This window comes from Nocardia jiangxiensis NBRC 101359 (assembly GCF_000308615.1).
Lineage (GTDB): Bacteria > Actinomycetota > Actinomycetes > Mycobacteriales > Mycobacteriaceae > Nocardia > Nocardia jiangxiensis.
Window position 1 is genome coordinate 114,177 of the sequence record NZ_BAGB01000169.1, and the last position, 43,521, is coordinate 157,697.

38 protein-coding genes (1 of these 38 cut by a window edge) are annotated in these 43,521 nt (G+C 67.8%); 12 read left to right on the top strand and 26 right to left on the bottom strand.

The features are described 5' to 3' along the window. The 3 genes in view from ON40_RS42770 to ON40_RS42780 are tightly spaced (at most 40 nt apart) and all read right to left on the bottom strand, a layout consistent with a single transcriptional unit that may run on beyond the window. On the bottom strand, nt 1-243 hold the beginning of the coding sequence (locus ON40_RS42770) for a flavin reductase family protein (protein WP_040831464.1). It extends 258 nt beyond the left edge of the window; the window shows 243 of its 501 coding nt (coding positions 1-243); its start codon is at nt 241-243; its stop codon lies beyond the left edge, outside the window. Between the two features lie 40 nt (nt 244-283). Then, nucleotides 284-895: a 3,4-dihydroxy-2-butanone-4-phosphate synthase gene (locus ON40_RS48975; RefSeq protein WP_051194462.1), complete on the bottom strand. Its 612-nt coding sequence runs from the start codon at nt 893-895 to the stop codon at nt 284-286. A gap of 13 nt (nt 896-908) precedes the next feature. Then, nucleotides 909-1,304 (bottom strand): hypothetical protein, encoded by a 396-nt coding sequence (locus ON40_RS42780; RefSeq protein WP_040831465.1) that lies wholly within the window; start codon nt 1,302-1,304, stop codon nt 909-911. Between the two features lie 267 nt (nt 1,305-1,571). On the opposite strand from ON40_RS42780, the gene ON40_RS42785 reads away from it, so the two are divergent. Then, entirely contained in the window at nt 1,572-4,211 is a 2,640-nt protein-coding gene (locus ON40_RS42785; protein WP_040831466.1) for an ATP-binding protein, read from the top strand. 60 nt (nt 4,212-4,271) lie between these two features. Here the strand turns inward: ON40_RS42785 and ON40_RS42790 are convergent, their stop codons facing one another. Both ON40_RS42790 and ON40_RS42795 read right to left on the bottom strand, forming a co-directional pair. After that, entirely contained in the window at nt 4,272-5,108 is an 837-nt protein-coding gene (locus tag ON40_RS42790) for a mycofactocin-coupled SDR family oxidoreductase (RefSeq protein ID WP_040831512.1), read from the bottom strand. Nucleotides 5,109-5,160: 52 nt separating this feature from the next. Continuing rightward, complete coding sequence (locus ON40_RS42795) at nt 5,161-6,354, bottom strand: acyl-CoA dehydrogenase family protein (RefSeq protein ID WP_040831467.1); 1,194 nt, start codon at nt 6,352-6,354, stop codon at nt 5,161-5,163. A gap of 573 nt (nt 6,355-6,927) precedes the next feature. Between ON40_RS42795 and ON40_RS54145 the strand changes: the two genes are divergently transcribed. The 3 genes from ON40_RS54145 (at nt 6,928) to ON40_RS42810 (ending at nt 9,270) form a co-directional block, all read left to right on the top strand. Next, nucleotides 6,928-7,227: a UbiD family decarboxylase domain-containing protein gene (locus ON40_RS54145; protein ID WP_051194463.1), complete on the top strand. Its 300-nt coding sequence runs from the start codon at nt 6,928-6,930 to the stop codon at nt 7,225-7,227. A 126-nt stretch (nt 7,228-7,353) separates the two neighbouring features. Continuing rightward, the gene (locus tag ON40_RS54150) at nt 7,354-7,602 is read left to right on the top strand and encodes a hypothetical protein (RefSeq protein ID WP_157186793.1); all 249 of its coding nucleotides are present in this window, start codon (nt 7,354-7,356) and stop codon (nt 7,600-7,602) included. Nucleotides 7,603-7,743: 141 nt separating this feature from the next. After that, the gene (locus ON40_RS42810) at nt 7,744-9,270 is read left to right on the top strand and encodes an acyl-CoA synthetase (protein WP_040831469.1); all 1,527 of its coding nucleotides are present in this window, start codon (nt 7,744-7,746) and stop codon (nt 9,268-9,270) included. A 38-nt stretch (nt 9,271-9,308) separates the two neighbouring features. Here the strand turns inward: ON40_RS42810 and ON40_RS42815 are convergent, their stop codons facing one another. The 5 genes from ON40_RS42815 to ON40_RS42835 all read right to left on the bottom strand — a co-directional run bounded on the left by ON40_RS42815 (nt 9,309) and on the right by ON40_RS42835 (nt 15,627). Beyond that, nucleotides 9,309-10,529 (bottom strand): cytochrome P450, encoded by a 1,221-nt coding sequence (locus tag ON40_RS42815; RefSeq protein WP_040831470.1) that lies wholly within the window; start codon nt 10,527-10,529, stop codon nt 9,309-9,311. Nucleotides 10,530-10,625: 96 nt separating this feature from the next. Continuing rightward, complete coding sequence (locus tag ON40_RS42820) at nt 10,626-11,249, bottom strand: TetR/AcrR family transcriptional regulator (protein ID WP_040831471.1); 624 nt, start codon at nt 11,247-11,249, stop codon at nt 10,626-10,628. Nucleotides 11,250-11,322: 73 nt separating this feature from the next. After that, entirely contained in the window at nt 11,323-13,476 is a 2,154-nt protein-coding gene (locus ON40_RS42825) for an acyl-CoA dehydrogenase family protein (protein WP_040831472.1), read from the bottom strand. Between the two features lie 177 nt (nt 13,477-13,653). Beyond that, nucleotides 13,654-14,571: a universal stress protein gene (locus tag ON40_RS42830; RefSeq protein ID WP_040831473.1), complete on the bottom strand. Its 918-nt coding sequence runs from the start codon at nt 14,569-14,571 to the stop codon at nt 13,654-13,656. Between the two features lie 111 nt (nt 14,572-14,682). Continuing rightward, on the bottom strand, nt 14,683-15,627 hold the full coding sequence (locus tag ON40_RS42835; protein ID WP_157186794.1) for an endonuclease/exonuclease/phosphatase family protein: 945 nt from the start codon (nt 15,625-15,627) through the stop codon (nt 14,683-14,685). Between the two features lie 184 nt (nt 15,628-15,811). Here ON40_RS42835 and ON40_RS42840 point away from each other — a divergent pair, with 184 nt between their 5' ends. From ON40_RS42840 to ON40_RS50905, 4 genes are all read left to right on the top strand, one after another. After that, entirely contained in the window at nt 15,812-16,723 is a 912-nt protein-coding gene (locus ON40_RS42840) for a cutinase family protein (protein WP_040831474.1), read from the top strand. Between the two features lie 146 nt (nt 16,724-16,869). Further along, nucleotides 16,870-17,991: an acyltransferase family protein gene (locus tag ON40_RS55280; protein WP_051194466.1), complete on the top strand. Its 1,122-nt coding sequence runs from the start codon at nt 16,870-16,872 to the stop codon at nt 17,989-17,991. 125 nt (nt 17,992-18,116) lie between these two features. After that, nucleotides 18,117-18,638, top strand: a complete 522-nt coding sequence (locus tag ON40_RS42850; protein WP_051194467.1) for a nucleoside deaminase — start codon at nt 18,117-18,119, stop codon at nt 18,636-18,638. 3 nt (nt 18,639-18,641) lie between these two features. Next, nucleotides 18,642-18,830 (top strand): helix-turn-helix domain-containing protein, encoded by a 189-nt coding sequence (locus ON40_RS50905; RefSeq protein WP_083896369.1) that lies wholly within the window; start codon nt 18,642-18,644, stop codon nt 18,828-18,830. A 23-nt stretch (nt 18,831-18,853) separates the two neighbouring features. Here ON40_RS50905 and ON40_RS42860 read toward each other — a convergent pair whose 3' ends face one another. The 15 genes from ON40_RS42860 to ON40_RS42930 form a co-directional block, all read right to left on the bottom strand. After that, the gene (locus ON40_RS42860) at nt 18,854-20,197 is read right to left on the bottom strand and encodes an LLM class flavin-dependent oxidoreductase (protein ID WP_051194468.1); all 1,344 of its coding nucleotides are present in this window, start codon (nt 20,195-20,197) and stop codon (nt 18,854-18,856) included. Continuing rightward, nucleotides 20,194-21,237 carry a type 2 periplasmic-binding domain-containing protein gene (locus tag ON40_RS42865; protein WP_040831475.1) on the bottom strand — a complete coding sequence of 348 codons (1,044 nt, stop codon included), beginning with the start codon at nt 21,235-21,237 and terminating at the stop codon, nt 20,194-20,196. The genes ON40_RS42860 and ON40_RS42865 overlap by 4 nt, the downstream gene beginning before the upstream one ends. A gap of 34 nt (nt 21,238-21,271) precedes the next feature. Beyond that, on the bottom strand, nt 21,272-22,030 hold the full coding sequence (locus tag ON40_RS42870; protein WP_040831476.1) for an ABC transporter ATP-binding protein: 759 nt from the start codon (nt 22,028-22,030) through the stop codon (nt 21,272-21,274). Further along, nucleotides 22,017-22,799 carry an ABC transporter permease gene (locus ON40_RS42875; protein WP_245568244.1) on the bottom strand — a complete coding sequence of 261 codons (783 nt, stop codon included), beginning with the start codon at nt 22,797-22,799 and terminating at the stop codon, nt 22,017-22,019. The genes ON40_RS42870 and ON40_RS42875 overlap by 14 nt, the downstream gene beginning before the upstream one ends. A 74-nt stretch (nt 22,800-22,873) precedes the next feature. Then, nucleotides 22,874-24,475: a rhodanese-like domain-containing protein gene (locus tag ON40_RS42880; protein WP_040831478.1), complete on the bottom strand. Its 1,602-nt coding sequence runs from the start codon at nt 24,473-24,475 to the stop codon at nt 22,874-22,876. A 269-nt stretch (nt 24,476-24,744) separates the two neighbouring features. Continuing rightward, entirely contained in the window at nt 24,745-26,352 is a 1,608-nt protein-coding gene (gene fadD5, locus ON40_RS42885; RefSeq protein ID WP_040831479.1) for a fatty-acid--CoA ligase FadD5, read from the bottom strand. Nucleotides 26,353-26,518: 166 nt separating this feature from the next. Next, nucleotides 26,519-27,661, bottom strand: a complete 1,143-nt coding sequence (locus ON40_RS42890; RefSeq protein ID WP_245568245.1) for an aminotransferase class I/II-fold pyridoxal phosphate-dependent enzyme — start codon at nt 27,659-27,661, stop codon at nt 26,519-26,521. Further along, nucleotides 27,658-29,229 carry a histidine ammonia-lyase gene (hutH, locus tag ON40_RS42895; RefSeq protein WP_040831480.1) on the bottom strand — a complete coding sequence of 524 codons (1,572 nt, stop codon included), beginning with the start codon at nt 29,227-29,229 and terminating at the stop codon, nt 27,658-27,660. Before hutH ends, ON40_RS42890 begins: the two co-directional genes overlap by 4 nt. An 87-nt stretch (nt 29,230-29,316) precedes the next feature. Beyond that, nucleotides 29,317-30,534 carry an alpha-hydroxy acid oxidase gene (locus ON40_RS42900; RefSeq protein WP_040831481.1) on the bottom strand — a complete coding sequence of 406 codons (1,218 nt, stop codon included), beginning with the start codon at nt 30,532-30,534 and terminating at the stop codon, nt 29,317-29,319. Beyond that, the gene (locus ON40_RS42905) at nt 30,531-31,964 is read right to left on the bottom strand and encodes a purine-cytosine permease family protein (protein ID WP_051194469.1); all 1,434 of its coding nucleotides are present in this window, start codon (nt 31,962-31,964) and stop codon (nt 30,531-30,533) included. The genes ON40_RS42900 and ON40_RS42905 overlap by 4 nt, the downstream gene beginning before the upstream one ends. Nucleotides 31,965-32,069: 105 nt before the next feature. After that, nucleotides 32,070-33,404, bottom strand: coding sequence for a histidinol dehydrogenase (gene hisD / locus ON40_RS42910; RefSeq protein WP_063713218.1), 1,335 nt, complete (start codon nt 33,402-33,404; stop codon nt 32,070-32,072). A 185-nt stretch (nt 33,405-33,589) separates the two neighbouring features. Further along, entirely contained in the window at nt 33,590-34,318 is a 729-nt protein-coding gene (locus tag ON40_RS42915) for an SDR family NAD(P)-dependent oxidoreductase (protein WP_040831482.1), read from the bottom strand. Further along, on the bottom strand, nt 34,315-35,295 hold the full coding sequence (locus tag ON40_RS42920) for a zinc-dependent alcohol dehydrogenase (protein ID WP_169542011.1): 981 nt from the start codon (nt 35,293-35,295) through the stop codon (nt 34,315-34,317). The genes ON40_RS42915 and ON40_RS42920 overlap by 4 nt, the downstream gene beginning before the upstream one ends. A gap of 109 nt (nt 35,296-35,404) precedes the next feature. Next, on the bottom strand, nt 35,405-36,205 hold the full coding sequence (locus ON40_RS42925) for an IclR family transcriptional regulator (protein ID WP_040831522.1): 801 nt from the start codon (nt 36,203-36,205) through the stop codon (nt 35,405-35,407). A 107-nt stretch (nt 36,206-36,312) separates the two neighbouring features. Continuing rightward, nucleotides 36,313-37,110 carry an IclR family transcriptional regulator gene (locus ON40_RS42930; RefSeq protein WP_040831484.1) on the bottom strand — a complete coding sequence of 266 codons (798 nt, stop codon included), beginning with the start codon at nt 37,108-37,110 and terminating at the stop codon, nt 36,313-36,315. Between the two features lie 138 nt (nt 37,111-37,248). Between ON40_RS42930 and hutU the strand changes: the two genes are divergently transcribed. From hutU to ON40_RS42950, 4 genes are all read left to right on the top strand, one after another. Then, nucleotides 37,249-38,910: a urocanate hydratase gene (gene hutU, locus ON40_RS42935; RefSeq protein WP_040831485.1), complete on the top strand. Its 1,662-nt coding sequence runs from the start codon at nt 37,249-37,251 to the stop codon at nt 38,908-38,910. A 4-nt stretch (nt 38,911-38,914) separates the two neighbouring features. Next, entirely contained in the window at nt 38,915-40,111 is a 1,197-nt protein-coding gene (hutI, locus tag ON40_RS42940; protein ID WP_040831486.1) for an imidazolonepropionase, read from the top strand. Further along, entirely contained in the window at nt 40,108-41,103 is a 996-nt protein-coding gene (hutG, locus tag ON40_RS42945) for a formimidoylglutamase (RefSeq protein WP_051194471.1), read from the top strand. Before hutI ends, hutG begins: the two co-directional genes overlap by 4 nt. Before the next feature lie 118 nt (nt 41,104-41,221). Then, nucleotides 41,222-42,457, top strand: coding sequence for an acyl-CoA dehydrogenase family protein (locus ON40_RS42950; RefSeq protein ID WP_040831487.1), 1,236 nt, complete (start codon nt 41,222-41,224; stop codon nt 42,455-42,457). 38 nt (nt 42,458-42,495) lie between these two features. On the opposite strand, the gene ON40_RS42955 is transcribed toward ON40_RS42950, so the two are convergent. Beyond that, nucleotides 42,496-43,455, bottom strand: coding sequence for a zinc-binding dehydrogenase (locus tag ON40_RS42955; RefSeq protein WP_040831488.1), 960 nt, complete (start codon nt 43,453-43,455; stop codon nt 42,496-42,498). Between the last annotated feature and the right edge of the window lie 66 nt (nt 43,456-43,521).

The window sequence follows — 43,521 nt, forward strand, 5'->3', positions numbered from 1 at the left end:
GTGAGAGGACAGAACATTGACCCCGAAGCTGTTCGACTCCGCGATGTATCCGAGGCAGTCCGAACTCTTGGCCAAGGCTACGGAAATCAGACAGGGCTGCATGGACAGTGACACGACAGCGCTCACGGTGGTGCCGTGCGGCCGCTCACCGGCCATGACGGTCACCACGGTCACCGGCGCAGCCAAATGCGCCATCGCGTCACGGAATCCGGACTCCAGCGAGACCTGAGTCAGATTGGTCATTCGTAGCTCTTTCGTACAGATAGTCGGACCGGGGAGCGCACTACCGGACTCGGCCGTCGACCGCCGACTCGGCAGCCCGCACCACGTCGGAATAATTGAAGGAGGGAATACCCGACAACGCGGGGTCCTCGACCACCGCGCAGAACGCCATCGATGTGCCTGCGCGCCCGCACAATTCGGCGGTCGCCGCGAGTATCGAGGGACGGTTCGACGGGCGGTGCTCGGCCAGCACCGGAATCACGTGACCCGGCCGCCGCAACGCGCCCGGCGTCGCGAACGGATCGGCCAGCACGCGCAGTGTCGTGGCCCGGTCGCGAGCCGAGATCCCGGTGGTGATGCCGACGGTCGAATCGACCGAGACCCGCATCGAACCCACATACCAGCGGTCGGAATCGTCGCGCCAACAGGCGGGCGGTAATTCGAGACGGCGGCACGCCTGCTCGTCGACCGTGGCACAGATGAATCCTGATCCGTACCGCACCAACGAGACAGCGGCCGACACCGTGACCGAATCCGCCAGCGCGACCATGTCGCATCCGGCGCCCATGATGTCATCGACGGCGAGGGCCACATGCCCGGTGCGCAAGGCGGCGACGGCCTGATCGAGGCGGCCCGCGGCGCGCCTGCTCGCCGGTGCGGTCGGAACAGTCATCGTCGCGACCTCGTCAGACCGTGAGTCCGGTTGCGGCCCAGAACCGTTCGAACGAGGACGGCACGATATCCGCGCCGTGGGTGACCTTCCCGTCGACGAACCGATGGGTCATCACCATCGTGATGTCGAGTTCGTGCTCACCCAGACGCCGATACGCGCGCACATCGGCCACGACGATCTCATCGCCGATCACCGACACGTCGGTCACCTCGTTGCGGGACTCGTCGAGCTTGGCCAGGATTCCGAAGGCTTCGAGGAACTCGGCCTTGGTGTAGAGCCGCTGGGTGCCGTCCAGCGTGAAGCCGGCCCAGATCATCGCATCGTCGTACAGGTTGACCAGTGGCACCGGATCGCCCTTGTCCGCAGCGGCGAAAGCGGCCTTCAGCGCCTCGGCATTCTGGATCGTCATATGTTCTCCTCGGGGTGACGTCTGTGGTCGTCATCACTGTCGCCGACGGCCGACCTCCGTCGTAACCGTCCAACTACGTGATCCGGCGCATCCAGCCCACCTCCCTCGGCGTCGACACATCCACCCAGTTCAGGGCGATCTTTCGGCTCGAATACGGATGTGTTGCCGGTCCCCTGGTTCGCTCGGTGACACAACCTGACCCCATCGCTTGCGAACCGACGCCATACATTGGACAGTGATCCACGTCTCAGTAGTTGGTGGAGGATTATGAACGTCGACGAGTGGTCCGAGATCCGCCGGTGTCATGGCGATGGCGAATCGATCAAAGGGATCGCGCTGCGGCTCGGGATGTCGCGCAATACGGTGCGGCGGGCTCTGTCCCTGGACAGCCCGCCCGAGGATCACCGCCGCCGGAGCGGCAGCGTCACCGACGACGTCGAGGCGCAACTGCGCGAGCTGATCGTCGCGGACCCGGAGATCTCGATCGCGGACCTGTCCCGCCGCGTGCACTGGCAGCGATCGCGAACCCTGCTCGCCCGCAAGGTGAAACAGATCCGCGCCGAACTCGAAGCCGCGCGACAATCCTCGCATCGGGTGGCCGCGGGCGTCCCCGCCCCGGCCACCACGTTCGTGGGCCGACGGGTCGAGTTGCGCGAATTGCGCCGGCTGCTCGGCGAACACCGGCTCGTCAGCGTCGTCGGACCCGGCGGCATCGGAAAGACCCGCCTCGCGATCCAGGCCGCATACGAATTCCGGCGCGCCTTCCCGGACGGCGTGCGGTTCGTCGATTTCACCGCCGTGCGGACTCCGGGCATGCTCGCTCAGGTCGTCTGCGACGGATTGGCCCTGGAGAATCGCGACGCACACGACCGGCTTCCCGAGGAGACTCTGGTCGAATACCTGCGCAATCGCCGGATGCTCCTGGTGCTCGACAACTGCGAACACGTCATCGACGCGGCCGCACGATTGGTCACCCGGCTGCTCGAGTCGACATCCGTGCTGCGCGTCGTCACCACTACCCGGGAGTATCTGTCGATACCCGGCGAATACGTCTTCAACCTCTCGCCACTGCCCACCCGCGGCCAAACCGGCGGCGCGGTAGAGCTTTTCACCGCACGCGCCGCCGCGGTCCTGTCCGGCTTCGAAGTGCGCGGCGACGATATCGCCACGATCGAACGCATCTGTGACCGCCTCGACGGCCTGCCGCTGGCGATCGAACTCGCCTGCGCGCGCCTGACGGTCTTCTCGATCGACGACCTGTCCGAACTGCTGGACCACCGGGTATCGGTGCTGGCCGTCGGCTCCCGGACGCGATGTCCGCGCCACCGGAGCCTGCACGCCACCATGGACTGGAGCTACGAATTGTGCACACCGCAGGAGCGGCGGCTGTGGGCACGGCTGTCGGTGTTCACCGACGGTTTCGATCTGTCGATGGCCGTGCAGGTGTGCACGGACGAGGAGCTACCGACCGAGGTGATCATCGACTCGATCGCGGCGCTGGTGGCCAAATCGGTTGTGCGCCGGGAGGAATGCGATCGGCACGTCCGTTTCCAGATGCTCGAATCGGTGCGCGAGTACGGGCAGGACCGACTGGCACTGCAGGAACGCAACGAGCTGAACGCGAGACTGCTGCGATGGTGCGTGAGCGCTGTTCGCGCGACGACGTCGGGATGGCACAGCGCGGATCAGGTACGTCACGTGATGGCGATCGACCGCAACCGCGGCAATATTCGCGCCGCCCTCGAGGCGGTCATCTCCGACCCCCACGACCACTCGGCGGTGCAGGATGTGGCCGAAGCGCTGGGTTCGGCGATGTTCCTGTGGGCGTGCGGCATCTCGGTGCGAGAGCACCGGATGTGGCTCACCCGAATCATCGATCTACCCGCCGTGCGCGCCGCGACGAAAGGTCACCTGCTCGCCGTTCTCGCCTTGGTACAGGTCCTACAGGGCGACCGGGAATCGGCGAGGTACTCGCTGCACCGGGCGCGCAGCATCGCCACCGCCGAGAGCGATGACGCACTGACCACGGTGCTCACCCATCTCGACGGCCTGCGCGCGCTGTTCGCCGGTGACTTCGACACCGCGCGGGCGAGTATGGCCCAGGCGGCATCGGGATACACCAGGCACGGCTCGCCGGCCGACCGGATCGCCATGCTCCGGATCCACCAGGGAATGCTGTTCAGCGCCACCGCCGAAATCGACGAGGCGCGAACGTTGTTCCGGACGGTGCACGAAGATACCGCGGCCGTGGGCGAGCAGTGGTTCCACTCCTATGCCACCTACGGCCTGGGTCTGGTGGCACTGCGCGAAGGAGACTTCGCGCAGGCGCGAGCGTTCGCGCTGTCCGGCATCCGGATCCAGCAGCAGTTCGGCGACGCCGTCGGCACGACGCTGCTCACCGAACTCCTCGGCTGGTCCCTGGCCGAACTCGGCTCCGCGGCCCATGCCGCGGTACTCCTCGGTGCGGCCTCGTCGATGTGGGGCGCGATCGGTCAGCAGCTCTACGGTTCGGAAGGGTGGATCGCGTTGCGCGAGAGGGCGATCCACACCGCGCGGACACACTGTGAGCGCCGGACCTTCGATCGGAACTGGGAGAAGGGTCAGTCGATGTCGATGTCGGATCTGCTCGACTTCGTCTCGGCGGAATCCTCGTCGGAGAGTTCTGCTCGCCCAGATCAGCCCCGCTCCGAGCACCGCCTCCGAACCGTGCACGCCCAGGACGAACTGCTGAGTCCGAGGGAGCGCGAGGTTGCCGAATGGCTGGCCCAGGGCATGACGAACAAGCAGATCGCCGAAAAACTCGTGCTGTCCACCCGAACGGTCGAGGGCCACGTCGAACACGTGCTGCGCAAACTCGGCCTGGAACGTCGAGGCGAACTCACCGCACACGGCATCGAACGGCTGTAGTTGTTTCCGGGCCTCGTCCAACCGAAGGCCCGGAACAACCGGCGTCACATCGGGTGTCGGCTAGACCTTGGACATCGCTCCGGCATCCACCGGCAACGCGACGCCCGTGACGTAACGCGACGCATCCGATGCCAGCCAGACGACCGCGTTGGAGATGTCGACCGGCTCCAGCCACGGGATCGGCAGCAGGTTCATCCCCGCCTGGCAGGCGTCCCGGAAGTCCTCATGCGTCGGCTTGTCCAGATCCGGCCGGAACAGTCGATACATCGCCTCGTGGTCGATCATGTCCGTGAGCACCGACGAGGGGTGCACCGAGTTACACCGAATCTTGTGCGGCGCAAGCTCGTTCGCGGCGGTGCGGGCCAGGCCCGTCACCCCGTGCTTGGCCGCGACATAGTGCGCGAAATTCGGGAAACCCTGTAGCCCACCGGTGGAGCTGATCAGGACGATCGACCCGCCCTGCCCCTGCTCGATCAGACGCGGCACGGTGACGCGCATGGTCTTCCACACACCGGTCAGGTTGATGTCGACCATCTCCTGCCATTGGTCTTCGGTCAACTCGTGCAACGGCGCAGAGGAGAAGATCCCGGCGTTGGCCACGACGGTGTCCAGGCGACCGAATTCGTCGATGCCCGCGGCGACCGCACGCTCCAGCGCCGAAAGATCGCGCACATCGGCGACTTCGGTGCGCACCCGGCGTCCGGTCTTCTCCACCGCACGCGCCGTCTCGTCCAGGTCCTCGACCGTGGACCCGTGATACGCGGTGCTGGCGATCTCGCCGCAGATGTCGAGCGCGATGATGTCCGCACCCTCCTGCGCGAGCCGGATCGCGTGCGAACGTCCCTGGCCGCGTGCGGCTCCGGTCACCAGGGCGACTTTGCCCTCCAACTGACCCATGATGGATTCCTTTCTGCCCGCCGTCAAAGACGGCGGGTGCGGTTCGAAAATGTCAGCGCTGGTAGGCCGGGACGATGGCGCGAGCGGCCTCGACCAGCGTCATCCGGTCGACCAGCGCGTGCTGGGTGGCAACCGCCGCGTCCCGGACGCACCGGCCCAGGGCGCTGGGGTTGCGCACGGTGGCGCTACCTGCCCAGCGATGCGCGAAGGTCACCACCTCACCGGCGACCTCCTGTGCCCAGGTGGCCGTCTGCCGCATGCGCGCACGCTGCTCGTCGGAGATCGTCCCGCCCGCCGCGGCGGTCGCCTCCGCATCGCCGTATGCCTCGTAGACATAGGCCCGCGCGGCGCGATACAGCGCCTCGTGCCGGGCGAAATCCAGCTGGAACAGCTCGGAATCGCCGACCACCGTGGCATATCCGGGCCGCTGCTTGGCCGCGACGATTCCGGCGATCTCCTGCAACGCGCGTTCCGCGAGACCCAGCGCGACCGGTGCGTGACCGCCGACGCCGATGCCCAGCAACCCGAGTTCGTAGACCGACTCGGGACGGGTCGGGACGGTCGAGAAGGTCTCCATGGTGAATTTGTCCGGGATGAAACGGTCCTCGACCTTGTAGTCGTAGGAACCGGTGCCCACCATGCCCATCACATTCCAGTTGCCGAGGAATTCGACTTCCGCGCGCGGGAGGAAGCCGATCCGGCAGTCGGGTGTGCCGGTGGCGTCGACGATCGGGTTCCCGTCGGCGTCGTGCACGACGAATCCCGCGCCGATCCAGGACGCGTGCGCCGATCCACTGGCGAACTGGTACTTACCGGTGACGCGGTAGCCGCCGTCGACGCGGACCGCGGAGCCCGTCGGCAGGATCATGCCCGCGGTGATGCCCCGGTCCGGACCGTCGAACATTTCCCGCGCACCGACCTGGTTCATGAATCCCACGGCCACGCCGGTGCTGCACGCGTTGGCCATGAACGCCCAGCCGGTGGAGCCGTCGGCGCGCGAGATCTCCTGGACCACCTTGAATGCGCTCACGATGTCGAGTCCGGCGCCGCCGTACTCCTCCGGAACCAGAATCCAGAACAGGCCCGCCTCGGCGAGTGCACGGAAGACGGCATCGGTGATCGTCGCCTGTTCTTCGATCGCGTCGGCCTCGGCTTCGACCAGCTCCGCGACCTTGCGGGCACGTTCGAGATAGACGGCGCCACGATCGGTGGCGGGGGCGTCCGGCTCTGCTGTCGCAATTGTCATGGATATCCTTTCGATCGCCCCGCTGTGTGCAGGATCACGTCTCCAGGACAGATTGCCGGGCAACGGTTTCCGGCGACACCGTGACTACTACGTGGTCCACTACGTGGTTCGGCCGTGTCACGGGAGCAGAGGAATCCTTGCCGAGAGATTGCTGAATCTATGCCTCTCTAGTGCCCGCGCCGCAGTACTTGCCAGCCCCATGGCGATAGCCAAGAGGTTGCCATTTCGGGGGCGCTACGGGATTGCGTGTGGTATCCATGACACGATCACGCCAGTACACGCACGCAGATGCCCCGCTCGCTCCAGCGTCACCTCCACCTCGAACACAGACTTCAGTGAATAGTTAGCAACTAGAACGTCGTCGTCCAGCAGTCGATCGGTCCAGGGAGCTTGCATCGACCACCACGAGTCCCGAACGAATCATCGTCGGCGTGACGGGAGCGACGGACGTCGTCTACGCCGTGCGCGCTCTGGATGTCTTGCGCGAGTTGGGTTTCGAGACGCATCTGATCGTGTCCAAGGCCGCCGAGCCGACCCGCGCGTACGAGACCGACCTGAGTCGCCTTCCCGGAGATGAAACACATCATCCTGGTCGACGACGACGTGGACATCTTCGACACCGACGATGTCATGTGGGCCATGACGACCCGATTCCAGGCCGAACGCTCGATCGTGCCCATCCCCGGCGTCCGCTGCCACCCCCTGGACCCCTCCGCCGCCCCGGACTTCCTGTGGACCAACGTCGATCACGGCATCTCCACCAAGACGATCTTCGACTGCACGGTCCCCTGGGATCTACGCGATCGCTTCATCCGCGCGCCTTTCCAGGACGTCGACGTGAAGAAATTCCTGCCCGACTGGACCGGCGACTAGCACGATCCCGCCGACGCCATCGACTTCGAACCGATCAGACGGTATCGCTGCAGGTCCGGTGCACACCGGTCCGCGAATATTTCGATCATGGTCATGGTGCGGGCGTTCGCGCCCTAGCATGTGAGCGTGAACACACTCATCCCGATCAGCAGGCGCAAGCGGGCACGAGGCATTCGCGGGCGAGGCGACCGGGAGCCCGAGACATGGCAGCGCCGCCAGGACGGCGCACTCCTGGAAGCGTTGCACGACAGGCGGATTCGACGGCTGGCCCGAAACCTCGACGGCCTGTCCGAATCGTCGCTGACGATACTGATCGACTTCACCGACGTGCTGCGCGCGGTCGAGGGCCTGCACACCGAGACCGCCGAGGTGTAGCCGATCCCACGCCACCTCGCCGCCAGTCACGCGAGCTGGGTACAGCACGCAGAGCGGGCCCGGGTGGCGTTGCGAACAGGTAACCTCGCGATCGGCGCGACCCGATCGATCGGTCGCTGTCCAGTGAGTTCAGGAGGTCGCATGTACCCGGGTGCCCATGCCGCACATTTTCCGGAGAAGCCCGCCGTCATCGTCGCGGGCACTACGGAGGTGGTGACCTACCGCGAACTGGAGGAGCAATCCGCGCGCCTGGCGCGCTACCTGGACGCCGCCGGTCTGCGGCGCGGCGACCATATCGCCCTGCTGACCGACAACGACCCCAGGACGTTCGAAGTCTATTGGGCGGCAATGCGAACCGGTCTCTACTTCACTGCCGTCAACAGTCATCTGTCCGCGGCCGAGATCGCATACATCGTGAACGACTGCGGCGCGAAAGCCCTGGTCGTCTCGGCGCATCTGGCGGATGCGGCAGCGAAGATCGTGCCCGACACCCCGGCGGTGACCATCCGCCTGTCCTACCGGGGCCCGGTCGAGGGCTACGACTCGTACGAGGACGCACTCGCGGGCAGCTCTCCCGAACCGCTGGCCTCGCAGCCCGCGGGCATGGACATGCTGTATTCCTCGGGGACGACGGGCCGCCCCAAGGGCATCAAACCGCCGCTTCGCGATCACCAGGTCGATCAGCCGACCGATGTCACGCAGGTCTTCGGGCCGATGTACGGCTTCGACACCGAGACCGTCTACCTGTCCCCCGCACCCCTGTATCACGCTGCGCCGCTGCGGTTCTGCGCCACGGTCCAGGCACTCGGCGGCACCGTGGTGATGATGAAGAAGTTCGACGCCCGCGAGGCGCTGGCCACGATCGAACGCCACCGCGTGACGCACAGCCAGTGGGTGCCGACCATGTTCGTGCGGATGCTCAAACTCGACGACGCCGTGCGCTCGAAGTACGACGTGTCCAGCCTGCGAGTGGCCATACACGCCGCCGCGCCCTGCCCGGTCGAGGTGAAACAGGCCATGATCGAGTGGTGGGGCCCGGTCCTGTACGAGTACTACGCGGCGACCGAAAGTATCGGCGTCACCATGATCGACAGCGAACAGTGGCTGCGCAGACCGGGTTCGGTCGGGAAGGCCGCGCTGGGCGTCATCCACATCTGCGGGGAGGACGGCCGCGATCTCGCCGTCGGTGAGGTCGGCACCATCTACTTCGAACGCGACGAGATGCCCTTCGCCTATCACAACGATCCGGGCAAGACCGCGGAGGCGACCCACCCGCAGCACCCGGCCTGGTCGACCACCGGCGACGTCGGTTACATCGACGACGAGGGATTCCTGTTCCTCACCGACCGCAAGGCGTTCATGATCATCTCCGGCGGGGTGAACATCTACCCGCAGGAGATCGAGGACGCACTTGCGTTGCACCCCAAGGTATTCGACTCCGCGGTGATCGGGATCCCGGATGCCGAGATGGGCGAATCGGTGCAGGCGGTGGTCCAACCGGCGCCCGGCATCACCGCCTCCCCCGAACTCGCCGAGGAATTGCGTACCTTCCTGCGGGACCGGATCGCGCACTACAAAGTCCCCCGCGGTGTCGACTTCGTCGACGAGCTTCCCCGCACCCCCACGGGGAAACTCGTCAAGCGAAAGCTGCAGGACCGCTATCGGTGATCAGGCGACGGCGCTGGTGAGGGCGAGGAACGCCACACTCACCACAGCACGGGAACCCGGTCCACACCACCGGTGACGCGCTGTGACTGGAGTTCGAGCTCGTCCAGACCGACGGCCAGGCGCAGCCCGGGGAACCGGTGGAACAGCGCGGGGAAGACGATCCGCAGCTCGGTCCGCGCCAGGTTGGCGCCGATGCACACGTGCATGCCGTGCCCGAAGGTCAAGTGGGCGTTGGGCTTTCGATCGGTTCGGAATTCCCACGGGTCGGCGTAGACCGACTCGTCGCGGTTGGCGGAGTCGGTGTTGAGCAGCACCAACTCGCCCGCGGCGATGGTGACCCCGCCGATCTCGACGTCCTCGCGCGCGTACCGCAGCAGACCCGGACCGGCCGAGGGCGCGGCCAGCCGCAGAATCTCCTCCACCGTGGGCTGGACCCGCCCGTCCGGATCGGCCGCGAACGCCGCCCGCCGGCTCGCATCGGACAGCAGCCACAGCACGCCGAAACTGATTCGGCCGGAAGTGGTTTCGTGCCCGGCGAACAACAGCCCCGCGGCCAGCTCGGCCACGTCGGTGTCGGTGAAGGTCGGATCGTCCTGCTGCATGGCGACCACGTCGGAGATCACGTCCGGGCCGGGATTCGCACGTTTGGCCGCGGCCAGCCCGGCGGTGTACTCCTCGAGTTCCGCCCGCGCGGCCCACGCGTCCGCGCCGTCGTACATCGCGGTCATCCGCTTGGACAGCTCACCGAACAACCCCCGATCCTCCGGCGGCACCCCGAGCAATTCACTGATCACCAAGGCGGGCAACGGAAATGCCAGCACCTTGTCCAGGTCCACCGGCGTGTTCGGATCGGCGTCGCGCAACGCCTGCATATCGTCCAGGCAGCGGGCGGTCAGCTCCTGGATCCGCTCGGTGAGCCGGGCCATCCGCCGCGCGGAGAACGCGGGCACCAGCATCTTGCGCATGCGCTGGTGATCACGAGTTTCGGTGTTGTAATCCCCTCTCGGCCCGCCAGCGATGGCCGCCTGCGATACCTTGGCCGCCGTCTCCGGCGTGGGATGTCTGCGACCGAACCGCGGGTCGCCCAGAATCTGCCTGACCTCCGCGTATCCCATCGCCAGCCAGGCCGGATCCCCCGCCGGACTCAGCACCCGGGTCACCGGTGCCTGCCGGCGCAACTCCGCATACCGCGGCGCGACCTCCAACGCGTTGGGGCGATCGAACGGCAGCTGCGGGGCGGAGTGGACGGTACTGGTCATCGATCTTCCTCACTATCAGCGATTACTCATATCGATCAGTGCACGAACGAGCCCGCGCGGCACCGGAAGCCCGGTCCGCCCCACGGGGTAGAAGAGTCAGCCGGTCATCGCGATGCCGCCCCGCGGAACACCGGCGCGCAACTGCGCGAGACCGGCCCGGACCACATCCGACAGGTCGGTCGAACCATCGCCCGCGGACCACACCTCCAGCGAGGTGCGTACCGTCACCCCGGCCGCGGCGGCCAGCAGCCGGGTGGACAGGTCCTGCTCGGGGTCGGTGCCCATGCGATCCGCGACGGCCTGGGTCAACTCCCGCGCGATGCGGTCGATCGAGGTCAGATGGGCGGCCAGAATCGATGGATTGTCCCGCCCGGCCCGCAGCAGCATCGCCACGTCGGCGCGGCTGCTCACCATGGTCGCGACGAGGTCGGGCAGGACGGCGGCGAGCGCGTCCCAGGCCGACTCGTGTGTCGGCCTGGCACGTAGCGCGTCGGCCATCGATCCGACGTGTCGCACCGATGCCTCGACGATGGCCTCTTCGACCGAGAAGAAGTAATTGCGGAAGGTGCGCCCGGAGACGCCGACGATCTCGGCGACGCTCTCCGGGCTCACCGCCTTGAGACCCTGCTCCAGCATCAGCGACCATGCGGCCTGACTCAACGCCGCACGGGTCGCCTGCTTCTTGCGCTCACGCAATCCCGGTGGCCCCTGCGACGTCACGTCTCCATGGTCGAGGAAACTTTCCAATCTCGCAATATTTCCGAGTTGGAAATTTTAGATGACGCGTCCCGGGCTATTTCAGCAGCGGGTCACGGGGCAGACCGAGGATGCGCTCACCGATCTGATTGCGCTTGATCTCCGAGGTGCCGCCCGCGATCGACATCGCGCGATGCATGAGCACCATCACGTTCCCCGTCGCCGCGAAGCCGTCCATGAACAACCCGTCCTCGCCGAGCAATTCGCTCACGATGGCGGCCGACTCGTGGCCCAGTTCCGACACGATGAGCTTGGCCATCGCCCCTTCGGGACCGGGTCCGGCGCCCGTGACGGCGCGCTCGGCCGCGCGCAGATTGAGCAGGTCGACCGCCTGCTGCTCGGCGATGTACCGGCCGATGCGCACAGCACCCCCGGTGAGGCGATCGGGGGTGGCATCGAACAGCGGAACCAAGGCGCTGCCCGGAAAACTCAGCACCCCGGAGCCACCGCTGCCGATGCTGACGCTCTCGTTACCGAGCGTGGCGCGCGCGACCGTCCAGCCGCCGCCGACCGGGCCGACGACATCGGCGTCGGGCACGAACACATCGGTCAGGAACACCTCGTTGAATTCCGAATTCCCCGTGGTCATCTTCAGCGGACGCACCTGCACGCCCGTTGCGTGCATATCGATCGCCATCATCGTGATGCCCTGATGTTTGGGCACGTCGGGATCGGTGCGCACGGTGGCGAAGCCCATTCCGGCCAGGTGCGCGCCGGAGGTCCACACCTTCTGGCCGTTGACCAGCCAGCCGCCGTCCACGCGCGTCGCGCGGGTCTTGATGCCCGCGGCGTCCGAACCGGCCTCGGGCTCACTGAACAGCTGACACCACACGACCTCCTGATCGAGCGCGGGCCGCACCCAGCGCTCGAGCTGATCCGGATTGCCGTGCTGGATGATGGTGAGCACATTCCACGCGGTGATGCCGTAGGACGGACGCGTCACCCCGGCCGCGGCGAACTCCTGCTCGATCACCAACTGCTCGATCGCACCCGCACCGCGGCCGAAAGGTTCGGGCCAGTGCGGCATCACGTAGCCGGACTCGATCAGCTTCGTCCGCTGTTCGTCCGCGGGCAGATCGGCTGTCTCGCGGGCGAATTCACGCACCCGCGCACGCACCGGCTCGGCCTCGGGCGGCAGTTCGAACGCCTTCGCCCGCGAAATGCCCCGGCGGGTCAGGTCGACCAGATCGGCGCTCGCCCGCGCCGGAGCCACCACGTGATTGAGCGCCGTAGCGCGCCGCATGAACAGGTGCGCGTCGTGCTCCCAGGTGATGGCGATGCCGCCGTGCACCTGGGTCATGTGATTGGCACAGAAATCGGCTGCGGGAGCGGCGATCACGGCCGCGACCGCCGCGGCGTAGGAGAGCTGATCGCCACCGGTGCGGGCCGCGCGCGCGGCGTCCCAGACCGCCGAGGCCGCCATCTCGCTGACCACGGCCATATTGGCGCAGTGGTGCTTCACCGCCTGGTACATCGCGATCGGACGGCCGAATTGGATCCGGTTCTCGGCGTATTCGGCGGCCAGCCGCGTCGCCTCGGCGGCGACGCCCGCCGCCTCCGCCGACAGGATCACCCGTTGCAGGTCCAGGAGCGTGCGTGCCGCACCCGGCACCACGATCGCGGGCGCGCGGTCGAGGGTGACGCGCGCCGAGCGGCGGGTCGGATCGAGATTCTGCGGCGTCTTCACCTGCACGCCGTCACCGAGCTCGACGATCGCGACGTCGTCCCCGGCTGTCAGGACCAGCAATCGGGCCAGCCCGCCGCCGAGTACCACCACCGAACCGCTCACCGCATCGTCGTCGATGCTCAGGCCCGCGGTGGTGGCCACGGCCGCGGTCGTGGAACCGTCGGCCAGGCCGGGCAGCAGCTTGTCCCGCGTATTCGGTTCTGCCGCAGCGGCGATGAACGCACTCGCGATCACGGTCGGCACGAACGGCCCCGGCGCGATCGCGGTGCCCAGTTCGGCCACGACGAGCACCAACTCCTCGAGCGTGTACCCGGACCCGCCGTACTCCTCGGGCAGGTGCAGACCCAGCCAGCCCAGGCCGGGAACCTCGTCCCAGAACCGCGGCAGCGTCTCGTCCTCGGCCTCCAGCAACGCCCGCCCGGCACCACGCGCCTCCCGCCTGCGCAGGAACTTCGCGGCCGTATCGGCAAGCGCGACATGGTCTTCGGTGATGGCGATCGACATCGAACTGCTCCCTCCCGGGTGCCGACAGCCCTGTCGGCCCCGCGGACCTACCTCCGGTGAACTACCGGTCGGGCCGGCGCCCGACCAATTCCGCGCCGCCCGCGGCGGGCAACCACCGCGGGAGACAACGACCATCATGCCCGTCCGCGGCGATCCGGCCCGTCGTTCCGACCGGAGCTATTCGTCCGCGGTCGCGACCCCCGGCTCGCGCACGACGACGATCGGGCATTCCACCGACTGCACCAGGGCCCGGCTGGTCGATCCGAGCAGCATCCCGGCAAATCCGCCTCGGCCGCGACTGCCGACGACGACCAACTGCGCACTGTCGGATTCGGCCAGCAGCGCACGCGCGGGCTGATCGCGGACGACCACGCCGTGCACCGGAACTTCCGGATGACGTTCGCGGTGCACCGCGAGATCTTCCAGGAGCAGCGCGAATTCCTTCTCCCGCACCGGTTCCCATGCTGCGAGCGGTGGTTCGATATCGGTCGAGTCGCTCCAGCACCGCAATGCTGTCAGGCCCACCCCCCGCAGCGCCGCCTCCCGGAAGGCGAGGGCGACAGCGGGCACATTGTTCACGCTCCCGTCGACACCGACCAGAACCGGTTTGCGCGCGGAGACCGGATCGGTGCCCGCGCTCGAACTCACCACCACGACGGGGCAGTGCGCGTGGTGAATCATGGCCCAGCTCACCGAACCGAGCAGCGCGCGCTGGATCGTGCCCCTGCCGCGGCTGCCGACCACCAGGGCGCGGGCGGTGCGCGAGTGGGTGATCAGTGTGGCGATGATGGGATCGAACGTCACCTCGGAGCGGATCTCGACGGAGTCCGCGGCGGTCACCTCCGACGCGATCCGCACCGCCTCGGCCATGATCTGCTCACCGCTCTCGCGCATCTGCTCGATCGCCTCGGCGGTCAGGTACGGCACCGGGCCGTAAGCCCCCTGAAATCCCACCGACGCGACCGTATCCAGTGGGCAATCGTGTAGCGCCGCAGCGGCAGCGGCCCAGGCCACCGCCTGGTAGGACACTGCCGAACCGTCCGTCGCCGTGACGATCGGGGCACGAGTTCCGGTTTGGTGCACTTCCTCCGTCATGAGCTGCTCCCCTTTTCACCGATCGGCTGATGTCCGGGCTTGTCCGCCCCAGTGTGGCGTCCGGACCTGGACGGATCCGGACGCCACACCGCACGCCGGTCCGGAATCCGCTCAGCGGTGCAGGGTGATCGCCGCCCAGATGCCGCGGTGGTCGGAGCCTGGGAGGGCAACGGTGTGCACCTCGTTCGGTTCGGCGTCGCGCAGGAGGATGTGGTCGATCGCGATGACCGGCGGATACCAGCGGTCGGCGGCGTAGGTGGGCAGGAAGCCCGATCCGGTCGACACCGCGGCGTCGCGGTAGGGCCCGTCGAGCAGGGCGCGGTAGGGACGGTGATCGGTGGTGGCGTTGAAATCCCCTGCCACCACCACCGGTCCGGCGTCGGCCGGAACCTTGGCCAGCAACTGCCGCAACAGTTCCAGCTCCCGCAGCCAGTCTGCGGGATCGCGCGGCCACGGCGGCACGGGGTGCACGGCGAATACCAGGACGGACCCGCCGTCGGGCAGATCGACTGCGGCAGAGAGCAGTTCGGTGACGAAGCCGTCGTGCCGACAGGTTTCCGACAGCGGGTAGCGACTCCAGATTCCGGTGCCGTCACCGACTTCGCCGGTGCTGCAGTAGTGGTAGGGCAGCAGTTCCGGCAGGCGGGAGGCCATGATCCGGTCCAGCCCTTGCGGCGTCACCTCGCAGATCGTCAGGATCTCGATTCCCAGCCGATCGACGGTCGCCGCGATCGAATCCGGATCCGCCTGGCCGACGAGGATATTGGCCTGCATCACGCGCACCGCGGGCCCTGTAGCGGGCGGTCGCCGACGCCACCGTTCCCGGTACAGCGGCCACTGCGTGCCCGCGGCGACGCCGAGCACGACGACGCTCACCAGGACCGCCACCCACTCCTGCGCCACCGCGGCCAGCACCGCCGCGGGCGCGGCCGCGGCCATCAGCCACGGCGCAAATGCGCCAGCCACGATCACCGGCTGCCGCCGGGAGTTCGTCGAACGCGCGATAAGCCCGGCGAGCGCCACCACAAGCAGGAGCATCGATACTGAAATGAGCACGAGGTCGATCGTGCCGAGGAACCCTGTGCGGCAGCTGAGCCGGACCTGCGAGCCGACCGACGATCCCCACGGCACACGAGTAGCAATCGGCTAATCCTGCGCTATTTTCATCGGCCTCTTACACTCTCACAGTAGCTGCACATCGGTCCGACGGGATGTCGGCCGTGACCCCCCGGAGTATCCGATGCATTCTCGTTGGAAGGCCACCGTCGCGAGCGCTGCGGCCGTGGTGACCGCCGCCCTCCCCCTCGGCGTGAGATCCACCGCGGAGGCTGCCCCCTCGGCCTGCCCCAGCCTGTATGTCGTCGCGGTCCCCGGGACCTGGGAGACCTCGGACAAGGATCCGGGCAAGGGGATGCTCGCCTCCGTGACGAACAATCTGCCGGGCAACGTCCGGACCGACTACGTCAACTACGCGGCCACCGCGTTCCCTTGGGAAGGGGACGTCTACGGTCGCTCCAAGCAGGAAGCCGTCAACCGCACCCGCGGCATGATCGGCGCGATGGCGCAACGCTGTGGCGCAACGCGATTCGCGCTGCTGGGGTACAGCCAGGGCGCGGACGCCGCCGGTGACGTGGCCGCCTCGATCGGCACCGGCCTCGGTGTCGTGCCGGCGAATCGGGTGTCGCTGGTTGGACTGATCGCCGATCCGCGCCGGTCCCCGACCGACCAGCTGATCGGCCCGCCCGTCCCGGGCGCGGGCGCCAGCGGTCCGCGAGCCGGCGGCTTCGGCTGGGTCGGCCCCAGGACCTACACCTTCTGCGCCGCGGGCGATCTGTACTGCTCGATGCCCAACGGCGACTTCGCCGGTCGGATCGGCGGGTTGCTGGTGCAGCTGTCGAATCCGGACCCGGCCCAGCTCGGGACCTATCAGCAGGAGGTCTCCACCCTGCTCAACGATGCGCTGGCCGCCGGCGGTCTGGGCCTGCTGAACAATCAGATCACCAACGCCGAGTACAACCAGCGCAAGAAGCAGATCGACGACTTCCTGAAGTCCGGAATCCACCAGAGCTACCCCCGATACGGGGTCGACTCCAGCGGCGCCACCGCTCTGAGCTGGCTGCACCAGCGGTTGATCGCCGCGGCCCAGGGCTGAGGCCGCACCCGCGCCCGCGGTATCGGTGTGGCAGTGTGCCCACCGAACCGCGATGTTGCCGAATCGGTCTCGGATCGGGCATCGTGACACATCAACGCCACGGCCGAGTCCGGTCGACCACGATGACGCGATGAGGTGAGAAACGGATGCGACGGCGGCCGGTGACCGACACGGCCTCGGCGGTGCATGCCGTGACGCCGCCCGTATCCGACACCGGTTCCGCCGCCCCCGCCTCCTCCGGACGGCGGGTCAGCTGGGACGTGATTCGCGTGCTGGCCCTGATCGAGATCGTGTTGTTCCACGACACATATCTGGGGCCCACGACCGAACCCGGGATCCCGGAACTTCCGCACGCGTGGACCCATACCTGCGGCGCATCGATCCTGATCATGGTTTCCGGATATTTCGCCGCCGTGACGCTCCGGCGCAACCCACCGGGGCGCTGGCTGGCTCGGCGGTTCGCGCGGCTGCTGCCCGCCTATCTGGTGGCCGTGGTCGTGGTGTTCGCGGTCGTCAAACTGTTGAGCCCCGCCGAGTTCAGCCTGCACCAGCTGCGGTGGACCGATCTGGTGGGCAATCTGTTCCTGATGCAGCAGCTGCTGCCGAATGTGGCGTACATCGACCTGTCCTGGTGGACGCTGCCGGTGCAGGTCGCCGGGTTCACCGCCATGGCGCTGCTGGCCTCTCGGCGGGTGGGCGGTCGCGCGGTGATGCCGATCCTGTGGGCCGTGGTGCTGGTTCCGGTGGTGATCCGGGAGATCTGGATGGGCGATCATCCGTCGGTGTGGCTGGTGGTCGCGCTGGAGGGCAGCGGGCTGTGCATGGCTCATCTGCTCGTCGCGGGAGTCGCCGTGCAGCGCTGGGCGAGCCGACGCCTGGGCACGGTGCATCTGGCGCTGTTGCTGGCCGCGGTGCTGGTCGCCGAGAAGGTGCATCCGCCGGTGACTTCCGTCGCACTCGTCGGCGTCGGTCTGGCGCTGATGTGCCTGGCCGCCCGCGGCCCCGACTGGCCCCTCCCGGCCGTGTTCGTGACCCCGGTGCGTTGGATCGCGGCCCGTTCCTACGGCATCTATCTGATGCACCAGAGCATCGGGTACCTGCTCGAGGATCGCCTCGCCCGACTCGGCTGCCCTTCCTGGATATGGGTCACCGGCGCCGTCCTGGCCGCCGGTCTGCTCGGTTGGGGTCTGACCGCCTGGGTCGAACGCCCCGCCTACAACACACTGCTACGCGTCATCACCAGGTCCCGGACCCTCGCCCCCGGATAGTCTCGCCCGCCGCGGACGGTCGGCGGCCGCGCCGCTTCGGACGCGGTGTGCTCGTATCGGGGTGCGGCGACTGCTACCGTCGGCCTCTCCCACTGTGCTCATCAGCCGCTCTGAAAGGAGTCTCCGTGTCCGCGCCAGCCGGATCACCGCCACCCTCCGAGACCCCCACGGCCGCCCGCGATCTCGAGCACCTGCGCCACGCCATCCGCCTGTCCGCGGAGGCGGTCGCAGACGGCAACCACCCCTTCGGCGCCGTGCTCGCCGGCCCCGATGGGACGGTGCTGTCGGAGGCGAAGAACACCGTGGTCACCGACCACGACTGCACCGGTCACGCCGAGACGAATCTGGTGCGGCTGGCCGGGCACGCCTACACACCGGAATTCCTGCGCGGCACAACTCTGTACACCAGCACCGAGCCGTGCGCGATGTGCGCCGGGGCGATCTACTGGTGCGGCATCGGCCGGGTGGTGTTCGGCCTCGCAGAACAGGACCTGTTGCGGCTCACCGGATCCCATCCCGACAACCTCACCATGGCGTTGCCGTGCCGCGAAGTGTTCGCGCGCGGGCAACGGCAGATCGAGGTGGTCGGCCCGCTGCTCGCGGAGGAGGCCGCCCGCGCTCACGGCGGGTTCTGGGCGGCAGAATGACCGGTGCCGCCGAGCACCTGGCGGACCGTGGCCGCGCAGCGCCACCTGCACGTCAACACCCTGCGCTGCCGGATCCGCCGGGTCGAGGAACTCACCGGGGGCGATCTGTCCCAGTGGAGCGACCGCTTCGACTTCCAGCTGGCGCTGGATCTGCGTCGCGGCGGCTCGGGTTCCGCCGCGAGTTCGGCATAGGAGTCCGACCGCGCGCGGCCCCTTCAGGAGGGTTCCTCGAGTCCGAGGTTGCTTCGCAGGGTCGTGCCGGAGTACTCGGTGCGGAAGATGCCGCGGCGCTGTAGTTCGGGGACCAGTTGGTCGACGATCGCGGCCAGGCCGTCCGGGAAGAAATCGACATTCAGGTTGAAGCCGTCGGCGGCCCGGCCGACGAACCACTTCTCGATACTGTCCGCGACCTGTTCGGGCGTGCCGACGATGCTGCGGTGTCCATTGGGGTTGCGCTCCAGCAGCTCACGCACGGTCAACTCGTCGCGGCGGGCGAGGTCGAGGATCGCGGCGGCGAAGCCCTGGCTGGAGTTCACCGTCGTGCGGTCGAGGAGATCCCACGGCAGCTGCCGGTCCAGGTGCAGGTCCCCGGGCTCGAGACCGAGTGTGGTGCTGAGTGATTCGAGTTCGCGGTCGAATCCGGCCACGTCGTCGAGCCACTGTTTGCGCTCACGGGCCTCGCGTTCGGTGGAACCCAGGATCGGAAACAGTCCGGGCAGGATCACCACCTGATCGTCGCGGCGGCCGTGGGCCAGCGCCTGCTGCTTGACGTCGCGGTAGAACTCCTGAGCACCCTCGAGCGTGTGCGCGACGGAGAACACGGCATCGGCGTACCGCGCGGCCAGCGCGATGCCCTGCGCGGATCCCCCGGCCTGCAACAGCACCGGACGGCCCTGTGGCGAGCGCGGCACATTCAGCGCGCCGCTCACGGTGAAGTGTTCGCCGCGGTGTGCGATCGGGTGAATTCGGTCCACGTCGGCGAATTTTCCGGACTTCCGGTCGGCGATCAACGCATCGCGATCCCACGAGTTCCACAGGGCGAGCACCACTTCCACGGCCTCCGCCGCGCGGGCGTACCGGTCGTCATGGCCGGCGAGTGCGTCGAGACCGAACAGCGGCGCCGCCTGCGGCGACCGCGTCGCGACCACATTCCACGCCGCCCGCCCACCGGAGATCTGATCGAGCGAGGCGACGACCCGGGCGATGTTGTACGGATGCTGGAAGCTGGAGGACACCGTGGCCACCAGGCCCACATGTTCGGTGACCCGGGCCACCGCCGTCAGCGGGATGAACGGATCGAGCGACTGCCACGGCCGCGCCACCGCCGGTGCGCCGTAGTCGAATCCGTCGCTGAAGAAGACCGCGTCCAGGCGTCCGCGTTCGGCCAGGCGGCCGATCTCCTCGAAGTAGTCCGGATTCAGGAATCCGAGCGGATCCGGCTGGACCTGCCACGAAGCCGGATGCCGACCGGAGCTGTTCACGTTGACGTTCAGGTGGAGTTGCCGAGGGGTCCCGGAAGATGCTTGTCCGCGAAGGGATTCGGCGAATCCGGCGCTCACTTCTGCGCCTCCGCGGCCAGTGAGCCGATCGCCTTCTGCGCTTGGTTGTACCGGGGGTCGAACCCGATGCCGACGTCGTCGGGCAGTTTCGGAATCACTCCGCCCGCATGCAGCGTCACGGCGACCTGTTGTTCCTGCGCAATCAGATTCGCGTCGAAATTCCAGAACGATCCGCTGCGGACGTGATATTCGAATTCGGCTCTGGCCTCGCCCACCTTCAACTGCTTCTCGATGATCGCCTTCGCCGCGTCGGGGTGGGCGTCGTACCAGCTCCAGAATCCGGACAACCGGCCGAAGAAGTCCTGCAACGCACCATCTTTGGTCTTGTCCGCCAGCGCCTTTCGGGACGCGGTCCAGACTCCCAGGGCCGGAATTCCGGTGTCCTGCTCGGTGAGCAGAATCTTCGCCTGACCGGACTGCAACGAGCTCAGAATCGCGGCCTGGGATCCGGAGTACACATCGGTGCGCCCGTCGTTGAAGGCCGCCGCAGCGGTCGCGCCGTCGGTGAACTGCTTGGGCTGGATGTCCCCGGGGCTCGTGCCCGCCTTGACCAGTGACGCCAGGTATTGGGCGTGGTTGTAGCCGCCGAAGTTGTATGCCCAACTGTGCCCGCGCAATTGGGCGGGCGTGTCGATCCCCGCCGAGGTTCGCACCGCGGTGACCAGCGGCGCGTACCGGGGATCGTAGTTGTTGCGCCAACCGGCGACGATCGCGAGCGGTGCGTTCTGTTTCGTCCAGGTGGTCTTGGAATTGGCCTGTTCGATGGTCAACGAGGTGTCGCCCATATGCCCGAGGTCGATCGCACCCCCGTACAGCGCTTGCAGATTGGCCGCCGGGCCGGTCAGATTGCTCCACTCGACGTCGTACTTCGTGCCCGAGAGCACACCCGACGCCTGGATCAGGGCAGGAAACGCGGTGTCCTGGTACGAGATTCGCAGACGCACGCGTCCGGATCCGTTGTCCGCGCACGCGCCGACCATGGTGAGAGCCAACAGGGCGACCACGGCCACCACGAATCGTTTTCCGAATAACTTCTTCATACTGTCTTTCCGTAGAACCGCCGAGCCGAATTTTTCATCGGCTCGCGTGCGACGAGACCTCACCCAATCGGTGCAGAACCTCGCGCTTGATGTCGTTGAAGTCGACCGCGGTGGCGTCGCGGGGCCGCGCCACCGGGATCGGGATATCGGCCTGAATGCGGCCGTTGCCGAGCACGATCACGCGATCGGCCAGCAGGAGTGACTCCTCGATGTCGTGCGTGACCAGCAGCACACCCGGCCGGTGTTCGGCCCAGAGCCGAAGCACCAGATCCTGGGCAGTGCGCCGGGTGAACGCGTCCAGGGCGCCGAACGGCTCGTCCAGGAGCAACAGTTCCGGTGATCGATACAGCGCGCGGGCCAGCCCGACCCGTTGCGCCTCACCACCGGACAGCGTCTTGGGCCAAGCGCGAGCCTTCGCCGCGAGCCCGACCTCTTCCAGGGCCGCGAGAGCCGATCGCTTCCTCGCCGCACCGCCCCGGTCCGCCAGCACGACGTTGCGCCAGACACGTTGGGCTGCAATCAGTCTCGGCTCCTGGAAGACCACCGAGGTCCGCTCCGCGATCGTTGCCCGACCGGATGTCGCGTCCTCGAGCCCACCGAGGATCCGCAGCAGCGTCGTCTTACCCGTCCCGGAAGGTCCCAGCAGCGCGACGAATTCACCGCGCGCGACGGTCAGATCGATGCCATCGAAAATGACCTGGTCACCGTAGGACTTCGAAATGCCTTGCAGCCGAACAACTGTCTCCTGATCCGGCGGTGCCGCGTACTCATCGAGAAGCTCAGGCGCCGACATGGGTGGCCCTCCACGGCAGCAGTGCACGCTCGAGGCCGCGCATGATCACATCCACGACGAGTCCGAGCACGGCATAGATCAGGATGCCCGCGATGATGATGTCGGTGCGCTGAAACTGGTTGGCGGTGTTGAGGATATAGCCGATCCCCGCCTGGGAGTTGATCTGTTCCGCCGCGACGAGCGCCAGCAACGCGGTGGCCGCCGCATAGCGCCAGCCGACCAGAATTCCCGGCATCGCCATCGGCGCCACCACCAGGCGGATCGTCTGCCACCGCGACATCTCGAAGGTTCTCGACACCTCGAGCAGTTTCGGATCGATCGCGCGGATCGCGTGGTAGGTGTTCAGGTAGACGGGAAAGATCGACGCCCCGACGATCAGCGCGACCTTGGATTCCTCACCGATGCCGAACCATACGACGAACAGCGGGATCATCGCGATGAACGGGATCGTGCGGATCATCTGCAACGGCGCGTCGTAGATCCGTTCCGCCGTGGCCGAGAGCCCGGCCACGACGCCGAGCACCAAGCCCGCGACGCCGCCGATCACCAGTCCCAGGCCAGCGCGTTGCAGTGAGATCGGCAGCGCCTGTTGCAGATCGCCGGAGGACCACAGTTCCTTGTACGCGCCCAGGATGGCGGCCGGGCCGGGCAGCACACCGGCGCTGACCCAGCCGCTCGACGAACTGATCTGCCACAGCACGATCAGCAACACCGGAACCGCCACCCGGACCACCAGCGACGTCACCCGCGAGGCGGACCGGATTCGCACACTGCGCCCGGAATCTCCTGTGTAGGAACGAGTTCGGGTCCGGACGGCGGGAAGGCCGACCGGCGCGACGACGGTCACGAGCTTTTCGCCTCGAAGTCGAAGTCGCGATCGCCTTCGGAGTTCCCCAGCAGCGCGTATTCCCAATCGAAGTAGTCGCGGTACCAGGCATCGCGTTCGGGGCCGAAGGGCGGCGGGCCCACGCGGTCGGCGATCTCCCCGGCGTAGTGCGGGTCGTCACTGGTCGGCTCCACCGGTACGCTGCTCGGTCCGCCGAGGACGACGCGCACGTCATGTCCGGCGTCGAGCAGGTCGCGGGCCGCGAAGTGGGGCCGGTACGCCACTGGTCCGCCGCCGGACTGGAGATCGGTGCCCACATCGGCCGTTTTGTCGTTCAGCTCGTCGCCGACCAGGACGATCCGGCCTCTCCCCTGCGCTGCGGACCGGAGGTGTTCCCGGCGCGCGTGGATCGAGCCGGGCAGGTGCCCGCGCTCGTATTCACGCGAAGAACGAAGATCGAATACCGTCGGCGCAGAATTCGATTCGAGTTCATCCGCGAGTTCTTTCCCGGAGATCTCCGGAACCTCGGGCACCGTAGGCGATTCCGGCCGGGGCGACGTCAGAATCTCCGGGCGAGCCACGACGACCTCGATCGGCCCTCGGTGCAGGTAGCGCAGCCACTGCACCGTACTGGCGGCGCGGACCAGGTCGGGAGTATCGACGAGCACAACGCGGGCATCGAGCACGGCCAGATGCTCATCGCTCGCCTGCACCAGCTGCCCGCCCTGAACGTGCCGCGCGTCCGCGACCGTACCGGCAGCGAATTCCTCCGGGGTGCGGATATCGATCGAATAGGTGGTGCGCGAGCCGTCGCCGACCGACGACGCGTCCACGACCCGCACCCCGAGCCGTTCGAGAGTCGTTGCCGCCCAATCGATCAGGTGTGCCGGAACATCCGCCGGTGCGTCGAGCGGAGTTCCCGGACCGCTCTCGATCCGCCCGCCTGCCCACCCCCAGGCCGGTGTGCCGTTGTGCAGCGAATACACCTGATTCGGAATGCCGGTGTTGATCAGCGATTGCGCCCCGACGATGCCGCGGGTGCGGCCCGCGCAGTTGACCACGATCGTGGTCTCCGGGCCCGTGATCCCTTGCAGCCCACGGTAAGCCAGCTCCGAGCCGCCGCCGGTGTCCAATCCGCCCGGAATATGGTGGTGCAGGTACTCCGAGTGCGGGCGGCTGTCCAGCACGACGACATCCGCGCCCTCGGCACGCCAGCGCGCGACCGTGTCCGCATCGACGGTCGCTGTGCCGAAATGCTTTTCGATCCACTCGCCGAGCGTCTTGCTCCGCACGTTCGTGCCGGTGTAGAGCCGACCCCCCGCCGCGGTCCAGCCCGCCAGCCCGTCGCGCACGACCGCGACGTCGGTGTACCCGAGACCGGTCAGAATGTGCGCCGCCTGCTCGTCGAGTTCGGGCTCGGAGGCCAGCACGACGGTCGTCCCGGTGCGCGGAACCGCCTGCCGGATGCGGTGTTCCAGGTCGTGCAGCGGCAACCCGCTGCTCACGGCGATATGCCCGGCCGCACGAGCAGCGGGCGCGCGAACGTCCAGCAGGGCCACCTCGCGGTCCCGGTCGTCGAGTAGTGCGCGCAGTTCGGCGCCGCTGATCGTCGCGGTCATCAATACTTCCTCGTCTCACGAACGTGTCGACGCCGGGCGCACTCCGCGGATATCCGAAAGCCGTTCGACGGCAACGGAATATCAGCGCGTGGCTACCTCACGCCTACTGCCCGCGGCACCGATGCGACATGCCGAGGGCACAACACACACAGCCCCACGGACCCGGACCTTGACAGCCATTCTGCGAAGTCGAGGGCCGCACCGGAAGTATTGGACTCGCGCTGACGGAAAGTTTGCTCCGCAGCACGCCGAGTCCGGATCCTCCCCGCTCAGTCGGCCAAACCGGCGTCCTTGCTGCCGTACGCGTCGCGCAGTTCCGGCTTGACGACCTTGCCGCTCGCGTTGCGCGGCAGCTCCCCGATGATCACGAGATCCTTGGGATGTTTGAAACGAGCGAGATTCTCGTCGAGGTGCGGCCCCAATTCGGCGAGGGTCAGCTCACCGGCCCCGTCCGCGAGGACGACCACGGCCACCGGCACCTCGCCCCACTTCTCGTGTGCGCGACCGATCACCGCGGCCTCGGCGATCTTCGGATGCCCGTACAGGACGTTCTCGACCTCGGCACAGTAGATGTTCTCGCCGCCGGAGATGATCATATCCTTGGCGCGGTCCACGACGTAGAGGAAGCCCTCCTCGTCCTGGCGAACCAGATCCCCGGAATGGAACCAGCCACCGCGGAACGCCTCGGCGGTGCCCTGCGGGTTCTGCCAGTAGCCCTTCATCAGATTCGGTCCGCGATAGACGATCTCGCCGACCTCGCCGGGCTTCACGTCGTTCATCATCGGGTCGACGATGCGGGCGGTCACCGCGGGCACCACTTTGCCGATCGAACCGATCTTGCGCAGTGCGTCCTTGCCTTGCAGAACGCAGGTGACCGGAGACATCTCGGTCTGGCCGAACGCGGTCATGTTGAGCGCCTGCGGGAAGCTCTCGTTCATCGCCGTGAGCACGGTATCCGACGCCGGGGCGGCTCCCCAGCTGATCGTGCGCAGCGCCAGATCGCGCGGTCTGGCGCGCTGCGCCGCGCACACCGCCTGCCATTGCGCGGGCACCATGAACACCGAGGTCGTGCCTTCGCGTTCCAGGGTGTCCAGCATGGTGTCGGCGTCGAACGCACCCAGCGGATGAATCACCGCCCGGATCCCCCGGTAGAAGACCGGCGCGAACCCCGCGAGACCGGCGATGTGGAAGATGGGCGGTACGACCGAGGCGACATCGTCGTCCGAACTCCCGACCGCCGCGTTGATCGTGGTCACCGCCTGCGCCTGCAGATTGGTGTGAGTGAGCATGGCGCCCTTGGGTTTTCCGGTGGTGCCCGAGGTGTACATGATCACCGCGACGGTGTCCTCGGGGACATCGATCCCGGGCAGATCGGACGGATCCTCGGCCACGAGCGCCTCGTAGTCCAGATGCGCCGGATCCCCGTCGCCGTCGACCACGATCATCGTGTCGATCGCGCCGGTGGCCGCGCGCACCGCATCCAGCAGCGGCACCAGCACTTTCTCGGTGACGACGACCTTCGCGCCGCTGTCGGTGACGAGATAGGAGACCTCGGCCGGGCTCATCCGGATATTGACCGGCACCGGGATCGCGCCGATCAGGTTGGCCCCCAGCACCGCCTCGATGTACTCGGTGCGATTCAGCAGCGCCATCAGCACGCGATCGCCGAACCGGACGCCGCGCCGATGCAGTGCGGCGGCGAACGCCCGGGACCGTTCGTCGAGTGCGCGCCAGGTGGTCGCGGAGTCCAGGTATTTGATCGCGATCCGACCCGGCGTCATCAGCGCATGGCGATGTACCTGGTTGTTCCAGTGGTTACGTCGCGAGCGCAACGGCTCGGTGATCGATCCGTTCGTCGATTCCGTGGTGGCGGTCATGCTCACTCCTGTCGCCGCGGCCCGATGGACCTGAGCTACTGCGGACTCCGTGGACTCTGTGCCCTGAGTCACACAGTAGCGAGACGGCGATCTCCCCGTGCCGGGATGAATCACGCGGGGGCGACATCGCATCCGCATGATGTCGCCCCCGCCTCCTCATTCGGAATCAGGCCGTGAGTCCGTCCTGCCGGGTCCCTGCGCCCAGGTCGTCGACCGCGGTGAGGACGGCGTCCTGCGCCGCGCGTTCGCCGACCGTGACCCGCACGCCTTCCCTGTCGAACGCGCGCACGGACACCCCGCGCGCGACACAGGCCGCCTCGAGTTCAGCGGTCCGTTCGCCGACCGGCAGCCACACGAAGTTGGCCCCGCTGTGCGGGACGTGAATTCCGCGGCGGCGCAGGCCCTCCACCAGATGGGCGCGGCCTTCGCGGACCACCTCGACGATGTGGTCGGTGTGCGCGCGGTCGGACAAGGCGGCGCGGGCGGCCGCCTCGGCCACTCGGCTCAGACCGAACGGCGGCGAGGCCGCGCGAACGTCGTCGGCGATGTCGGGATGTGCCAGCAGATATCCCGCGCGCAGACCGGCCAGGCCGTATGCCTTCGAAAAGGTCCGCAGCACAACCAGATTCGGGAATCGTGCCCGCAGGCTCGCAGTGCGCGAGGGGTAGCGGGAGAACTCCTGATACGCCTCGTCCAGGATCACCAGCACGTGCTCGGGCACCCCGGCGATCAGATCCTCGAGCTGTTGCGGCGACAGCTCGGTTCCGGTCGGGTTGTTCGGATTGCACAGGATCATCGCGCGGGTGTCGTCATCGATGGCCGCGAGCATGGCCGCGGGGTCGTGCCCGAAGTTCTCGTCCAGCGGCACCGGCACGGCCGTGGCTCCCACCACGCCGATCAGGATCGGATACGCCTCGTAACTGCGCCAGGCGTGCACGACCTTGGCGCCGTGTCCGGTGTATGCGGCCAGCACGTTCTGTAGCAGCGAGATCGAACCGCCGCCCACCACGATCTGCGCCGGGTCGACCTCCAGTCGCGCACCGATATCGGCGACCAGATCCTCGCCGATCAGCGACGGGTAGAGGTTGCCGCGCTCGGCCGCGTCGCGGATCGCGGCCAGGATGTGCGGTGAGGGTGGCACCGTCGATTCGTTCGACGACGCCCGCCACCGCACATCACTGAGCCCGGCCGCGCGCGTATACCGGGGCAACGCCGCCACCACCGAACGCGCTCGGACGGTAGGACTCGTACGCGGCATCCCGGGGCGCTCCTGTTCATCGATGATTCCGGGATCGAACGACCGACTCACGACAGCGGACCCAGGACGCGCTCGACGGCTTCGAGCAGCCGGTCCGAGCGGATCGCGGTGACGACGGCCTCGATTTCGGGTGCGAGAAACCGGTCCGGACCCGGCCCTTCGACGGTCTCGCGGACAGCGGCGACGACCGCCGCGGTGCCGGGTGCGGGTGCGAGCGGGGCGCGCATCTCGATGGCGCGGGCCGCTGTGAGGATCTCGATCGCCAGCACCCGGGTCAGACCGTCCACGGACCGGCGCAGTTTGCGCGCGGCCGACCAGCCCATCGATACATGGTCCTCCTGCATGGCCGAGGACGGGATCGAATCGGTGCTGGCCGGGTTCGCCAGCCGTTTCAGCTCCGAGACGATCGCGGCCTGGGTGTACTGGGCGATCATGTGGCCGCTGTCGACGCCCGGATCCTCGGCCAGGAAGGGATTGAGGCCGTGGTTGCGGGCGACGTCCAGGAACCGGTCGGTGCGGCGTTCGCTGATACTCGCAAGGTCGGCGGTCACGATGGCCAGGAAGTCCAGCACGTAGGCGATCGGCGCGCCGTGGAAGTTGCCGTTGGATTCCACCCGGCCGTCGCGGGTCACGACCGGATTGTCCACGGCGCTGTCGAGTTCTCGTTCGGCCACCGTGCGCGCGTGTTCGACGGTATCGCGCGCGGCCCCGGCAACCTGCGGCGCACAGCGCAGCGAGTAGGCGTCCTGCACCCGCGTGCACTCCGGACCGCGATGGCTGGCCACGATCGCCGAATCGGCCAGCACGCGACGCATGTTCGCCGCCGCGAGCGCCTGTCCGGGGTGCGGGCGCAACTGCTGCAGATCCTCGGCGAAGACCCGGTCGGTGCCGAGCTGACCTTCGACGCTCATCGCCGCGGCGATATCGGCGATCTGCAACAGCCGCCGCAGATCGTGCAGGGCCAGGACCAACTGGCCGAGCATGCCGTCGGTGCCGTTGATCAGCGCCAGGCCCTCCTTCTCGGCCAGCACCACCGGGGTCAGACCGTGCGCGCTCAACGCCTCGGCCGCGGGCATCTCGACACCCGCCGAAGTCCGCACCGTGCCTTCCCCGATGAGCGCCAATGCCACATGGGAAAGCGGGGCGAGGTCGCCCGAGCACCCCAGGCTCCCGTACTCGTACACCACCGGCGTCAGACCGGCGGACAGCATCGCGGCGTATGCCTCGACGGTCTCGACGCGCACACCGGTGCGCCCGGTGGCCAACGTCGACAGGCGCAGCAGCATCAGCGCGCGCACGACCTCGCGTTCGACCTCGGCCCCGGTGCCCGCGGCGTGCGAGCGAATCAGGCTGCGCTGCAGGTCAGCTCGCATCTCCGGCGGAATGTGCCGGGTGGCCAGTGCACCGAACCCGGTCGAGACCCCGTACACCGGCGTCGGGTCCTGGGCCAGCTCCTCGATGCGTTTGCGGCTCTCGGCGATGGCGACCAACGCTTCCTCGGACACCACGACCGGTGCGTCGTCGCGGGCGATCCGCACGACGTCCTCGATGCTGACGGGCCCGACACCGACCACGACCGCGTCGGCCGTGGCACTGCGCCGGGATGGCTCGGTGGACATATTGCTGCCTCCAGTCTGATATTCGAGACTTTAGTCTCGGATCATGGGTATGCGCGGACGCACGCCGTACGCCGCGGCGCGGTCCGGTCAGTGCGCGGCGGTGATGAGTTCGGGACCCCGTTTGCGCAGTTCGTCGACACTCGCGACACCGACGAGCTGCATCGTCCGGCGCAACTGCTCGGTGAGGAGCCGGGCGACGCGGTCCACACCGGGCTCCCCGGCCGCGGTCAGGCCCCAGAGGTAGGGGCGGCCGACGAATGCTGCATCGGCTCCCAGCGCGAGTGCGGTGGCGATATCGGCGCCGTGCCGCACGCCGGAATCGACGACGATCCCGAAATCCTCGCCGACCGCCCGGCGTACCGGCTGTACGAGATCGATCGGGACGATGCACCGATCCAGTTGGCGCCCACCGTGATTGGACAGGTGCACGCCGTCGAGTCCGATCTCTTTCGCACGCTGCGCATCCTGCGGGCCGACCGGGCCCTTGAGCACCAACCGGCCCGGCCACTGCTCCCGGATACGGCACACGTCGGCCCAGTCGACCGACGGATCGAATTGCGCGGTGATGTTCTCGATGGTGTAACCGCCGCCCCCGGCGCTGGAGACATTCGCGAACTCGATCTTCGGACTGGCGAGCATTTTGGTCCAATAACCGGGCCGCACACCAAGATCGATCATGCCCTCGAGCGTCAACTGCGGCGGGATGGTGAGTCCGTTGCGCACATCGCGAACCCGATAGCCCGACACCGCGGTGTCCACGGCGATCTCGAGCACCCGATAGCCGGCCGCGTCGGCCCGGCGAACCAGTTCGTCGGTCAGGTCGCGGTCCTTCCAGATGTAGAGCTGGAACCAGCGGTCCGCGTCGTGTGTCGCGGGAAGTCCGGCCAGGTCTTCCAGCGAGGTCGAGGCCATCGTGGACAGGACGTATGGGATACCGGCCCGCGCCGCGGCCGCCGCGACGGCCGGTTCGCCCAGCGGCGAGAGCATCCGCGTATATCCGGTGGGCGCGAAGCCCATCGGCGCCGCACTGGGCCGACCGAACAGGCTGGTGGACAGATCGGCGCTGCTCACGTCGGCCAGCACCGAAGGGGTGAAGCGCCACTTGCGGAACGCTTCGGCGTTGGCGCGCAACGTGATCTCCTCGTCGGCGCCTCCGGCGATGTAGTCGTAGACCGGCCGAGGCAACCGGCGGCGGGACAGCCGCCGGAAGTCCTCGATGGTCTTGCACCTATCCAGCAGCCGAGTGTCACGATTCCACGCCGGCGGTTTCAGCTTGATCAGCTCGCGAACTTCATGAGGTTTCACGCGGGTACGGACTCCTGATTCGGGGCGTGCGGGTCGTCGCCGGGTTCGCTGATCCCTGGCTCGGCGGCCGGGTACTTGCGGCGGACCGGGAACTTGCGCATGAGCGCCACATACAAACCGCCTGCGACGAAGATCCCGAGGATCCACGAGACGTCCGCGCCGCCGAGGGCCTTGGCGATCGGTCCGGTGTAGAAATCGCTGGCGATGAAGGGGATCTCGATGACGATACCGACCAGGTACGCGATCATCGCACGCCAGTCCACGCCGCCGTACTCGCCCGCGGGCTCGAACATCGCCGACACGCTGTACTTCTCCTTCCTGATCAGGTAGAAGTCCGCCAGATTGATTGCGGTCCACGGGATCAGGAAGTACGCGATCAGCAGGATGAAGTTGCTGAAGTTGGTCAGGAAGTCGTTCCTGCCGACGACGCCGATGCTGGTGGCGATCGCGGCGACGACCACGATCAGCAGGCTCCGGGTGATCGGGCTGACGCGCAGTTTGAACAGGGAGTTCAAGGTGGTCGTGGTCGACATGAACATGCCGTACAGGTTGAGCGCGTTCACCCCGATCACACCGGCGAGGATGATCAGGAAGAACAGCGGGTGCGCGACGGCGGCCTGGTTGACGATGAAATCCACCGATCCGCCGTCGAACGCGTCCGAGGCGACGGCGGTCGCGGTGGCGCCGAAGGCGAACATCCACATCGACGCGAGCACGGTGCCCAGGTACGTGTACCAGAACGAGGTGCGAACCGAGGTGTTCGCGGGCAGATACCGCGAGTAGTCGGCCACATACGGGGCGTAGGTCAGCTGCCAGGTCGCCGCGATGGCCACCGCGGCCAGAAACAACGGCCAGGTGAAGTGGCTGGTGTTCCACGCCGTACCGAAGTGGTTACCGGTCACCAGCCGGTAGCTCAGGTACAGGAAGGTCAGTCCGCTCAGCACCGAGAGCCATTTCTCGGCGGCGTGCATGAGCCGATATCCGACGATGGTGAGCAGCACCGTGATCGCGACGACGATGACGATCGACCAGTTCGCCTGCATCCCGGTCAGGCTGGCGAAGGCCGCCCCGCCCTGCACCGCGGTGGTCGCGAAATAGCCCATGTACATCAGCACCACCAGCAGCAGTGGTAGCACCGCACCGTAGAAGCCGAACTGGGCGCGGCTCTGGATCATCTGCGGGATGCCCAGCAGCGGACCCTGTGCCGAGTGCAGGGCCATGAATACCGCGCCGATCAGCATGCCGATCAGGCTGGCCAGCAACGCCCACGGCAAGGACAGGCCGATCGCCACCGAGATCGCGCCGGCGGCGATGGCGGTCACCTGGAGGTTCGCACCGAACCACAGGGTGAAGAGGTTGCGTGCGCGACCGTGCCGTTCGGAAAGCGGAACGAATTCGATCGAGCGTTGCTCTGGATTGATCACGGACATGGGCCGTTTCCCTCGATAATGGCCGAATACTGCTGGCCTGAAAAGCTTTTGGCGATGTAGGCGGGGTCGTGAGCGGATATAGGCGGCGTTGGCCGGGCCCGGCGGTCACCGGTCGAGTCGGCGAGTCACCGCGAACTCGTGAGCGGGGAAGCCCTCGTGGCGAGTGAAGGCGATGACCGTGTCGGACATCCGCGCCAGCGCCTCGCGAGTGGACTTGGCCACGGCCGTGCGCTTGCGGAACGCGTCCGCGGTCACCCCACTGCTGACCTTGGCGTACCCGCTGGTGGGCAGCGCCGCAGGGCAGCCGATGATGAAGTTGGCCATCGAGACCGTGGTGTTCTGGCCGAGCAGAATCTCTCCGGCGTCGACCAGCAGATCCAGCACGTGCTGCTCGTCGCGCACGGCGATCTGCATGTGCTCGGGAGCGAAGGCATTGGCGACCTCGGCCGCCTCGTCGATCGTAGCGGTCAGCACCGCGCCGCCGTTCCTGCCCAGGGCGCTGCGCGCGTATTCGGCGCGCTGCTCGGGCAGATCGAGGAGTTGCTTGGCCACTTCGGTCTGGACGGCGTCGAGCAGAGCGCGGCTGTCGGTGACGAAAACGCTGGTCGAGTCGGCGCCGTGCTCGGCCTCGTTGAGCAGATCCGCCGCGAGCAGGTAGGGATCGGCCGAATCGTCGGCCAGGATCAGCGATTCGCTGGGGCCCAGCAGCATGACACTCACGGTGCCGTAGCGCTGCACCTCGATCTGCGCGCAGGTGACCGGCGGGCTGCCCGGCCCGCACACCTTGCGCACCCGCGGCACGGTTTCGGTGCCGAAGGCCAGGGCGGCGATCCCGGCCGGACCGTTCGCGCGGAAGACGTCGCGGATGCCCAGTTCGTCGGCCACGACCAGCACCGCCGGGTCGACCTCGCCGTCACCGCCGGGAATCGGCGGAACCACCACCGCGATCTGCGGCACACCGGCGACGACGGCCGGGGCGCCGAGTTGCGCCATCACCGACGGGTAGGAGCCCTTCCCGCTCGGCACGAACAGTCCCGCGCTCGCGATCGGGGTGACCTTCTCACCGACCATCAGGCCCGGCTCGCTCTCGAAACTCCAGTCACCGTGCCGGGTCAGCTGCTCGTTGAACGCGCGCAGATGGTCCAGCAGGTCGCGGATCGCGGTGAGCAGCTCCGGTGAGATCTTCTTGCGAGCGGCCGCGAACTCCTCGGGCGAGACCCGGATCCGGTCGGGCGTCAGCGAGATCCGGTCGAACTTCTCCATCGCCCGGATCAGGCCCGCGTCTCCGTTGTGCCGTACGTCCTCGATGATCTCGAGCACGCCCTCGCGGAGTTGCGGATCGAAGATCTTGTCGCTGCCGCGCTCGAGCAGATCAGCGCGTTCGGCGGCGGACATCTGCTGCCAACTGCCGCGTTCTCGGATTGGCTGGTCGTTCGACATACGGTGCTCCAGATCGGTGTCGTCGTGGGCGGGTGGAGAGACGGGTGTCACATCGCCGCTGTCTTGTATACGAGACTTCAATCTCGAATGCAAGACCGGTTCAGATTGTGCCTGGCTACGGAACCAAGGGAAGGGCTCCGGCGAAGACGCAACACGATGGTTACGCCGCATCCGGCCGGATCGAGTCAGATATTGCTCGCGCCCGCGAGCGGAATGAGCGCGCCGGTGAGGAACTCGGCCCGGCCCGACAGCAGGAACGAGACGGTGGCGCCCACGTCAGCTTCGCGCCCGAACCGGCCGGCGGGAATGCGAGCCAGCAACTCGGCAGAGACCTGCGGATCGTCGAGATACTGCTCGGTCATCCTGGTGCGGAAATACCCCGGGCACAGCGCGATGACCGTCAACTGCTGATCACTCCAGTCCAGCGCCAGCGACTGCGCCAACGACGCCACCGCGGCCTTGCCCGCGTTGTAATCGGCGAAATGACGTTCCGGACGTATCGCGTTGACCGAGGAGTTGATCAGGATCACCCCCGGACGGTCCAGCCTCCGATAGGCGGCCTGGGCGCAGTGCAGCGCGCCCACGACGTTGACCTGTAGGACGCGTTGGAACGTCTCCGCCGACAACTGCTCGGCGGGCAGACCCTGCCCGTCGATTCCGGCATTGAGGAAGACCCCGTCCAGTCCGCCCAGCGCGTGCACCGCCTCGTCGAATGCGGTCTCGACCGTGGCGGCTTCAGCGACATCGCTCACCGAACCCCCCGCGGCGTCGCCGGCCTGCACCGCGGCCCGCACGGACGAATCCCGGGTGCCGGTCACCCACACCCTGTTGCCTTCGGCGGTCAGATGGCGGGCGCACATCGCGCCGATTCCGCTCGTGCCGCCGGTGATCAGGTACCGCCGTTGCTCGGTCATCGCGCACATCCGATCAGTACCTTCACCGCGTCGCGGTGCCGCTCGTCGGCGAGGAACTGCGGGACCTCGTCCAGCGGAACCTTGTGCGTGACAATCGGATTGAATGCGCCGGGATCCGCGGCGATCGCCGCCAGCGCGCGTTCGAGATGCGCATCGTCGAAGCCGACGCTGCCCACGACGTGCAGGCTGCGTTCGACGATATCGGCAGGATGCACCGTCGAGGGCGCGTGCCCGATCGCGATGAGCAGCACCCGTCCGCCGAATTTCGCGGCATGCACGGCCTCGATCAGCGAATCCGGATACCCGGCCGCATCCACGACCAGGTCGAACCGGCGCTCCTCTCGCGCGCCGAGCACCTGCGCACCCTGTTCGCGGGCCAACTGCGCCCGGCGTTCGTTGGGATCGATCACCGAGCACACCGCCGCGGGCCAGCGCCGGGCGATCTCCGCATGCGCCAGCGCGCCGATCGGGCCGTAGCCCAGCAGCAGAACCGAGGCCGGATCGCTCGCGCCGACCTGGTCGATCGCGCACATCACCACCGCGAGCGGCTCGGCCAGCACGGCATCGACCGTGTCCAGTCCGGCGGGTACAGCGTACAGGGATTCGCCCGGTATCACCATGCTCTGCGCGAAACCGCCCGGCTGCGCCTCACCCAGCCATTGCAGGCCGGCGGCGAGTCGATCGGCCCGCAGCCGACCATCGGCCGCGCGGGTGGGGATGCGCGAATCGGCGACCACGAGATCACCGGGACGGAATCGCGGATGTTCGGACCGGCGAACCCGGCCCGCCACTTCGTGTCCGAGCGTGGCGGGCCAGTAGGCGACCCAGTCCCCGCTGCGCAGTACGTGCAGGTCGGATCCGCAGATACCGGCCCAGTCCACGTCGACGACGACCTCACCGGTCTGCGGCTCCGGTATCACCCGCTCCCCCACGGACAAAGACAAGTCCTGCTGCAACATCAGGGCTGTCGCGCGCATCGCGCCCTCCTCGTACCTCATTTGAGACTTACGTCTCGTATACAAGACATAAAGCCGGGCTGCGTCAAGAGCGAAGACCCGTCGAGCGCGCGGAACGAGCGCTCCGACCTCAGGCGATCCCCATCTCCACGAGCGAGTCGTCCACCCGCGCACCGAACCCGGCGGAGAACTCACCCGCGGTAGTGGTCACTGCCGCGGCGATGGCCTCGATGTCCTGATCGGACTTGACCGCCGCCATGTAGGCCACCCCCAGCGCGGCCACCGCGCGGCCGTCCCGGGTGACCACCGGACTGGCGATGCAGTCGATTCCCGTTGTGGTGGAACTCTTCTCGTACGCGTAGCCGCGTTCGCGGGTCTCCTGCAGGACCGGGCGCAGCTCGGCCGGCGACGTCGGGCCCGAACCCGTGCGCACCGGCCAGGTGTAGCCGTCGTAGATATCGGCCAACTGCTCGGGATCGAGGCGGCTCAGGATGGCCCGGCCGACGGCGGTGAGATGGGCAGGCAGGCGGGATCCGATCTCGGTGACCAGCCGCACGCCCGGCGTCAGCGGCTCACGTTTGTCCAGGTAAATCACATCGGTCCCCTGCAACACCGCCAGATGTGAGGTCTCGTTCGTCGCGTTGGTCAGCGCGAGCATGTATTTCTGCCCCGCACGGTGCAGCGGCCCGGACCGCATATAGGACGCGCCGACCTCGAACGCCGACACCCCCAGCGTCCAGGCTCGCTGATCGGGCCAGTACGACACGAAGCGGCGTTCGCGCATGACGTTGAGCAGGTGGTGGGTGGTGCTCTTGGGCATGGAGAGGGATTCGGCGATATCCATGGTGGCCAACGGAACCCCCCTGCGGGCAAGCAGATCCAGCACATCCAGGACCCGCTCGGCCGACTTGACCCTACTGCTCGTCGCCACAGCTGCCGTGCACCTTTCGATCGCGATCGCCACCGAGAACAGCACAGTGGTCTCGGATACCAGACAACGATCTCATATTCGAACATCCGAGGCCGACAGTCCAGGTGCTAGGACACGGTGAACCAGCCCTCGGGTGCATGACCGGACATCGTCCCGGTCAACTGCCGAGCCGCCTCCCGCACCGCATGCACCAGCGCGTCCCTCGGGACGCCGGATCGATTGCGCCGCCGGGTCACGCTGAACGCGGCGGCAGGTCTGCCCAGATGATCGAACGCGCAGGCCGCGACCGACTGCAGGCCCGGCGTGATGAGCCCGTCCTCCTCGGCGAAGCCCTGCCCCCGCTCGACGGTCAGCATCCTGCGCAGTTCCGGCAGCGACGCCGGTCCCGCACCGGTGCGATCGATGAACGCGGCCTTGTCCGGAAACAACGCTCTGACCTGCGCCGCGGGCAGATGAGCCAGGATCGAGCGCCCGTTGGCGGTCAGGTGGGCGGGTAGTCGCACGCCCACATCGGTGACCAGGGTGACCGGCACTCGGGTCACGGTCGGCTGCTCTTTGAGCAGGTACAGCGTTTCCGCGCCGTGCAGGATGCCCAGATGTGCGGTTTCGCCCGCCTCGGCGACCAGTCGCTCGAGAAGGGGGCGGGCGCGGATCTCCAGCGCCTCGTGCCGCAGGTAGGCCGAACCGATCTCGAAGGCCGCGATACCGAGCCCATAGGACCGCTCCTCGGGCAGATGCACCACGAAACCGCGTGCGATCAGCACGTCGAGCAGGTGATACACCGAGGACCGGGGCAGGTCCAGGTCGCGGACGATGGCCGCACCGGCCACCGGTCCCGATCGGGTCGCCAGATAGAGCAGCACGTCCAGCGCTCGGCCGACCGCAGGTGATGTACTCGATGCCATCCACACCTCCGCCGCGCGCCTTCACCCAGATTGTCTCGGATCCGAGACAATAGTCTCGATTGCGCCCTCGAACAAGACGCTGCCCCGAGGTGTCATGGGAACACCAGCATCGAGACCTACTCCCGGAAGGACGCCGCCGTGGCCTCCACCCCACCCCGCATCATCTCCGCACCCCGCGGCGCCACCCTGTCGTGCAAGGGCTGGCAGCAGGAAGCCGCGCTGCGGATGCTCATGAACAATCTCGACCCCGAGGTCGCCGAACACCCCGAGGATCTGGTCGTCTACGGCGGCACCGGACGTGCCGCCCGGAACTGGGCGGCATTCGACGCGATCGTGGCCACGCTGCGCGACCTGGAAGACGACGAGACCATGCTGGTGCAGTCCGGTAAGCCGGTCGGGGTGTTCCGGACCAGCGAGTGGGCTCCGCGCGTGCTGATCGCGAACTCCAATCTCGTCGGAGACTGGGCGAACTGGGAGAAGTTCCGCGAACTCGAGGCCGCCGGTCTGATGATGTACGGGCAGATGACCGCGGGGTCGTGGATCTACATCGGCACCCAGGGCATCCTGCAGGGCACCTTCGAAACCTTCGGCGCCGTGGCGCGCAAGCGGTTCGGCGGCACGCTGGCCGGGACGATCACCCTGACCGCCGGTGTCGGCGGTATGGGCGGAGCCCAGCCGCTGGCGGTGACCATGAACGACGGGGTGGTCATCTGCGTCGACTGCGACCGCAGCCGCATCGAGCGCCGCATCGCGCACCGGTACCTCGATGTCGAGGCCACCGATATCGACCATGCGCTGGCGCTGGCCGCCACCGCCCGCGACGAACGCCGGGCACTGTCGATCGGACTGGTGGGCAACGCGGCCGAGGTCTTCCCCGAACTGCTCGACCGGGACGCGCCGATCGATATCGTCACCGACCAGACCTCCGCCCACGACCCGCTGTCCTACCTGCCCGCGGGCATCGCCTTCGAGGATATGAAACAGGCCGCGGACAAGGATGCGGCCTGGTTCACCGAGCAGGCGCGAGCGTCGATGGCCAAACATGTCGCCGCGATGGTCGGGTTCAAGGACAAGGGCGCCGAGGTCTTCGACTACGGCAACTCCATCCGCGACGAGGCGCGAAAAGCGGGATACGAGCGCGCATTCGAGTTCCCCGGATTCGTTCCCGCCTACATCCGCCCGCAATTCGAGGAGGGACTGGGCCCGTTCCGCTGGGCGGCCCTCTCGGGCGACCCGAAGGACATCGAAGCGACCGACCGCGCGGTGCTGGAACTGTTCCCGGACAACGAGCATCTGCGTCGCTGGATCACCATGGCCGAGCAGAAGGTCGCCTACCAGGGCCTGCCCGCGCGCATCTGCTGGCTCGGCTACGGCGAACGGCACCGGGCGGGCCTGAAGTTCAACGAGATGGTCGCCGACGGACGAGTGTCCGCGCCGATCGTGATCGGGCGCGACCACCTCGATTCCGGCTCGGTCGCCTCGCCGTATCGCGAGACCGAGGCCATGCTCGACGGGTCGGACGCCATCGCCGACTGGCCGCTGCTCAACGCGCTGGTGAACACCGCGTCGGGCGCGTCCTGGGTATCGATCCACCACGGCGGCGGCGTGGGCATGGGCCGTTCGATCCACGCCGGTCAGGTCTGCGTCGCCGACGGTACCGAGCTCGCGGCCCGCAAACTCGAACGGGTGCTGACCAACGACCCGGGCATGGGCGTCATCCGGCACGTCGACGCGGGATACGAGCACGCCGCGCGGGTGGCCGCCGAACGCGGAGTGCGTATTCCGATGCAGGAGAACTAGAACCATGTGCGAGGAATCGGGACAGCACGTCCCGTGGACTGTCGTCGACAACATCGGCGCCCTGGTGACCAACGACCCCGAACTCGGACAGGGCCCGCTGGGCGTGATCCGCGACGCCGCCGTCGTACTCGGAGACGGCTTCGTGCAGTGGGTGGGCCCGCGCGCCCGAATCCCGGAGGGCAGCGCCGCGATACGGCACGACCTCGGCGGCCGGGCCGCGCTGCCCGGATTCGTCGACAGCCACGCCCACCTCGTGTTCGCCGGTGACCGCACCGACGAATTCGCCGCCCGAATGACCGGCGCACCCTACGAGGCCGGGGGCATCCGCACCACGATCGCCGCCACCCGGAACGCCTCGGACGCCACGCTGGACCGGAACACGGCCCGGCTGGTGGCCGAGTCGCTGCGTTCGGGCACGACCACGATCGAATCGAAGTCCGGCTACGGCCAGTCCGTCGCCGACGAACTCCGCAGCCTCGAGATCCTCGAGCGGCACACCACCGAGGCCACACTGCTCGCGGCGCACGTCACTCCACCCGAATATGCCGGGCGCACAGACGATTACGTGCACATGGTGATCGACGAGATGATTCCCGCGTGCGCTCCGCACGCCAGCTGGATCGATGTCTTCTGCGAGCGGGGCGCGTTCGACCTCGACCAGTCCCGGGCCGTCCTGCGGGCCGGGACGGCGGCCGGACTCGTTCCCCGCGTGCACGGCAATCAGCTCGGCTACGGTCCGGGGGTGCAACTCGCCGTGGAGTTGCACGCCGCATCGGTCGACCACGTCACCCACACCACGGCCTCCGATGTCGACGCGTTGGCCGCGAGCAATACCGTTGCCACCTTGCTGCCGGGCGCGGACTTCTCGACCCGCGGCAAATACCCGGACGCGCGCGCACTGCTGGACGCCGGTGTCACGGTGGCCCTGGCCGCGGACTGCAACCCCGGAACCAGCTACACCACCAGCATTCCGTTCTGCATCACGCTGGCCGTGCGGGAGATGGCCATGAGTCCCGACGAGGCCGTCTGGGCGGCCACCGCGGGCGGCGCGATGGCGTTGCGCCGCAACGACATCGGACGAATCACCGTCGGCGCCCGAGCCGATCTCATCGCGCTGGACGCGCCCTCGCACATCCATCTGGCCTACCGCCCCGGCGTGCCGCTGGTCCGCGAAATCTGGAAGGAGGGTCGTCTCCGGTGAGGTACACCGACGTCGAACCCACCGCTTGGACCGGCCGTGACGACGGCCCCGGCATCGAGCACCTGCGCTGGCATCGGGCCGTCGAACCGCTGCCCGAGCACGCCGAGTCCGGAGCCGGGGTCCTGCTCGGGTTCCGCAGCGACGAGGGCGTGCGCCGCAACAAGGGACGTCCAGGCGCCGCGCGGGGTCCGGCGGCGCTGCGCCGGGCCCTCGGCCCCCTGGCTCTGGCCGCACCGATCCGCGTCTACGACGCCGGTGACGTCGTGGTCGACGGAACGGATCTCGAGCAGGGACAATACCGTCTCGGCGCGGCCGCGACGCAGCTGATCGATGCCGGCCACCTCGTCACGATCCTGGGCGGTGGCCACGAGGTGGCCTACGGCAGCTACCTCGGCGTGGCGAACAGCGAATACGTCGCTGCCGGAGCACATTTCGGAGTCCTGAACCTCGACGCCCACTTCGATCTGCGGGCGGACGCGCGCCCCTCCTCCGGAACACCGTTCCGGCAGATGGCCGACCGAGAACGCGAACACGGCCGCCGATTCGACTACGCGGTCCTGGGCATCGCGCAGCCGAGCAATACCGCCGCACTGTTCGCCACCGCAGACGACCTCGGCATGAAGTACCTGCTCGACGACGACTGCACCACAGCGAACCTGACCGGCGTCGAATCGTTCGTCACCGATTTCCTCGACACCGTGGACCTGCTCTACCTCACCATCGATCTCGATGTCCTGCCCGCGGCCATCGCACCTGGCGTCAGCGCACCGGCCGCGTTCGGAGTCCCGCTCGACGTCGTCCAGCGCGTGTGCGACCTCGTGGCAGGCAGCGGCAAACTCGCCCTGCTCGACGTCGCCGAACTCAACCCGGCACTCGATACCGACGACCGCACCGCCAGGACCGCAGCGCGACTGATCCACCGGACGGTCACCACCTCCCTCACCCGATCCGACGATCGCCCCACCAGCGGCGGAGTCCACCCGACGAACTAGACCGGCGCGCTCAACAGCATCTGTGAGAATATAACTCTCCATATCGACAAACTATATTCTCAAAGACGAGGGTTTCCGGGACATCGGTCCCGGGCCCGCTGTTCCAGAAAGACCTGCCATGACCGAGCGCCACGCGACCATCGAACCCATCGCCAGTTTCCGCGACCGAGCCCGCCGCTGGCTCGGGGAGAACCTGCCGCCCGCGACCGAGTACTACGTCGGCGCCTTCGACGAGGCCGTCTGGGCCCGCCACCGGGAATTGCAGCGGACCCTGTTCGACGGCGGGTTCGCCGGTATCTGCTTCCCGAAAGAGTATGGCGGACAAGGGCTCACCCCGGCTCATCAGCGAGCGTTCAGCGAGGAGTCGCTCGGTTACGAGATGCCGCTGGCACTGAATGTGCCGACCTTGGCCATCTGTGCGGCGACGCTGCTGGACCTGGGCACCGAACAGCAGAAACGCGCGCGGCTGCCCGCAGTGCTGCGGGGCGAGGAGGTCATGGTGCAGTTCCTGTCCGAGCCGCGGGGCGGGTCGGACCTGGCCGGGCTGATCACCCGCGCGGAACGCGACGGCGACGAGTGGATTCTCAACGGGACCAAGATCTGGAGTTCGGGCGCGTACGCCGCCGACTACGGGCTCTGCCTGGCCCGCACGAACTGGGATGTGCCCAAACATCAAGGGCTCACCCTGTTCCTGGTGCCCACGACCGCCCCGGGCCTGACCATCCGCCGGATCAGGCAGGTCACCGGGTCGGTCGAATTCTGCGAGGAGTTCTTCGACGACGTCCGGCTCCCCGCGGATTCGGTGGTGGGCGAGGTGGGCGGCGGCTGGGCGGCCGCGACCACGCTGCTGCACCACGAGCGCGCGGCGGTGGGCGGCAGCTCCCCCTACATCAGCGGTGACCAGCCACATCTCGGCGGCGAGGCGGACACCCTCATCGAACTGGCCCGCAGCACCGGCTGCCTCGACGATCCCCGCGTGCGGGAGGACATCGGCGCGGCACGAACGACGCGCATCGTGCGTGACCAGTTGATCGCGCACGTCTCGGGCGCCATCGCCGCCGGGGCGATGCCCCCGGCAGCCGGGTCGCTCGTCCGGCTGTTCGGCGCCGAAACCACTTGGCTGCAAACCGATTCCGCCCTGCGCATCGCGGGCACGGCAGCGGCGACCGGCGCACCCGACGGTCCCGGCAACGGACAGGTCGGCATCGACTACCTGTTCCGCAACGCCGGGAGCCTGGGCGGCGGCAGCACCGAGATGGCGCGCAACCTGATCAGCGAACGCGTACTGGGCATGCCCCGCGAGCACACCGCCGACCGCGACCTTCCGTTCAATCAGGTTCCCCGGGGACGCTGAGCACGCAGAATCCCGGCCTCACGGCGCGCCTCACTCCCCTATGGCGTGAGCACCATCCTGCCGAAAACCTCTCCGGCCGCCATCCGCTGATGGGCCACGACCGCCTCGCGCAACGGGAGCGTCTCGTGCACAACCGATTTCAGCTCACCACGAGCCGCGCCGGCGAACAGCTCGGCGGTGACGGCCTGCCGGTCGGACATGGCGATGGTGTCGGCGCTGAAGGTGGCGAACGACATCGACTTCTTGAAGCCCGCCACCATCTCCTTGCCGAAGTCCACCGGCGGCCAGCCGCCCATCGCGCCGACGGCCACCATGCGGCCGTTCGGTTCGAGCTTGTCGAAGAAGGTGGGCAGATCCGGCCCGGCGATGATGTCGATGATGACGTCGTATCCCGCGGGAGCGTCGGCCGGACCCCGGCCCGCGCGGTCCAGCACGTGTGTCGCGCCGAGTTCGCGCAGGAGATCACCACGCTCGGCCGAGGATGTCGTGACCGCCACCGCACTCGCACCGGACCGCGCCGCGAGCTGGACCGCCATGACGCCGATACCTCCGGCCGCGCCGCGCACCAGCACCGACTCGCCACGAGCGAAATGCGCATGGCGCAAAGCGAAATGGGCCACCATCCCCGAACTGCCGAGCGTCACCGCGGCCGCCGCCGACAGTGCCTCCGGTAGCGCGATGACGTTCTCGACGGGAGTGACGACCTGTTCGGCGTACCCGCCCATACCGGTGAACGCCCACACCCGCCGCCCCACCCACGCGGGGTCGACACCCTCACCGACGGCGGTAACCGCACCCGCGACCTCGCTGCCGAGGACGTGACCGGAGGTGAATCCGTAATCACCCAATGTGCCACTGCGGATCAGCGCATCGACCCCACCGACGCCGATCGCCTCGATCGCGATCAACAGCTGCCCGCCGCTCGGACTCGGGTCGGGCAGCTCGACCACCGCCAAGCCCTGGGGACTTCCGAACTCTTCGACCGTTACTGCCTGCACTGGTATCTCCCTGTTCTCTTCGATCGGGACCGACCAGCGGAACGTAACGGACGCCCCCGTCCGTTT

Bases quoted from the DNA above. Each gene is read 5' to 3' on its own strand.
- ON40_RS48975 (WP_051194462.1), bottom strand. From the start codon at position 895: ATGACTGTTCCGACCGCACCGGCGAGCAGGCGCGCCGCGGGCCGCCTC.
- ON40_RS42780 (WP_040831465.1), bottom strand. From the start codon at position 1,304: ATGACGATCCAGAATGCCGAGGCGCTGAAGGCCGCTTTCGCCGCTGCG.
- ON40_RS42785 (WP_040831466.1), top strand. From the start codon at position 1,572: ATGAACGTCGACGAGTGGTCCGAGATCCGCCGGTGTCATGGCGATGGC.
- ON40_RS42790 (WP_040831512.1), bottom strand. From the start codon at position 5,108: ATGGGTCAGTTGGAGGGCAAAGTCGCCCTGGTGACCGGAGCCGCACGC.
- ON40_RS42795 (WP_040831467.1), bottom strand. From the start codon at position 6,354: ATGACAATTGCGACAGCAGAGCCGGACGCCCCCGCCACCGATCGTGGC.
- ON40_RS54145 (WP_051194463.1), top strand. From the start codon at position 6,928: ATGAAACACATCATCCTGGTCGACGACGACGTGGACATCTTCGACACC.
- ON40_RS42810 (WP_040831469.1), top strand. From the start codon at position 7,744: ATGTACCCGGGTGCCCATGCCGCACATTTTCCGGAGAAGCCCGCCGTC.
- ON40_RS42815 (WP_040831470.1), bottom strand. From the start codon at position 10,529: ATGACCAGTACCGTCCACTCCGCCCCGCAGCTGCCGTTCGATCGCCCC.
- ON40_RS42825 (WP_040831472.1), bottom strand. From the start codon at position 13,476: ATGTCGATCGCCATCACCGAAGACCATGTCGCGCTTGCCGATACGGCC.
- ON40_RS42830 (WP_040831473.1), bottom strand. From the start codon at position 14,571: ATGACGGAGGAAGTGCACCAAACCGGAACTCGTGCCCCGATCGTCACG.
- ON40_RS42840 (WP_040831474.1), top strand. From the start codon at position 15,812: ATGCATTCTCGTTGGAAGGCCACCGTCGCGAGCGCTGCGGCCGTGGTG.
- ON40_RS55280 (WP_051194466.1), top strand. From the start codon at position 16,870: ATGCGACGGCGGCCGGTGACCGACACGGCCTCGGCGGTGCATGCCGTG.
- ON40_RS42865 (WP_040831475.1), bottom strand. From the start codon at position 21,237: ATGAAGAAGTTATTCGGAAAACGATTCGTGGTGGCCGTGGTCGCCCTG.
- ON40_RS42870 (WP_040831476.1), bottom strand. From the start codon at position 22,030: ATGTCGGCGCCTGAGCTTCTCGATGAGTACGCGGCACCGCCGGATCAG.
- ON40_RS42880 (WP_040831478.1), bottom strand. From the start codon at position 24,475: ATGACCGCGACGATCAGCGGCGCCGAACTGCGCGCACTACTCGACGAC.
- fadD5 (WP_040831479.1), bottom strand. From the start codon at position 26,352: ATGACCGCCACCACGGAATCGACGAACGGATCGATCACCGAGCCGTTG.
- hutH (WP_040831480.1), bottom strand. From the start codon at position 29,229: ATGTCCACCGAGCCATCCCGGCGCAGTGCCACGGCCGACGCGGTCGTG.
- ON40_RS42905 (WP_051194469.1), bottom strand. From the start codon at position 31,964: ATGTCCGTGATCAATCCAGAGCAACGCTCGATCGAATTCGTTCCGCTT.
- hisD (WP_063713218.1), bottom strand. From the start codon at position 33,404: ATGTCGAACGACCAGCCAATCCGAGAACGCGGCAGTTGGCAGCAGATG.
- ON40_RS42915 (WP_040831482.1), bottom strand. From the start codon at position 34,318: ATGACCGAGCAACGGCGGTACCTGATCACCGGCGGCACGAGCGGAATC.
- ON40_RS42920 (WP_169542011.1), bottom strand. From the start codon at position 35,295: ATGCGCGCGACAGCCCTGATGTTGCAGCAGGACTTGTCTTTGTCCGTG.
- ON40_RS42930 (WP_040831484.1), bottom strand. From the start codon at position 37,110: ATGGCATCGAGTACATCACCTGCGGTCGGCCGAGCGCTGGACGTGCTG.
- hutI (WP_040831486.1), top strand. From the start codon at position 38,915: ATGTGCGAGGAATCGGGACAGCACGTCCCGTGGACTGTCGTCGACAAC.
- ON40_RS42950 (WP_040831487.1), top strand. From the start codon at position 41,222: ATGACCGAGCGCCACGCGACCATCGAACCCATCGCCAGTTTCCGCGAC.